58 protein-coding genes, 2 tRNA genes, 4 pseudogenes and 1 riboswitch are annotated in these 55,274 nt (G+C 42.1%); of the genes and pseudogenes, 35 read left to right on the forward strand and 29 right to left on the reverse strand.

Going from position 1 to position 55,274, the window contains the following annotated elements; all coding sequences use genetic code 11:
- Positions 1-48: 48 nt before the first annotated feature.
- Positions 49-672 (reverse strand): flavin reductase family protein, encoded by a 624-nt coding sequence (locus C1T29_RS03410; protein ID WP_103749729.1) that lies wholly within the window; start codon positions 670-672, stop codon positions 49-51.
- 88 nt (positions 673-760) lie between these two features.
- On the opposite strand from C1T29_RS03410, the gene C1T29_RS03415 reads away from it, so the two are divergent.
- Entirely contained in the window at positions 761-1,441 is a 681-nt protein-coding gene (locus tag C1T29_RS03415; protein WP_103749728.1) for an ArsR/SmtB family transcription factor, read from the forward strand.
- An 82-nt stretch (positions 1,442-1,523) separates the two neighbouring features.
- Here C1T29_RS03415 and C1T29_RS03420 read toward each other — a convergent pair whose 3' ends face one another.
- The 3 genes from C1T29_RS03420 to C1T29_RS03430 form a co-directional block, all read right to left on the reverse strand.
- Positions 1,524-1,967 (reverse strand): carboxymuconolactone decarboxylase family protein, encoded by a 444-nt coding sequence (locus C1T29_RS03420; protein WP_069840375.1) that lies wholly within the window; start codon positions 1,965-1,967, stop codon positions 1,524-1,526.
- Between the two features lie 87 nt (positions 1,968-2,054).
- The gene (locus tag C1T29_RS03425; RefSeq protein ID WP_080478167.1) at positions 2,055-2,231 is read right to left on the reverse strand and encodes a hypothetical protein; all 177 of its coding nucleotides are present in this window, start codon (positions 2,229-2,231) and stop codon (positions 2,055-2,057) included.
- Positions 2,228-2,377: a hypothetical protein gene (locus C1T29_RS03430; RefSeq protein WP_095432060.1), complete on the reverse strand. Its 150-nt coding sequence runs from the start codon at positions 2,375-2,377 to the stop codon at positions 2,228-2,230. The genes C1T29_RS03425 and C1T29_RS03430 overlap by 4 nt, the downstream gene beginning before the upstream one ends.
- Positions 2,378-2,566: 189 nt before the next feature.
- Between C1T29_RS03430 and ydfH the strand changes: the two genes are divergently transcribed.
- From ydfH to C1T29_RS03445, 3 genes are all read left to right on the forward strand, one after another.
- Positions 2,567-3,790 carry a two-component system sensor histidine kinase YdfH gene (ydfH, locus tag C1T29_RS03435; protein WP_103749727.1) on the forward strand — a complete coding sequence of 408 codons (1,224 nt, stop codon included), beginning with the start codon at positions 2,567-2,569 and terminating at the stop codon, positions 3,788-3,790.
- On the forward strand, positions 3,783-4,424 hold the full coding sequence (ydfI, locus tag C1T29_RS03440) for a two-component system response regulator YdfI (RefSeq protein ID WP_095432058.1): 642 nt from the start codon (positions 3,783-3,785) through the stop codon (positions 4,422-4,424). The genes ydfH and ydfI overlap by 8 nt, the downstream gene beginning before the upstream one ends.
- Before the next feature lie 115 nt (positions 4,425-4,539).
- Complete coding sequence (locus C1T29_RS03445) at positions 4,540-6,711, forward strand: MMPL family transporter (RefSeq protein ID WP_103749726.1); 2,172 nt, start codon at positions 4,540-4,542, stop codon at positions 6,709-6,711.
- A 472-nt stretch (positions 6,712-7,183) separates the two neighbouring features.
- On the opposite strand, the gene C1T29_RS03450 is transcribed toward C1T29_RS03445, so the two are convergent.
- The 3 genes and pseudogenes from C1T29_RS03450 to C1T29_RS03455 form a co-directional block, all read right to left on the reverse strand.
- Positions 7,184-8,086, reverse strand: coding sequence for a carboxylesterase (locus C1T29_RS03450; protein WP_103749725.1), 903 nt, complete (start codon positions 8,084-8,086; stop codon positions 7,184-7,186).
- A gap of 196 nt (positions 8,087-8,282) precedes the next feature.
- Positions 8,283-8,467 (reverse strand): annotated as a pseudogene (locus tag C1T29_RS24670) (DUF554 family protein); the annotation flags it as partial.
- Between the two features lie 297 nt (positions 8,468-8,764).
- Entirely contained in the window at positions 8,765-10,153 is a 1,389-nt protein-coding gene (locus C1T29_RS03455) for an aminotransferase-like domain-containing protein (RefSeq protein WP_103749724.1), read from the reverse strand.
- Positions 10,154-10,267: 114 nt separating this feature from the next.
- On the opposite strand from C1T29_RS03455, the gene azlC reads away from it, so the two are divergent.
- The 4 genes from azlC (at position 10,268) to C1T29_RS03475 (ending at position 13,364) form a co-directional block, all read left to right on the forward strand.
- Positions 10,268-11,029, forward strand: a complete 762-nt coding sequence (azlC, locus tag C1T29_RS03460; RefSeq protein WP_014662955.1) for an azaleucine resistance protein AzlC — start codon at positions 10,268-10,270, stop codon at positions 11,027-11,029.
- A complete protein-coding gene (locus C1T29_RS03465) occupies positions 11,026-11,358 on the forward strand; it encodes a branched-chain amino acid transporter permease (protein WP_095432053.1) in 333 nt (110 codons plus the stop codon). The genes azlC and C1T29_RS03465 overlap by 4 nt, the downstream gene beginning before the upstream one ends.
- A 161-nt stretch (positions 11,359-11,519) precedes the next feature.
- Positions 11,520-12,842 (forward strand): branched-chain amino acid transport system II carrier protein, encoded by a 1,323-nt coding sequence (gene brnQ / locus C1T29_RS03470; RefSeq protein ID WP_103749723.1) that lies wholly within the window; start codon positions 11,520-11,522, stop codon positions 12,840-12,842.
- Positions 12,843-12,989: 147 nt separating this feature from the next.
- Positions 12,990-13,364 carry a Rok-like winged helix domain-containing protein gene (locus tag C1T29_RS03475; protein ID WP_103749722.1) on the forward strand — a complete coding sequence of 125 codons (375 nt, stop codon included), beginning with the start codon at positions 12,990-12,992 and terminating at the stop codon, positions 13,362-13,364.
- A 254-nt stretch (positions 13,365-13,618) separates the two neighbouring features.
- Here the strand turns inward: C1T29_RS03475 and C1T29_RS03480 are convergent, their stop codons facing one another.
- From C1T29_RS03480 to mneP, 3 genes are all read right to left on the reverse strand, one after another.
- Positions 13,619-14,308, reverse strand: a complete 690-nt coding sequence (locus tag C1T29_RS03480) for a DUF554 domain-containing protein (RefSeq protein ID WP_103749721.1) — start codon at positions 14,306-14,308, stop codon at positions 13,619-13,621.
- A 90-nt stretch (positions 14,309-14,398) separates the two neighbouring features.
- Positions 14,399-15,211, reverse strand: a complete 813-nt coding sequence (locus C1T29_RS03485) for a MerR family transcriptional regulator (protein ID WP_103749720.1) — start codon at positions 15,209-15,211, stop codon at positions 14,399-14,401.
- 114 nt (positions 15,212-15,325) lie between these two features.
- On the reverse strand, positions 15,326-16,219 hold the full coding sequence (mneP, locus tag C1T29_RS03490; RefSeq protein ID WP_014662962.1) for a manganese transporter MneP: 894 nt from the start codon (positions 16,217-16,219) through the stop codon (positions 15,326-15,328).
- Positions 16,220-16,671: 452 nt separating this feature from the next.
- Here mneP and C1T29_RS03495 point away from each other — a divergent pair, with 452 nt between their 5' ends.
- The 4 genes from C1T29_RS03495 (at position 16,672) to C1T29_RS03510 (ending at position 19,257) form a co-directional block, all read left to right on the forward strand.
- Positions 16,672-17,292 carry a nitroreductase family protein gene (locus C1T29_RS03495; protein WP_095432047.1) on the forward strand — a complete coding sequence of 207 codons (621 nt, stop codon included), beginning with the start codon at positions 16,672-16,674 and terminating at the stop codon, positions 17,290-17,292.
- A gap of 15 nt (positions 17,293-17,307) precedes the next feature.
- Complete coding sequence (locus C1T29_RS03500; RefSeq protein ID WP_103749719.1) at positions 17,308-18,246, forward strand: ring-cleaving dioxygenase; 939 nt, start codon at positions 17,308-17,310, stop codon at positions 18,244-18,246.
- A 101-nt stretch (positions 18,247-18,347) separates the two neighbouring features.
- The gene (locus tag C1T29_RS03505; protein ID WP_014662965.1) at positions 18,348-18,737 is read left to right on the forward strand and encodes a DoxX family protein; all 390 of its coding nucleotides are present in this window, start codon (positions 18,348-18,350) and stop codon (positions 18,735-18,737) included.
- Between the two features lie 181 nt (positions 18,738-18,918).
- Entirely contained in the window at positions 18,919-19,257 is a 339-nt protein-coding gene (locus tag C1T29_RS03510; protein WP_103749718.1) for a thioredoxin family protein, read from the forward strand.
- 197 nt (positions 19,258-19,454) lie between these two features.
- Here the strand turns inward: C1T29_RS03510 and C1T29_RS03515 are convergent, their stop codons facing one another.
- From C1T29_RS03515 to C1T29_RS03530, 4 genes are all read right to left on the reverse strand, one after another.
- On the reverse strand, positions 19,455-19,691 hold the full coding sequence (locus C1T29_RS03515) for a spore germination protein (protein WP_071578453.1): 237 nt from the start codon (positions 19,689-19,691) through the stop codon (positions 19,455-19,457).
- Positions 19,692-19,922: 231 nt separating this feature from the next.
- Positions 19,923-20,216, reverse strand: coding sequence for a hypothetical protein (locus C1T29_RS03520; RefSeq protein WP_189396854.1), 294 nt, complete (start codon positions 20,214-20,216; stop codon positions 19,923-19,925).
- Between the two features lie 33 nt (positions 20,217-20,249).
- The gene (locus tag C1T29_RS03525; protein WP_014662969.1) at positions 20,250-20,480 is read right to left on the reverse strand and encodes a spore germination protein; all 231 of its coding nucleotides are present in this window, start codon (positions 20,478-20,480) and stop codon (positions 20,250-20,252) included.
- A 123-nt stretch (positions 20,481-20,603) separates the two neighbouring features.
- Entirely contained in the window at positions 20,604-21,185 is a 582-nt protein-coding gene (locus C1T29_RS03530) for a DUF421 domain-containing protein (RefSeq protein ID WP_189396853.1), read from the reverse strand.
- 209 nt (positions 21,186-21,394) lie between these two features.
- Here C1T29_RS03530 and C1T29_RS03535 point away from each other — a divergent pair, with 209 nt between their 5' ends.
- Positions 21,395-22,102: a DUF421 domain-containing protein gene (locus C1T29_RS03535; RefSeq protein WP_014662971.1), complete on the forward strand. Its 708-nt coding sequence runs from the start codon at positions 21,395-21,397 to the stop codon at positions 22,100-22,102.
- A gap of 11 nt (positions 22,103-22,113) precedes the next feature.
- On the opposite strand, the gene C1T29_RS03540 is transcribed toward C1T29_RS03535, so the two are convergent.
- From C1T29_RS03540 to C1T29_RS03550, 3 genes are read right to left on the reverse strand one after another with little or no spacing between them, the layout of a single operon-like run.
- Entirely contained in the window at positions 22,114-22,545 is a 432-nt protein-coding gene (locus tag C1T29_RS03540; protein WP_103749716.1) for an Hsp20/alpha crystallin family protein, read from the reverse strand.
- 12 nt (positions 22,546-22,557) lie between these two features.
- Complete coding sequence (locus tag C1T29_RS03545; RefSeq protein WP_014475957.1) at positions 22,558-22,800, reverse strand: spore germination protein; 243 nt, start codon at positions 22,798-22,800, stop codon at positions 22,558-22,560.
- 13 nt (positions 22,801-22,813) lie between these two features.
- Positions 22,814-23,086, reverse strand: a complete 273-nt coding sequence (locus C1T29_RS03550; RefSeq protein WP_021481644.1) for a spore germination protein — start codon at positions 23,084-23,086, stop codon at positions 22,814-22,816.
- 351 nt (positions 23,087-23,437) lie between these two features.
- Here C1T29_RS03550 and C1T29_RS03555 point away from each other — a divergent pair, with 351 nt between their 5' ends.
- The 3 genes from C1T29_RS03555 to C1T29_RS03565 all read left to right on the forward strand — a co-directional run bounded on the left by C1T29_RS03555 (position 23,438) and on the right by C1T29_RS03565 (position 24,985).
- Positions 23,438-24,028: a TetR/AcrR family transcriptional regulator gene (locus tag C1T29_RS03555; RefSeq protein WP_071582118.1), complete on the forward strand. Its 591-nt coding sequence runs from the start codon at positions 23,438-23,440 to the stop codon at positions 24,026-24,028.
- 6 nt (positions 24,029-24,034) lie between these two features.
- Positions 24,035-24,370, forward strand: coding sequence for a DoxX family protein (locus C1T29_RS03560; RefSeq protein ID WP_071582119.1), 336 nt, complete (start codon positions 24,035-24,037; stop codon positions 24,368-24,370).
- A gap of 141 nt (positions 24,371-24,511) precedes the next feature.
- A complete protein-coding gene (locus C1T29_RS03565; RefSeq protein ID WP_103749715.1) occupies positions 24,512-24,985 on the forward strand; it encodes a GNAT family N-acetyltransferase in 474 nt (157 codons plus the stop codon).
- Between the two features lie 136 nt (positions 24,986-25,121).
- On the opposite strand, the gene vmlR is transcribed toward C1T29_RS03565, so the two are convergent.
- From vmlR to dinB, 3 genes are all read right to left on the reverse strand, one after another.
- Positions 25,122-26,765: an ABC-F type ribosomal protection protein VmlR gene (gene vmlR / locus C1T29_RS03570; RefSeq protein ID WP_103749714.1), complete on the reverse strand. Its 1,644-nt coding sequence runs from the start codon at positions 26,763-26,765 to the stop codon at positions 25,122-25,124.
- Between the two features lie 316 nt (positions 26,766-27,081).
- Complete coding sequence (locus C1T29_RS03575; RefSeq protein WP_014475969.1) at positions 27,082-28,458, reverse strand: amino acid permease; 1,377 nt, start codon at positions 28,456-28,458, stop codon at positions 27,082-27,084.
- A gap of 171 nt (positions 28,459-28,629) precedes the next feature.
- On the reverse strand, positions 28,630-29,148 hold the full coding sequence (dinB, locus tag C1T29_RS03580; protein ID WP_103749713.1) for a damage-inducible protein DinB: 519 nt from the start codon (positions 29,146-29,148) through the stop codon (positions 28,630-28,632).
- 163 nt (positions 29,149-29,311) lie between these two features.
- Between dinB and C1T29_RS03585 the strand changes: the two genes are divergently transcribed.
- Together C1T29_RS03585 and C1T29_RS03590 are read left to right on the forward strand one after the other, a co-directional pair.
- A complete protein-coding gene (locus C1T29_RS03585; RefSeq protein ID WP_103749862.1) occupies positions 29,312-29,770 on the forward strand; it encodes a MarR family transcriptional regulator in 459 nt (152 codons plus the stop codon).
- Positions 29,767-32,424: an MMPL family transporter gene (locus C1T29_RS03590; RefSeq protein ID WP_103749712.1), complete on the forward strand. Its 2,658-nt coding sequence runs from the start codon at positions 29,767-29,769 to the stop codon at positions 32,422-32,424. Before C1T29_RS03585 ends, C1T29_RS03590 begins: the two co-directional genes overlap by 4 nt.
- 161 nt (positions 32,425-32,585) lie before the next feature.
- On the opposite strand, the gene C1T29_RS03595 is transcribed toward C1T29_RS03590, so the two are convergent.
- Both C1T29_RS03595 and C1T29_RS03600 read right to left on the reverse strand, forming a co-directional pair.
- Positions 32,586-33,215, reverse strand: a complete 630-nt coding sequence (locus C1T29_RS03595; protein ID WP_014662981.1) for a nitroreductase family protein — start codon at positions 33,213-33,215, stop codon at positions 32,586-32,588.
- 15 nt (positions 33,216-33,230) lie between these two features.
- Positions 33,231-33,724 (reverse strand): annotated as a pseudogene (locus C1T29_RS03600) (MarR family transcriptional regulator).
- A gap of 310 nt (positions 33,725-34,034) precedes the next feature.
- On the opposite strand from C1T29_RS03600, the gene C1T29_RS03605 reads away from it, so the two are divergent.
- Positions 34,035-35,243, forward strand: a complete 1,209-nt coding sequence (locus C1T29_RS03605; protein ID WP_103749711.1) for a Bcr/CflA family efflux MFS transporter — start codon at positions 34,035-34,037, stop codon at positions 35,241-35,243.
- Between the two features lie 35 nt (positions 35,244-35,278).
- Here C1T29_RS03605 and C1T29_RS03610 read toward each other — a convergent pair whose 3' ends face one another.
- A complete protein-coding gene (locus tag C1T29_RS03610) occupies positions 35,279-36,016 on the reverse strand; it encodes a sulfite exporter TauE/SafE family protein (RefSeq protein ID WP_103749710.1) in 738 nt (245 codons plus the stop codon).
- A 247-nt stretch (positions 36,017-36,263) separates the two neighbouring features.
- Here C1T29_RS03610 and C1T29_RS03615 point away from each other — a divergent pair, with 247 nt between their 5' ends.
- The 3 genes from C1T29_RS03615 to C1T29_RS03625 all read left to right on the forward strand — a co-directional run bounded on the left by C1T29_RS03615 (position 36,264) and on the right by C1T29_RS03625 (position 39,673).
- Complete coding sequence (locus C1T29_RS03615) at positions 36,264-36,938, forward strand: GntR family transcriptional regulator (protein ID WP_103749709.1); 675 nt, start codon at positions 36,264-36,266, stop codon at positions 36,936-36,938.
- A 125-nt stretch (positions 36,939-37,063) separates the two neighbouring features.
- The gene (locus C1T29_RS03620) at positions 37,064-38,326 is read left to right on the forward strand and encodes a glycoside hydrolase family 18 protein (RefSeq protein ID WP_040084036.1); all 1,263 of its coding nucleotides are present in this window, start codon (positions 37,064-37,066) and stop codon (positions 38,324-38,326) included.
- Between the two features lie 159 nt (positions 38,327-38,485).
- A complete protein-coding gene (locus C1T29_RS03625) occupies positions 38,486-39,673 on the forward strand; it encodes a macrolide family glycosyltransferase (protein ID WP_103749708.1) in 1,188 nt (395 codons plus the stop codon).
- A 38-nt stretch (positions 39,674-39,711) separates the two neighbouring features.
- Here C1T29_RS03625 and C1T29_RS03630 read toward each other — a convergent pair whose 3' ends face one another.
- Both C1T29_RS03630 and phoB read right to left on the reverse strand, forming a co-directional pair.
- Positions 39,712-40,416, reverse strand: coding sequence for a membrane lipoprotein lipid attachment site-containing protein (locus C1T29_RS03630; protein ID WP_103749707.1), 705 nt, complete (start codon positions 40,414-40,416; stop codon positions 39,712-39,714).
- 65 nt (positions 40,417-40,481) lie between these two features.
- Complete coding sequence (phoB, locus tag C1T29_RS03635; RefSeq protein ID WP_103749706.1) at positions 40,482-41,870, reverse strand: alkaline phosphatase; 1,389 nt, start codon at positions 41,868-41,870, stop codon at positions 40,482-40,484.
- 267 nt (positions 41,871-42,137) lie between these two features.
- Between phoB and fra the strand changes: the two genes are divergently transcribed.
- Entirely contained in the window at positions 42,138-42,509 is a 372-nt protein-coding gene (fra, locus tag C1T29_RS03640) for an iron chaperone frataxin (RefSeq protein ID WP_103749705.1), read from the forward strand.
- 93 nt (positions 42,510-42,602) lie between these two features.
- On the opposite strand, the gene C1T29_RS03645 is transcribed toward fra, so the two are convergent.
- Positions 42,603-43,088, reverse strand: a complete 486-nt coding sequence (locus tag C1T29_RS03645; protein WP_095432034.1) for a YdhH/YoaO family protein — start codon at positions 43,086-43,088, stop codon at positions 42,603-42,605.
- Between the two features lie 17 nt (positions 43,089-43,105).
- A pseudogene (locus C1T29_RS03650) lies at positions 43,106-43,584 on the reverse strand (GNAT family N-acetyltransferase).
- An 81-nt stretch (positions 43,585-43,665) separates the two neighbouring features.
- Between C1T29_RS03650 and C1T29_RS03655 the strand changes: the two are divergent.
- Both C1T29_RS03655 and C1T29_RS03660 read left to right on the forward strand, forming a co-directional pair.
- A complete protein-coding gene (locus tag C1T29_RS03655; protein ID WP_103749703.1) occupies positions 43,666-44,643 on the forward strand; it encodes an HD domain-containing protein in 978 nt (325 codons plus the stop codon).
- A 145-nt stretch (positions 44,644-44,788) separates the two neighbouring features.
- Complete coding sequence (locus tag C1T29_RS03660; RefSeq protein WP_082033065.1) at positions 44,789-45,409, forward strand: YdhK family protein; 621 nt, start codon at positions 44,789-44,791, stop codon at positions 45,407-45,409.
- 13 nt (positions 45,410-45,422) lie between these two features.
- Here C1T29_RS03660 and pbuE read toward each other — a convergent pair whose 3' ends face one another.
- The gene (gene pbuE, locus C1T29_RS03665) at positions 45,423-46,589 is read right to left on the reverse strand and encodes a purine transporter PbuE (RefSeq protein WP_103749702.1); all 1,167 of its coding nucleotides are present in this window, start codon (positions 46,587-46,589) and stop codon (positions 45,423-45,425) included.
- 55 nt (positions 46,590-46,644) lie between these two features.
- A riboswitch (purine riboswitch) is annotated at positions 46,645-46,744 on the reverse strand.
- Positions 46,745-46,919: 175 nt separating this feature from the next.
- On the opposite strand from pbuE, the gene C1T29_RS03670 reads away from it, so the two are divergent.
- The 8 genes from C1T29_RS03670 (at position 46,920) to gmuG (ending at position 54,165) form a co-directional block, all read left to right on the forward strand.
- Positions 46,920-47,231, forward strand: coding sequence for a PTS sugar transporter subunit IIB (locus C1T29_RS03670; RefSeq protein WP_014475989.1), 312 nt, complete (start codon positions 46,920-46,922; stop codon positions 47,229-47,231).
- On the forward strand, positions 47,231-47,563 hold the full coding sequence (locus C1T29_RS03675; RefSeq protein ID WP_095432932.1) for a PTS sugar transporter subunit IIA: 333 nt from the start codon (positions 47,231-47,233) through the stop codon (positions 47,561-47,563). Before C1T29_RS03670 ends, C1T29_RS03675 begins: the two co-directional genes overlap by 1 nt.
- Positions 47,564-47,581: 18 nt before the next feature.
- Entirely contained in the window at positions 47,582-48,910 is a 1,329-nt protein-coding gene (celB, locus tag C1T29_RS03680) for a PTS cellobiose transporter subunit IIC (RefSeq protein WP_015715334.1), read from the forward strand.
- Positions 48,911-48,927: 17 nt separating this feature from the next.
- Positions 48,928-50,325 carry a 6-phospho-beta-glucosidase GmuD gene (gmuD, locus tag C1T29_RS03685; RefSeq protein WP_103749701.1) on the forward strand — a complete coding sequence of 466 codons (1,398 nt, stop codon included), beginning with the start codon at positions 48,928-48,930 and terminating at the stop codon, positions 50,323-50,325.
- A 147-nt stretch (positions 50,326-50,472) separates the two neighbouring features.
- Positions 50,473-51,186 carry a transcriptional regulator GmuR gene (gmuR, locus tag C1T29_RS03690; protein WP_014662999.1) on the forward strand — a complete coding sequence of 238 codons (714 nt, stop codon included), beginning with the start codon at positions 50,473-50,475 and terminating at the stop codon, positions 51,184-51,186.
- A 28-nt stretch (positions 51,187-51,214) separates the two neighbouring features.
- Positions 51,215-52,114 carry an ROK family protein gene (gene gmuE, locus C1T29_RS03695; RefSeq protein ID WP_095432934.1) on the forward strand — a complete coding sequence of 300 codons (900 nt, stop codon included), beginning with the start codon at positions 51,215-51,217 and terminating at the stop codon, positions 52,112-52,114.
- Complete coding sequence (gene manA / locus C1T29_RS03700) at positions 52,111-53,058, forward strand: mannose-6-phosphate isomerase, class I (protein WP_095432935.1); 948 nt, start codon at positions 52,111-52,113, stop codon at positions 53,056-53,058. The genes gmuE and manA overlap by 4 nt, the downstream gene beginning before the upstream one ends.
- A gap of 18 nt (positions 53,059-53,076) precedes the next feature.
- Positions 53,077-54,165, forward strand: a complete 1,089-nt coding sequence (gene gmuG, locus C1T29_RS03705) for a mannan endo-1,4-beta-mannosidase (protein ID WP_095432936.1) — start codon at positions 53,077-53,079, stop codon at positions 54,163-54,165.
- A gap of 131 nt (positions 54,166-54,296) precedes the next feature.
- On the opposite strand, the pseudogene C1T29_RS03710 reads toward gmuG, so the two are convergent.
- A pseudogene (locus tag C1T29_RS03710) lies at positions 54,297-54,634 on the reverse strand (manganese catalase family protein); the annotation flags it as partial.
- Between the two features lie 297 nt (positions 54,635-54,931).
- On the opposite strand from C1T29_RS03710, the gene C1T29_RS03715 reads away from it, so the two are divergent.
- Together C1T29_RS03715 and C1T29_RS03720 are read left to right on the forward strand one after the other, a co-directional pair.
- Positions 54,932-55,008, forward strand: a tRNA-Arg gene (locus tag C1T29_RS03715).
- Between the two features lie 14 nt (positions 55,009-55,022).
- Positions 55,023-55,096: transfer RNA gene (locus C1T29_RS03720), tRNA-Gly, on the forward strand.
- Positions 55,097-55,274: the final 178 nt, after the last annotated feature.

Genomic DNA, 55,274 nt, shown 5'->3' on the forward strand with positions numbered 1-55,274 from the left:
ATAATAACAAGGGTTACTAGAATAGACCATGGTTCGGTCTCAAAATAATCATGTCTCTGAACGAAAGGTCTTTCCGACTTCTCTTCCTAAACCAAAGTAATGTCTGAAATTATAGATCAGTGGGCTCCATTTGGAGGGGTTGATATGGTTTTCATCCAGTATAATACTTTCATCGGCATGAAAGTGCAGTGCCTGCGTCTCTACAATGGCAAATGACTGATCATATTCTGGAATCCGAATATGTTTCACTTCGGCTTCGATGTGGATAGGACATTCTTTAATTCGTGTTGGTGATACTGTTTTTGATTGTAAAGGCGTTAACCCTGCTGCCTCGTATTTTTCTTTTTTATATGTAAATCCGAGCTGTTTCTTTAAAGGCGGTATACTTTTTTTTCCGCTATAAGATGAAATTCTTTCAACGTTTTCCCATAAATCCGGGCCAGGCAAGTTTATGACACACTCTTTGTGTCTTTCCAAATTGTCGATGGCTTTTCCGCCCAGTCCTACTCCAAGGATTATATAATGTCCAAGAGCCCAAGAAGAAGACATAGGACTGATATTGGTGGTTCCATCCTCATTCAACGTGGTTAGAAGAAATGTCGAGGTTCCATAATACATGATCTTTGGCTTGATTTCTTTAAAACGAAGAGTGTCTCGCTTTTTAATGTCCAACGCTATTCCTCCTTGTCATGCTTACATTTATATTGTAAAGGATTAACATTTCAACTATCATCGAAATATGAATGTAAGGAGGAAAATCATGAATCCTAATATTGCAAAAATCTCTTCGTTGCTATCAGATCCCTCGCGTTCTTCCATACTTTTGAGTCTAATGGATGGAAGGATACACCCTGCGGGAGAGCTTGCATATCTCGCTAACGTTAAACCTCAAACCGCAAGTTTTCACCTGAATAAATTGCTTGATGCGAAGCTGATTAGCGTAGAAAAGCATGGAAGACATCGGTATTACAGATTGTCTAACTCAGATGCTGCCAACGTGATTGAACAATTGCTTCATATTGCGCCTAAAGGTAAAGTCAAATCTTTAAAAGAGTCAAAAGAGAAAAAGGACTTGCATTTCGCCCGTACCTGTTATGATCATTTGGCAGGTTATGTGGGCGTGCAAATGGCACATTCATTAGTTGAGCAGGGGATGTTAAAAAAAGTTGATTTAAACTTTGAGGTGACTTCAGAGGGTGCTTTATTCTTTTCAAAGTTAGGCATCAATGAAAAGCAACAACGGAATAAGAGGAGAGCCTTTGCCCGCTGCTGTTTGGATTGGAGTGAACGGCAGCATCATATTGCAGGAGCATTAGGAAACGCCTTATTGATGCGCATGTTAGAAGAAGAATGGATCGTTCGTATGCCTAAAACGAGAGCGATCAGGATTACACCAAGCGGGAAAATCGCGTTTGAAAAGCACCTAAACGTGAAGCTTTAGGATTTTGAAACGGAAACACATGATGATGCGGCACGATATCCAGGAGAAGGAGTAAGATTCGTTCTAATCTTACTCCTTCTTCTTATTTTGAAGCAGCTCGATTCCCCATTGCAATAGAGATGCGGTTCCAGCTGTTTATTTGATTAATGATGAGAACAAGGTCAACATATTGTTTTTCATCATAATGTTCCCGCACCCGATGATATAGCTCATCAGGAACCCTTTTAGATGGAATGAGCGTGATGTGTTCAGACAGTTCGAGAGCAACTTTCTCTTCAGGGGAGTAAAAATCACATTCATTCCAAGCATGTAAACAGTAAATTCGCTGTTCAGTTTCTCCCATTTTACGGGCATCGGAAGTATGCATATCTATACAGAAGGCACAGCCGTTTAGTTGAGAAACTCTGATTTTGATTAGTTCTCTCGTGGTTCGGTTAATTGAAGATTGTTTCGTGTATTTCTCCATATCCATCATGATTTTCATACCTTCAGGTGCAATCTCATAGTAGGACACTCTTTGACTCATCAGGCAAAACTCCTTTCCGTCGTATATCTAAATTGTATCTCGATATTGATATCTTTACCAATGTGCGAATTGTATGGCGTTATTTCACTATTTTTTGGCAAAAAGCTGCTTAGAATAAAAATAAGGGTAACCTAAAATGATGAGTGGAGCTGCTAAGGCAAGCAGGGTCCACGAGCCTGAGTGGCTGTCTCTAATGATTCCAATGAATACACAAGTACCGATGAGAAAATATAATAAAGCACCTAAAAACCAATACATGTTCATTCCTCTTTTTCCATGCATCTGATTTTTGGCTGCGTATTTTTATCTGTCATATGGCTTAATCGATCAGGATATTGATTTTTAAATACCTTCTCAGTCCGGATTCCTTTTCTTTTTAATGATAAAATTGTAAGATCAATTGATTTCAATGATGATCATTCCTTCAATGAATAGTATGTTCCTTTTGATTTTAAAGATAAATTTGAAAAGATAAAACGTACATAAAGGCAGAACGTTCATGTACGTTTGGGCAATGATCTTTTGTTTGAACCTCTAATGTTGGGTTCGATTCTCATGAATTTTGATTTGGTGAAACAGGTAAAGGAAGTGGATAAGGTTTGCTGATAAGGAATCCTTTCAAAGATAAATATTACTCACATGATAGGCGTGCATTAAACATGCTTGCGCTTAGAGTGCCTGGCCTGGCTTTTATTCTTATGATCTATATAGCCTCTATCGTGCTGCAATTTGTTTCTGGGAGCTGGTCTATTTTATTGTTTTATGCGTTTACCATATTGATCGGAATTTTTGCTTTGCTTCATTGGCACTCATATCGCTGGGTTAAGAAAAGAGTGATTCTGTATTTCGTGGTACAAGGTTTGATCACCTTTGCACTTGCTAATCTCATGACTGGCTTCTTTATACTTGTCATTATCGGCCTTTATGCATTTTTAATTGGGCAAATCATAGGAATGGCAGACAGAAGAAGGACTTTTCCCATTCTTTATCTATTGCTGCTGCTGGGCATAAATTCGGCGTATCACCTTAATAAAGGTGAAGTGCTGCATTTTATTGTTATTGCTGCGCCGATCATGATTGTCATCATCACTTATGCCGCAACATTTTTTGCCCAAGTTGATGAAAAAATTAAAGCTCAATTGACTCTTGAAAGGCTGGAGCTGGCTCATCAGCAGGTCGAACAGCTGACGCTGCAGAACGAAAGGCAGCGGATGGCCCGAGACTTACACGATACGCTTGCTCAAGGGCTGGTCAGTTTAAATATGCAGCTGGACGCGATTCATGTACATCTCTCCAAAGGCAACACAGAGAGAGCGAAGGAAATCATACAACAATCGATGAAAAGAGTGAAAAGCACATTAGCTGATGCACGTTCAGCAATTGATGATCTCCGCAGCAAATCAGAAGAAATCGGGGTTTTAAAAGAAAGAATTACCTCACTGATGGATCATTTTATAGAGTCGACAGGCATGGCTTGTTTATTAGATTACAGATTGCATCAGGTGCTGGATGTGCGTACAGCTGAAAACTGTTATTACATCATTGGAGAATGCATGACGAATGCGGCAAAGCATGCTGAAGCAAAAACAATCTGGATTTCCATTTGGGATGACGATAAGGGGAGGCTCCATTTAACAGTTAAGGATAACGGCAAAGGATTTGATGTTGAAAAAGGAAAGAAAAAGAGAGGGCATTATGGGCTTCTTGGCATACAAGAACGTGTCAGAGCCATGAATGGCCAATTCAATATAAAGAGTACAAAATTGAAAGGAACACAAATTGAGATCACTGTACCAATTCAGGGAGAGATGCAAGATGAATAAGGTTTTAATCGTTGATGACCACCTTGTCGTGAGGGAAGGTCTGAAGCTTTTAATTGAAACGAACGATCAATACACCATTATAGGAGAGGCGGAAAATGGCAGAGCAGCAGTCCGTCTAGCAGATGAATTGCAACCGGATATCATTCTTATGGATTTGTATATGCCGGAGATGAGCGGGTTAGAAGCCATTAAAAAAATAAAAGAAATACACGATATTCCCATCATTATTTTGACTACATATAATGAAGATCACCTAATGATTGAAGGGATTGAATTAGGAGCGAAAGGATATCTGTTAAAGGATACGAGTTCAGAAACCCTTTTTCACACAATGGATGCAGCGATAAGAGGAAATGTGCTATTGCAGCCTGATATCCTTAAACGCTTGCAAGAAATCCAATTTGAGCGGATGAAGAAGCAGAGCAGTGATACGCAGCTGACAGAAAAAGAAGTCATTGTTCTCAAAGCAATTGCTAAAGGGCTTAAAAGCAAAGCGATTGCCTTTGATTTGGGCGTCTCTGAGCGAACAGTAAAGGCCAGATTAACGTCCATTTACAATAAATTAGGCGCGAATTCAAGAACTGAAGCAGTAACGATTGCCATGCAAAAAGGTATTCTGACATTAGACAAATAAACTGCATATTTGAAAATTGCCCAAACGTACATGCCCGAATGTACGTTTTTTTTATTTCGTGGTCAACTACAATGAGAAAGAATGTGATTAAGCAATGTGTTGAAAGGAGATTATCATGTCAAAAATGTTATATACATTAGGAGGATGGGTTACTCGGCATCGCGTAAAAGTAATATGTGCATGGGTCGTTGTGTTACTTGCTTCGATTGGCCTTGCAATCACCTTAAAGCCAAGTTTTTCTGAGGATATGTCCATACCTGACACACCTTCGGAAAAAGCGATGGATGTGATTGAAAAAGAATTTCCTCACGGTCCTGATAAAGGGAGCATACGGGTGATTTTCGGTGCTGATGATGGGGAGAAACTGACTTCAAAGCCAGCGAAAAAAGCTATAGAAAAAACGTTCAAGGAAATCAGTAAAGATGATTCTGTTGACTCGATTGCAAGTCCTTTTGTGACAGGAACAATCGCGAAAGATGGCACAGTTGCCTATGCTGATATTAAGTATAAATCATCAGCAGATGATATAAAGGATTACTCTATCAAACACTTAAAAGACAGTTTGAAAATGGCTGATGATGAGGGGTTGCAAACGGAGCTAAAAGGAGATGTACCGGGAGCCGAGATGGAGATAGGCGGTGTCTCTGAAATTGTCGGCATTATCTTGGCCTTTGTCGTTTTAGCTATTACATTCGGTTCTTTATTAATAGCAGGATTGCCGATTTTAACTGCGCTGCTTGGTTTAGGGGTAAGCATTGGACTGGTTTTGATTGGGACACAAGTATTCGATATTGCTTCCGTCAGTCTTTCATTAGCCGGAATGCTTGGTCTTGCTGTTGGGATTGATTATGCTTTATTTATTTTTACGAAACACCGCCAGTTTTTAGGTGAAGGCATACAAAAGAATGACTCGATTGCAAGAGCCACCGGAACAGCTGGGAGTGCAGTCGTTTTTGCCGGACTTACTGTGATCGTCGCACTTTGCGGATTGACGGTTGTTAACATTCCTTTTATGTCTGCAATGGGGCTGACAGCAGGGCTTAGTGTACTGATGGCGGTTCTTGCCTCCATCACGCTGGTGCCTGCCGTCTTATCGATTGCAGGGAAACGGATGATTCCGAAATCAAACAAGAATAAAGAAAAGCAAAGCGCTGAAACAAATGTCTGGGGACGCTTTGTCATCAAAAATCCTATCATGCTAAGTGTATGCAGCATTCTGATTTTGCTCGTCATTAGTATCCCATCTATGCATTTGGAACTGGGCTTGCCTGATGCAGGGATGAAAGCGAAGGATAATCCTGAACGCCGGGCTTATGACTTGCTTGCCGATGGGTTTGGAGAAGGATTCAATGGCCAATTAACCATCGTAGCGGATGCCGCAAGTGTCGAAGGAAATAAAGCGGAGGCTTTCGCAGATGCAGTGAAAGAAATAAAGGGCTTAGACCATGTAGCAAGTGTCACCCCTGCAATGCCTAATAAAGAAGGGAACTTTGCCATCATTACGGTCGTTCCGGAAACAGGTCCAAATGATGTGGCAACGAAAGATTTGGTACACGATGTACGCAGTTTGTCAGATAAAAACGGAGTAGATTTGCTTGTTACTGGATCGACTGCAGTGAATATTGACATTTCAGATCGCCTGAATGATGCGATACCGGTGTTTGCTGTACTCATTGTCGGCTTTGCATTTGTATTGCTGACCATTGTTTTCCGTTCGCTGCTTGTGCCGCTTGTTGCTGTTGCAGGTTTCATTTTAACGATGACAGCCACTCTTGGGATCTGTGTATTTATCTTACAAGACGGCAATCTCATCGACTTTTTCAAAATACCTGAAAAAGGGCCGATACTCGCCTTCCTGCCGATTTTATCGATTGGGATTCTGTTCGGTTTAGCTATGGATTATCAAGTATTTCTTGTCAGCAGAATGCGTGAAGAATATGTAAAAACAAAGAATCCAGTACAAGCCATTCAGGCTGGATTAAAACACAGCGGTCCTGTTGTCACCGCGGCTGGTTTAATCATGATTTTCGTTTTCGCAGGATTTATCTTTGCCGGAGAAGCTACTGTGAAAGCCAACGGATTGGCCCTTTCCTTTGGTGTGCTCTTTGACGCATTTATTGTGCGAATGACACTGATTCCAAGTGTGATGAAACTGATGGGGAATGCAGCCTGGTATTTGCCGAAATGGCTGGACAAGATCATCCCGAATGTGGACATAGAAGGGCATCAACTCACACAGGAAATACAGCCAGAAATAGATCATGAACAAAAGAAACAAATCATGTAATAGAAAAAGCAGATCTTTTATGATCTGCTTTTTTGCTTACTATTCCCGATCAAGCTGTAAACGATTTTATAGCCGAACATTGTGGTGGTATTTGGAAAGTGAAGGAGACACTTATGGCGCCATCACTCATTTTCGATATGTGGCAGAAGCTGCGTCATACTAGCAGGCATCCTAGGAAAAGTGATAAAGCACATCAAGTGATTTTTTTGACTTTACATTCACTCCTTGATGCCAAGGATCTTGAGAATCCTTTTTAAAAATAAAAGAAATTTAAAACTGATCTGTAAAAAATGCAAATGAAACAAGCACACAAAACCCGTTCTGGGTCTTGTCCAATTGATCATGATATAAATGCAAAAAAGAAAATGATGTGTAAAAAATAGAGTCCCTATGAGAGACTCTTTTTTTAAAATGCCCGGCTAGAAGCATATTGCAGGTCTTTATGAATGCGAATCACTATCTTAATAAGCACCTATTGTGAAATGTCTGTTTCTGCATTAAAAAAACGCATTACACGTTCATTTACGTATGCGGGTTGCTCCATCGATAAAACATGTCCGGCATTTTTAATGACTTCCGCCTCAATATCAGGAACGAATGAAGAGGCTCGGTGCAGGGCTGAGTGGGGATCATAGATGACTTCATGTTCACCAAGTAATAATAGAATAGGGACTCTTGCTGATTGTAATTCCTCATCGGTAAAAACATATGGAAATCCGTCGGCTTTAGGATTTGGATTTCTTGATCCATCCTTCCACATTACCCCCGCCTCAAACTGCTTCACAAAAATCGGGTGCAGCACACTGTGATCATTCATCATCCAATGTAAGAATGTTTCAACTCCATTTGGAGCTGTAAGGCCAAGAGCATATTTGTAGAAATCGTGATGAAATGGCAAAAATGTTTCTGCCGGACTCAGTATAGCTGCGCTTTTTACTCTCTCAGGCATACGTAAAAGGAAATTCATCGTATGGAGACCGCCAAGCGAAAGTCCGATCATGTGGGACTTTTCGATCCCCAGATTGTCAAACACATCAAGAAGCCAATTGGCGTAATCCGTTCTCGTACCGCTTAGATTCTCAGGAATACTCTTGTTTTTATCACCTATGATATCAACTGCATAAGTTCTGTATTTGCTGCTCCAATCGGCGATGCTGGGATACCACATCGTGGAACTGAATAATGCTCCGTGGAGTAATACAAGCGGCGGGGCATCCTCTGGCCCGCTAGCAATCACATGTGTTTGACCAAAACGAGTAGATATGTAGAATGATTTGCAACGGACCGGCCAAAGACTAAGGCTTTCATTATAAGTTTGATAATAGCGGATACCGCTGTCACTTAATTCGGGAATACTAGATGAATGGTTTGACATACAAGTGCCCCTCTCAATTTTGTTTAAATGAATGTGCCGTTTCGTGATGGAGAGTCTGATTTTGATTTAACAGAATTTATTTACAATATAATACAGAGGTTATTCAGCGTCAAATCAAAGATAAAAAAGGGAATAAAACGATTGGAACAGATTATTGAAAATCAATATAACAGAATATTAACCTCCTTTTTGGGAACGCCGCAGCAATTCCAAAACCAAAAGTTGAAGCGAGCACAATGGAGGTGATCTCATCTAATATTCCGTTTGTCAGGAGGTATGATAATCTCCATGCAAAGCGGCTTCAACAGTGCTTAAAATTGAAAGGGAACCGATACAGAATCATAGGATCACAGTTGATAAACCCCCCGCTAAATTGCTTTGTTCACCAGCATGTTGAATCGTAATTCTTTCATTTTAACAACCTTTCTGTTCATATGATTTATACATTCACATTAAATAGTACAGTGAGTTCCAAAGGTAAAGTTTGCGGCATAATGAAAAAGCCCCTTTTAAAAAGCAGATCTTTTATGATCTGCTTTTTTGCTTCACGTTCATTGCCTGATCATGTTGTAGGCGATTCTATGGCCACTCAATGTGGCAGTATTTAGAAGGTGAAGCCGCCATTTTGTTTTTACGCAGGTAGAGGACATCAAGCGGTATAGGGTGTGTTTGATCAAGTTAGCCGAGATAATGTTTCAATCTCCCTAATCCTATTCTCAACTCGTCTAATGATTCTGTTGAAGAAAGCGCAACACGCAAATGCTTATGAGGAGTGGCAGAACCGCTCAAAAAGCGATCAGAATGAAATGCGCGGATTCCATGTTTCTTCAAATCCGTTTCCAGCTGTAACGCATCGGTATCATCATTGATGGAAAGCCATCGATAAAAGCTGAGAGGATGTCCATGCACCTCTGTTTCAGGAAAAAACTCTGCAAACATATCATTAGCCGACTGGGCAAGCTGTTTTTTTTGAGAAACAATATCATGCGCTTTTCCTGATAAAATCAGTTCTGTTATGACCTCTGCATCAAAAGAAGACGTTTTTACATTAATGTTGAACATCGCCTGATGGATTTTCTCGCCCAAGGCATCTCCATAGACCATATAGGCCACTCTTAATCCTGAACAGATTGACTTAGAGGTGCTGCAAATATATACGCTTTGTTCTGGGAGCAAGTTGAACATGGGCTCCTGATAATCAGAAATCAAGCCTGCGGTCATAAACGCATGAATATCGTCCTCAATCAATAATAAACGATGCTTGCGGATCACTGCCGCGATTTCTTTCTTTCTGGCACTCGACATCATAACAGTAGTTGGGTTACAGCAAGAAGGCATCAAAAAAATGCCATGAATGTTGAGTTGAGTACATTGCTTTTCTAGTTCGTCCGGCAGCATTCCATACTCATCTCCGGGAATCGGCACTAGCTGAATGTGGTGCATTTTTGCAAGTTCAATAAAGTTTGAGTACGTGTATAAGTCAGTGGCAATTCGATTCCCTGGTTCAAACAGCGCGGCCAATGAAATGGCCAGCGCATTTTGGGCACCGGAAACAATTGAGATATGGTCTTGGTCAGTTTGAATGCCAAACGATTTCATCCAGTTTAGCCCTGCTGTTTTTTGATGCGGAATGCCTGTTGGATCATTGTAATTGAGTAACTGTTTTACGTAATGTTTACTCGCAACCTGTTGAATCACTTCCGTTACAATTTGATTGGTTTCTTCAAAAGAGGCGATTAAACCAAGATCGATACAGTTGGTGATTTTATCTTTAGAAATCGTAATTGAACGGGCGGCGCTAGGAGAAACAAAGGTTCCCTTTCCGGTGACCGCATATATCAGCCCCTTTACCTCACACACTTTATAGGCTCGGGTAATTGTAGTGAAGTTTAAGTCAAGAAAGTCAGCCAATTCTCGCTGGGGCGGGAGCTTTGTACCCGGTGCCAAAAAACCATTTTTGATATCGTGTTCAAGCAGTGCAGCAATTGATTTATAGAAAGGCCGCTTTAATGCCTCTCTTTCTGGCTTCCAAGACATTGGGTAATTGTCGAATGAATTGACCGGCATAATCCACCTCTATTGTTTCGTTTTCTATGAATGGTTTTTAAAAGGAGTGCAGCAAGTTTTCTCTATTATGATACAAAGGATAATTGTAATCCATACAATTATCTTGTTTGTTGTATGGATTTAATATGGTACTTTAAAATAAAAATGTTGCAAGGTGTGAATCTTATGACAAAAAGAAATCAAATAGGGGCTGCATTTCGTTCGGCCTTCCCGTATACGATTCCGATTTTTGCCGGATTTTTATTTTTGGGAATTGCTTATGGAATCTTTATGCATTCTATAGGGTTTAGTGCAATTTATCCGATCATCATGAGTTTTATTATATTTGCAGGATCAATGGAGTTTGTTGCCGCCCATTTCTTGCTGGGCGCGTTCAATCCGTTGAATGCCCTTTTTTTGACGTTGATGATCAATGCCCGACATTTGTTTTATGGAATTTCCATGTTGGATAAGTACAGGGGGACTGGAAAGAAAAAGCTTTATTTGATCTTCGGGATGTGCGATGAATCATTTTCTATCAATTATACCGCTAATGTTCCGGCGAATGTTGACAAGGGCTGGTTTATGTTTTTTGTGACATTGCTTAATCATTTATATTGGGTCGCGGGAGCAGCGATAGGCGGTATTTTTGGATCGTATGTGAAATTTAATACCGAAGGGCTTGAATTTGTGATGACCGCCCTCTTTATTGTGATCTTCATTGAGCAGTGGATGAAAGAGCAAAAACATCACAGTGCTCTCGCAGGCCTTGGGCTTTCAGCTGCCAGCCTTATCATTTTTGGCGGAAACCATTTCATTATTCCTGCTATGCTCGCCATTTTAGGGATACTCACTGTTCTGAGAAAACCATTAGAGAAAGCTGAGGTTTCTGTATGATGATGAGTATAACGCAGCAAATCATTACCGTTGCTATGGTCGTGCTTGGCACAATGCTGACACGGTTCCTTCCATTCATGATTTTCCCGTCTGGGAAACCGACGCCGAAATACATACAATTTTTGGGCAGGGTGCTGCCATCAGCGGTAATCGGGCTTCTGGTTATTTATTGTTTTAAAGACGTGAGTCTACTTTCTGGGAGTCACGGTATTCCTGAATTAATTGGAGCAGCTGCAGTTGCACTGCTTCACTTTTGGAAAAAAAATATGCTACTTTCTATAGCGGGGGGAACCGTTGTTTATATGGCTATGGTACAATTGGTTTTTTAACCGTATGGGGAACGATCAAGGATCAAACTTTTATTGAACTTTTTAAAAATTAATGAAATTGACACAATCTTATTTTGGACTCAGCACCGTGCCAATGTATATAGCATCTGTAGTGTTTCTTTGCCATTCAAGAGGTGTCTACTTTATTCGGAGGATTTATCATGTCAAAAAAAGTGTCTGCTTCCTATATCATCATTATAGGATTAATGCTATTTGCATTGTTTTTTGGGGCGGGAAATCTCATTTTCCCGCCTATGCTTGGGCAAATGGCTGGAAAAAATGTATGGATTGCCAATGCAGGTTTCTTGGTGACAGGAGTCGGCTTGCCGCTGCTGGCAATGACTGCATTTGTTTTTTCAGGTAAAGATAATTTACAATCGTTAGCCAGCCGTGTGCATCCGGTGTTTGGCATTGTGTTTACAACGATTCTCTATCTGGCCATCGGGCCTTTTTTCGCTATCCCAAGATCGGGGAACGTATCGTTTGAAATTGGAGTGAAACCTTTTTTATCAGATGATGCAGGCCCTGTTTCATTGATCATATTTACAATATTGTTTTTTACAGTTGCATGTCTGTTATCACTTAATCCCACAAAAATAGTGGATGTGGTCGGAAAAGTTTTAACACCAATTAAATTGACATTTATCGGTTTGCTTGTAGTGGTAGCTCTTGTTCATCCAATTGGAACCATTCAAGCGCCTTCAAAAGGGTATACATCGCATGTGTTTTTTAAAGGCTTTCAGGAGGGATACCTTACACTGGATGCCCTTGTAGCATTCGTTTTTGGAATCATTGTGGTGAATGCAATGAAAGAACAAGGGGCAGCCACCAAAAAACAGCTGATCATCATTTGTGCGAAAGCCACTGCAATTGCTGCGACACTTTTAGCCCTTATCTATACTTCCCTTTCATATATGGGGGCCTCCAGCGTTGAAAAGCTGGGGTTTTTAGAAAATGGGGCCGAGGTTTTGGCTAAGGTTTCATCCTATTATTTTGGATCCTATGGTTCTATCTTATTGGGTTTAATGATTACGGTAGCATGTTTGACGACAAGTGTCGGACTCATCACAGCGTGTTCTTCGTTTTTTCATGAATTATTTCCGAGCGTTTCTTATAAAAAAATAGCTGTGATGTTAGCGGTGTTTAGCACACTTGTTGCAAATATAGGATTAACAGAGCTCATTAAGGTGTCCAAGCCTGTCTTAATGACGATGTATCCAATCGCGATTTCCTTAATATTTTTAACGTTTTTGCACTCTGTATTTAAAGGGAAGGCTGAAGTGTATCAGGGGAGCTTACTGTTCACGTTTATCATCAGCCTATTTGACGGTTTGAATGCAGCTGGGATAAAGATTGAAGTCGTGAATCGCGTTTTCACTCAGGTTCTTCCTATGTACAGCATAGGGCTTGGGTGGCTTATTCCAGCCATTGCAGGGGGGATAGGCGGCTATATACTGAGTATGTTCCGAGCAAAAAAATCATGATTTAGCGCTGTAGGGCCGATAGAACCACTCACCTTCATAGATGGTGATTTCCCTGATCCGTGTTCTAAAGAGTTGAACAATGACTCAGATCTGCAGGTGGAATAAAGCTCTTTTCCGCCTGCTTAATTGGGGGGAGAAGCTTTGTGTATGAGATTAGCACACATAGATAAACATGAAAGATCGATCCTTCGTGAGTTTCAGTTACAACAGTCAAAGGCGCGCCCATCTCAAATCGCGCTCATGGAACAAGCTGCAAATGCTGTAAAGACATATCGTGTAACATCAAAACCAATCCAAAAGAAAAAAAGAAGGCAGGGCAGAGCTGAATCAAAAGCCTCCCGTGAAGCAGCATTACACATATTAAAGCAGCAGAATAAGCCAATGAGCAGTATAAATTTGAAAAGAAGGATTGAAAAGGAAACCGGCGTACACATTTCGAATATGACATCATTTATGAATACTTTGATGAAAACACACCCCGAGGTGAGAAAGCCTTATAGAGGGCAGTACATTGTGATTTGAATGCATGGTATCAAAGACTCAGCATTACAAATGTAGATCAGAGACAGAAACACAGCGCATGTTCAGTATGATACCAAGGATCTTGACGACCTTGGTATTTTTATTGTGAACTGCCGGCCATCGATCGGTTTATGTACAAAGACGATCGCAAAGATTGTGATGAATGAATTGACGCCCATATGACCATTCTCCGTTTGTTTCAGTGATAAATCATGGCCGGCATTCATGATTACCGCTTAATTGATGGCGATTTGTTAAAAATGCAATCCAAATGAATGAATTACAAAAATCACAACAGGAGGGATCAACAGGGAAGGCAGCAGATTCAGTGTTTTGAACTTCTTGATTCCAAGAATGCTTAGACCTGAACTGAGGATGAGGATGCCTCCCACAATAGTAATTTCGTTAATAAGGTCTGTGTTGATTGCGCTCTCCATTACTTTAGCAAATAAATAGATGGAGCCCTGCCAAGCAAACAATACAATGGCAGCTGCTGCTATTCCAAAACCAAAAGTCGAGGCGAGTACAATGGAGGTGATCCCATCTAACATACCGTTTGTCAGAAGGTACGTATAATCTCCATGCAAAGCCGCTTCAACAGGACCCAATATTGACAGCGAGCCTATACAAAATAATAAGATCGCAGTTGATAACCCCTCCGCTAAATTGCTTTTAGAAAATTTGTTCACCAGCTTGTTGAATCGTAATTCCAGATTGATGATCTGGCCAAGCAAACCTCCAATGGCTAAACTCACGATGAAAAGAATGGGGTATTTACTATCAGGCAAATGCTGTGTAACGGCGTTGATTCCCAGCGCGACTGCAGCGAATCCCATTGCCTGCATCAAAATATCCTGGTATTCATCTTTAATGCCTTTTTTGAATATCCCCCCGATTATGCTTCCCGCAATGATCATCACTGTGTTAAAAATTGTTCCAAACATAAGCTTTCTCCTCCAATAATGATTCCTGCATAAAAAATAAACCCTCTAGTTAGTAGAGAGTCAAGGGAGATCAAAAACATATTCATGAGATTATTTGATGGGCAAGAGGATTTCAGTCACATAATTGTCTAGGTTATTCGTAATGCCATAATCAATGAGTGTGATTTCGATAGAATCTCCTGCTACCTCATAATGATGCTCTTCCATATACGCCAGTAATGTTTTGTAGTAGGGTTCGGCTTCTGGGTGTGACCCTCTGAACCTAATTTGCAGATATTCTCTTGAAGGGAAAATGATTTCTGATGAAGTTTTTTCATTTTCATCTTCAAGAATCATAAATATACTGGAATATTTGTCAAACTGTTTTGCCTTCACATTTGCTGCTGAAATGGATAAACCGATTTTGCCTATAAATATATCTTCGTTCACATTCAGGTGGGTTCTCAATTCCGCTAACGAATGTTCGATATCATGGCCGAGAACATATTCATGCTGTAAATAAGCCACTCGAATTGCGGGAAGTTTGATTTTTGAAATGTGATGTAACGGCATGTTAACGGCATCTTCTATATGTGTGATGCGGCGGGAGATCTTTCGTTCAATGCGTTCTAATTCTTTCTTCTTGCGATCAATTTCAGCTTGCTGGCTTTTTAGTAGATGAAGAAGGGTATTTGTATTTTGAGAGTTATAAAAATCAAGCAGCTTATGGATTGGCAGACCTAAGGCCCTCAAATACTTGATGGTATCCAGCCGCTCAAACTGTTGGGTGGAATAATATCGATAGTTCGTTTTCTCGTCTTTATATTCCGGCTTCAAAAGACCGATTTCATCATAATACCTAAGAGCAGAGATTTTCACATTGAATAACTTTGACACTTCCCCAATCGAAAAAAATTCCTTCATTCTAACAACCTTTCTGTCCCTATGATTGATATACATCCATATTATATAGTACAGCGAGTTCTAAAGGGAAAGTTTAACAGCATAAAGCAAAAGCTCCTTTTCAAAAGGAGCTTTTCATTCTTCGAAATAAGGATTCACATGGATGAGCACTTCTTCAACATCGGAAAACTGTCTTTTGATTTCATTTCGAATTTCGCGGGCAATGTCGTGTCCCTGCTTAATTGTCAAATCATGATCCAAAGATAAACGGACATCAAGCAATTTATAGTGACCGTGTTCTCTCGCGCGGATTCTATCGATTCGTTTTACCTGATCACATTGAAAAATAACAGCTTTATATTCCTCGATCAGCTTGGGGTCAACGCTCTTTTCCATAAGCACATCAACAGACGGCCTGATTAATTCCATAGAAATCTTAAAAATGAGGTAAGCAACGATTGCACTGGCAATTGCATCGGCGTACAACAGATAGGACCAGCCGCGGGTGTTTCCGATGATAGCCAACAAGACGCCGATAAAAGCGGCAAGGGAGGCAACGATATCGCCTTTATGATCGTATGCAATCGCTATAATCGCTTTGCTGTTCCATTTTTCCCCTTGCTTGATAGAATAACGATATAAGATTTCCTTAGCCACGTACGAAATAAGAGCCGCAAACAATGCGCTGTATTGGGGAACGCTTGGCCCTTTAACAAAGGACAGAATCGCTTCAATGAGGATATAAACGGATACGATCACTAAGATTATTCCTACAATCGCCTCACTAATGACTTCTGCTTTTCCGTGCCCAAAAGGATGGTCTTGATCGGGCGGTTTATTGGAAATGCCGATCACTGCCAAGACCGCAATCGAAGCAACGACATCTGCCGCAGAATGGATTCCGTCTGCAAAAACGGCTTCACTATCGCCTATCAGTCCAAAAAAGACCTTCCCTGCCATTAGGATCAGATTGGCGATCAATGCAATCAAAGCAACTTTTCTGCTGATTTGTTCTCTTTCACTTGCCATTTTTTCCTCCTATAAAACTGCACAAAAAAAATAGGAGTGCTCTTTAGACGCTCTCCGTATCCTTTTCTGTGTAATCACTTTGCTTATCATAACAATTCAATTTCGAGTGGGTCTATAGCAACGTTGTTTCCTGGTTACTAATAAATAAGGTAACAGAAAAAAAGTTGGAGCTGTGCTAAAAGCTCAGCTGCAAACAAATGAGTTCTCATGTAACAAGGAGTGGCGATAATAATGCTGCCTTCAGCGAAAAATTCCATCTGTTATAAAAAAACTATTGACATTAGATGATCTGTATTTTACTATTATCTCATATTCAAGATATTTTAATTCGAGACATTAAGTTAATAAGATCAACGATCAAGGTCCAATCGCAGTCAGTTCTTTTTTAAAAATTCAATGAGATTTTTTATAGAATAATATCTCGAATTCAAGATAAAAAAGAGTGTATCGTAATGGCTGAATTTACACAGTTAGTCAATGAAAGAAGATCTGCAAGCAATTTTCTTTCAGGTCATCCAATCACAAAAGAAGACCTCAATGAGATGTTTGAATTGGTTGCATTGGCACCATCGGCTTTTAATTTGCAGCATACAAAATATGTGACGGTTCTAGACCCGGATGTAAAAGAAAAGCTGAAACAGGCCGCAAACGGACAATATAAAGTGTTTAGCTCATCTGCGGTTCTTTTGGTATTAGGGGATAAACAGGCATATCAGCAAGCGGATGACATCTATGAAGGATTAAAGGTGTTAGGGGTATTAAATAAGCAAGAGTATGACCATATGGTTCAAGACACCGTTTCGTTTTATGAAAACAGGGGAGAACAATTTAAGAGAGATGAGGCGATAAGGAATGCTTCACTTTCTGCGATGATGTTTATGCTGAGTGCTAAAGAAAAAGGCTGGGACACCTGCCCGATGATCGGCTTTGATGCGGAAGCCGTAAAACAGATTTTGAACATAGATGATCAGTTTGAGGTTGTCATGATGATTACAATTGGGAAAGAAAAAACAGAGAGCAGAAGGCCGCGCGGCTACCGTAAGCCTGTGAATGAGTTTGTTGAGTATATGTAAAAGGAGCAGATAAAAATGGCTAAAAAAACAATGGGAATTCATCATATTACAGCGATTGTCGGCCATCCTCAAGAGAACACAGATTTCTATGCAGGAGTGCTTGGGCTTCGTTTGGTCAAGCAAACTGTCAATTTTGATGATCCAGGTACGTATCATCTTTATTTTGGAAATGAGGGCGGGGAGCCGGGAACAATCATCACTTTCTTTCCGTGGGCTGGAGCCCGCCAAGGCGTCATTGGAGACGGTCAAGTTGGCGTGACTTCATATGTCGTGCCGAAGGGAGCTATGGCATTTTGGGAAAAGAGACTAGAAAAGTTCAGCATTCCATACACCAAAATCGAGCGCTTTGGAGAACAATATATTGAGTTTGATGATCCTCATGGCCTGCACTTAGAAATCGTGGAAAGAGAAGAAGGAGCGGCTAACACGTGGACCTTCGGAGATGTAACGCCTGATGTTGCCATTAAAGGTTTTGGGGGCGCAACTTTATTATCAGCGCAGCCTGACAAAACCGCGGAGCTATTGGAAAACATCATGGGGCTGGAACGAGTCGGCAGGGAAGGAGACTTCATTCGTTATCGTTCTGCCGGTGATATCGGAAATGTGATTGACCTTAAGTTAACGCCTATTGGCCGCGGCCAAATGGGAGCTGGCACGGTGCACCACATTGCTTGGCGGGCTAGTGATGACCAAGATCAATTAGATTGGCAAAGACATATTGCTTCTCACGGATACGGTGTAACTCCTGTTCGGGATAGAAATTATTTTAATGCCATTTACTTCAGGGAACATGGGGAAATCCTGTTTGAAATCGCAACTGATCCACCAGGCTTTGCCCATGATGAATCACACGAAACAATGGGCGGAAAATTGATGCTGCCTGTGCAATATGAACCGCATCGGGCACAAATTGAACAAGGGCTGCTGCCGTTTGAAGTAAGAGAATTAGATTGATTTGACACATAAAAAAATAAAGAAACATATATTCAATTGATGATTGCTGGATGGTATCGCAGCAAAGAATCAGATGAAATCAAAGATGAGGAGAGATAAAAATGGAAGATGCAGGACTGTTGCTTATTCGGATTATGATTGGTGTGGTGTTTCTGTTTTATGGCACACAAAAATTATTCGGATGGTTTGGCGGATACGGGATTAAAGGGACCGGACAATGGTTCGAATCTATTGGGGTAAAACCAGGTAACGCTGCGGCCGCTCTGTCAGGCCTTGGGGAGTTAGTAAGCGGAATTCTATTTATTTTAGGTGTGTTCCTCCCGCTTGGAGCTGCTATCATCACAATCATTATGCTAGGTGCGATCGTAAAAGTTCATGGAGCGAAAGGCTTTGCGAATGGCGCCGGCGGTTTTGAATATAACGTGGTGCTCATTGCCGTCTCCATAGGGGTTGCACTCATCGGTTCAGGAGCTTACGCTTTGCATTTTTAATACGAAAGTAAATCAGAACAGTTACTGTCATGCAGTAACTGTTCTTTTGTATTTACATTTTCGGCAAGTTTGCAGGTAATCTGCAAAGCAAAAAAGCGGAAATACTAAATATAAATCTGTATAGTGAATGGTATATATTAGCTTGGCCATGAAAGGCAGACCTATTTGAAGGAGTAAATGGATGAAAGAAATGACAGCATTACATTCATTAGATTCTATAGATCATTTTATCAAACAGCACCAATTCAGTTTTATCTATATATCAAGGCCTGGCTGTACAGTATGTCACGCAGTTCTGCCGCAGCTTAGAATAGTATTGGATCAGTTTCCAAACATCAAATTGGGGCATGTCAATGCTGACGATGTAGCAGAGGTTGCCGGCAAATTTTCAGTCTTTACTGTTCCCGTGCTTCTTTTGTTCATAGATGGGACTGAGTATTTGAGAGAAGCCCGCTTTGTTCATTTTGAACAGCTTGAACAAAAGCTGGATAGGGTTTATCGATTATATGAAGGCGGATAAATGGTTTATCCATTTAGATCTTTTCGCTTCTTTATTGGTCGTCATGAACCCATCTGCATATGAATATTCCTCACTTTATCATATCCGCAGCACTCATCCTGTGGAACATCATTGGGCTTTTCAGAAAAGAAGCATCATATCAAACGAGACAAACGATTAAAAAAGAACTCATATGAGTTCTTTTTTTGTGGATCATTTTATTCTTCACTAGGCGAAGAAGGGTTATCAATCTGCCCTTGATCACTTGTATCATTATCACAACTTGCTGAAATAATAATGGAATTAGAAGGAGAGTAATCTCCTAATGTGAAATTGACACCGTAATTTTTGCTGTTCGCAGTATGGCTGTTTTGCAAGTTTTGTCCGATATCTGTATTGGCGTTTTGTGTCATCCCATTTATCGTGAGATTTGAGATGTTGATTTGAGATCGCATGCTTCAAAAGCTCCTTTCATTCAGAAGTAGATGTCATAGATGATGCAGGCAGTCTATTTACTTCTATGATATTTCGTTTTTATTTCATTGCATCAACATAATGGTAAAAATAACAGTGCCTCTTTAAGCGAGTCAATGAGCATCTCTTTTGAAGATGAACGTAACAGCATTCAAATCTATCAGCAGAAATAAAGCCGCCTGATAAAGAGGCGGCAGATCGTTATATGTCATCTATGAATTTGATGTATCGTTTTTCGTTTGCCTGAAGGATAAGATGGTCGTTTTTAATGATGAGTAGGAGCCTATAGCGGCGTAGCCATAAAACCAGCCCATAAACACGCCGGAAAAGAGGCTGTGTCGATGGCTTATGAAAACAGAAATGACAAGACCTATTATTAAAGCAACCGATGGCACAAAAGTTTTGGGGATTTTCAATAATATTTTGAGGATTTGGGTTATCAATATGATGATTGGAATGGCTATCACAGCATCCCAAAAGTTTGTATGAATAATTGGAAAAGCCATATGGCACCTCATGAAGTGTTTATTTCTTAATTTTTACGCTAAAAGCTTGGAAAGCAGCTCTTGGATCGCATATGTTACATTTTGGGCTTGATTGGCGGAGCTTGTTTGGCTTAAAGTATTGGATTCAAAAACCAAACCTGTATTACTCCCACCGGAACCCTCTGTTGTTTTAGACACAGAGAACGGGCTGATGGAAACTGCAAATCCGTTATTAAAAACGCTGTTCCCGGATATCGAATGAATATAAACTGGGCATTTCATCATTCATCTCTCCTCTCCGTTATGACTGTTTATACAATATGGTGTGTGAGCAGCAGTTGCTTAAGCAAAACGGCAAAAACTTTCAGTAAGAGACAAAAACCTGCAAAATGCCACAAGCGCCTTTTGTTAATGCAGCTTTTTAGGGACGTTTTTTTTATTTTTTTTACCAACTTCATCAAAAATATTCTGATTGCCAGACTGGGCTTGTCCATCCTTATTTAGAAAATCCGGGTGAATGAGTTTTTTCAGATCCCTGACTGTTAAAGGCTTGGCGTCATCAGTCAATTCTATTCCTAATTGCCCGTTGGCCTCTAATGTCGCTATTTTAACATCTTGTATAGCCGTAACGCCGTGAAGCCTTAGCTGCATTTCAAGCTGGTCAGCTGTAAGTCTCATCTTCTTTAAGTTTTCGATATGAAGCTGTCCGTTTTCAATGACGATTTTTGCTTTTCCGGTTAACATCTTTTCAATGATGTTCGATTTCATTTGGATCCATTCCATAACGATGAGTGTGCTTGTGAAAATTGCCGCTGCAATTAATGTTTTGAAGAGGCTGTACTCGATGATTGGCTGAACGATAATCGTTCCGATCGAAATCATGACAACCGTTTGAGTTGACGTCATTTGTGCAATTGATTTCCTTCCTGAAATTCTCAGCAAAATGACCCCGGCTACAATGAGAACAAGGGATTCCCAAGTGAACTTCATGCTACCACCTGACCAATGAGGAATTAGATTTGTCCTGGGATTGGCTTTCCTTCTGACCAATCGCAATTTAATATATCCGAAAGGCAGCCGGTTCATTCTGCTCTAAACCGAACAATATTTTTGGGGTAGATGGGATATATTAAGCCCAACAATGATATCGGCAGGAGTTTTTTGGCCAACACAATCTGGGAAGCGGGGAGCGCCATAACATGATTGAACTAGAAGTTGTCATTAGAACGATTGCCAGCTTTGGATTGCTGTTAATCGCAGAACGGATTTTAGGCAAACAGACAATTTCTCAAATGACGATTTTTGATTTTATTGCGGCGATCACATTAGGGGCGATTGCTGCCGGATTAGCTTACAATACTTCAATAAAACCGCACAATATGGCCATTTCGTTTAGTATTTTTGTGCTAACCATTTTTCTGATTTCGTTCCTGTCGATAAAGAACAGGAAGCTGAGAAAATTTTTTGCCGGAGATCCTACAGTGCTGATTCAAAACGGGAAGATACTTGAATCGAATATGAGGAAAATGCGTTACACACTTGATTATTTAAATCAGCAATTACGTGAAAAAGAAATATTTAATATCGAAGAAGTTCTATTTGCAATCCTTGAAACGAATGGTCAGCTGACTGTGTTAAGAAAACCGCAATTCCGGCATGTAACCAAACAGGATTTAATGATTGCGGTAAACCAAGAACACAGGCTTCCGATAGAGCTTATTATGGACGGAGAAATCATTCAGAATAATTTACAGCAGAATCGATTGACAGAATCCTGGCTTTTGGAAGAATTACGAAAAAGAGACATAAAGGTGAAAGAGACCGTATACGCAGTGCTGCTTGGTAATGGGGATATTTATGTGGATCAATATAAAGACCATATATCAGCCCCTGTGGATAAGGAATGAAAGGAACAATCTTAAAGCCCTTTTTGCAACGGGATGGGTTCGACTTGTCTTGGGTACGAAATGTGGAGAAGCCCGTTTAATAGCTGAATTTGTAATAAATGGGATTCGGTGGCTTCAGGAAGCTGAATGGTTCGCTCAATTTCTCCGTAATACCGTTCACGCAGCACCACCATTTCGTCTGGAAAAACAGGCGTGAGCGTTCCTTTGATTAACAGCTGGGTTTTAGATAATAAGCGGATTGTTAATTCTTCCTCATACACACCGGGCATTTCCACAATGATAAAATTATATTCTTCATCTTGATAAAAGTCGTAAACGAGCGTATAGGTGTTGGTATTAAAAAATTGTTCCGGGGCTTTATACTTGAGCACATTTGTCCAAAAGTCATTTTGCTTATATTCATTTGTAATCTCAAGCCACTTTTTCATTTTTTCGAGATCCATCTAGGATCCTCCTTAAATTTGGTTTGAAATCGGTGCAGAAGGGTTTCCAATTTGGTCTTGATCACTGATATCAGTATCGAGGTTCCCAGTATTTAAAAGAGAAGAAGAAGGCGAAAAATCCCCTAGAGAAAAGTTTGCCCCAAAGTATTTGCTGTTCGCTGTATGGCTGTTGTGTACGGTTGGACCGACATCAATATTTCCGTTTTGTGTGACGCCGTTCACCTTAATATTTGCGATGTTAATTTGGTATGGCATAGCGAAACTCCTTTTAATCTAAAATTGGCGGTACTGGAAGCGGAGGAGCATTCATATTGGTAGTATCAGAGTTTCCGAGTTCTGTCTGATCGTTGACATCAGGATCATTTAAGAAGTTTTCCATGATTGATTCTGCAGGTGATGTATCACCGAAAGAGGAGTTGATCCCTTGAGATTTATTATTTGCGGTATGGCTGTTATGCGCGGCTTCACCTATTGTAATTGAACCATTGCCCGAAATACTGTTGATCTTCAAATAATATAGGTTGATTATTGTAGACGGCATCCCATCACACCCTTCCATCATTCTGTACAGTACATTATGCGCCGCTGCACCCAATTGTTCCTTGCATTTGCGGGCAAAACTCTATCTGGTCCCGGAGTGATGCTCGTTAGAAAAAAAGAATAAAGTTTGGCACGGCCTGAATGTAATCTATTCAGCAAATACTTATCAGTGAATGAAAAGCCATTGATATAGGAATCAATGAATTGATCCAGTTATTCGAAATACATAAGACCTTTAATATAGGAAGCTGGCAACAAGATCAGTTTGAAATCATTGACAAGGAAGCTAATGCCATGAAATAATACTCGTGAATAACATTACTTGTGAGTATTATTTTAGGGGTGGTCCTAGTTGAAAAGTAAAGGACGTAAAGGAGAAGAAAGCCGAAAACGATTACTCAAAGCTGCCGCTAATGAATTTTCGATTCGGGGATTCCATGACACGAAGATAAGTGAGATTGTAAAAAAAGCTGGGTTCACACAGCCCTCATTTTATCTGTACTTTCAAAGCAAAGAAGCCATCTTTGAGGAGTTAATCACCTATTTTCACTCCCGAGTAAGAAAGCTGACAGAGTCACTTCTTCTGGAAAACGGATTAAACACGGAGGATGTGTCAAAACGGGTGCTGTCTGCTGTGGAATCTGTTTTTCAATGTCTGGCTGAAGACAAGGATGTAACCAAGATCGGCTTTTTTCTCAACCCGGAAGCGAAACAAATGAAAAAAGACTTGGCGATGGTTTTGAAAGAAAACCTAGAAGCAGAACAGCGGCTTGGCTATTTTCACTCCGAGCTGGACATGGAAACGGTCGCTGAATGTTTGATCGGCATGATTGAACATTTAACCGATTCATTTTTGTTAACCGGAATCAAAGATCCGGCAAGTCTCGCAGCAGAGGTTGTGAATCTTTTAATATACGGGATGCTTCCGAAAGAAAGGGAGTGACGTAAGATGATATCTATTATTTTGAAAGTCAGTTTGGCAGTTTTTATGCTTGTGGGGGGCATCATAAAGGTAAGCCGCGTTCCCTTTCAAGTTGAGCATTGGCGGCATTATCAATATCCATTATGGTTTCTGACTGTTACTGGCATTCTTGAAGTAGCCGGGGCACTTGCTATGACAGCGGGAATTTGGAATCGGTATGCAGCGTTAGGAGCAGGTGTGCTGTTTGTCGTTCTCATGGCGGGAGCAATTCATGCGCATATTTTTCGAGCGCGGCAATCGGTCCTTATGACGATACCTGCGATGATCTGTTTGATTGTGTCTATCATGATAATCATGGTGTAACAAACCTATATGCAGGAGATCTCCTTCTCTTATTGAATAATAGAAAGTCCCAGGTATTAACCGGGTAATTGAAATAGAGCTCCATTTCTGCGTTATTCGTCCGGTATCAGCTGGGCTTTTTTTATAAAGGAGGAGTACAGAATGACATTAACTTTAGAAGCCATGACTTTGAAAGAATTCGAAGCCTTTCGCGGGATGTCCGTGCAAAATTATGCGAAACAAAACATAACGTCGGGAACTTGGACGGAAAAAGAGGCGCTTGAGAAATCGGAGCAGGCATATGAGAACATGATTCCGAACGGGCTCGACAGCAGCAATCATTATTTTTGGAACATCACAAATGTACAAGGGGAAAGAATGGGCTGGCTCTGGCTGTATGCTGATCCGTTTCATCCGCAAAAGGAAGCGTTTATCTATTCCTTTGGATTGTATGAAGTCTTTCGCGGAAAAGGGCTGGCTCAATTGGCGCTTCAAATGCTTGATGAAAGAGCAAGAGAGCTTGGTGCGGAAAGGCTGGCCCTCCATGTGTTTGCGCACAACGAGACAGCCGTCTATCTTTATCAGAAGATGGGCTATGCCATGACCAATATACGTATGCGGAAACAGCTAAGCTGAAAAGCCGCTACGTTACTCAAACACAGCATGCCTATCTGGAAGCGATGATAGGGGGTACTATAAGTCATCTTTTTGAAAATAAAAAGAAAAAGGACAACAGCTGTTGTCCTTTTCAATGCCGCTTGAACTTTGCCTCTCAGCCTTTTTTGTTTTGATGATCCAGCGCTTTGATTTGTTTCGTAAGCTCATGGAAAGCTTGATCAAGCTCCTTATACCCTCTATCATTTGGCGTCATAAAACTGAGCTTTCCCAGCACTTCTTGTCTTTCTGTCTCAAGCTTTAACCGAAGCTCCTCCCGCTCATTTCTTTCTGAAGGAGTGTCGTTTAACTGCTTTTCGATGCCGTTGTTTGAGATAACGAGTTTACTGTTTGTTGTTTTTTCGAGAAAGTAGCGGTCATGTGAAACCGCCAGCAATGTGCCGCTGTATTGTGACAGTGTTTCTTCCAGCTGTTCACGTGACGGCAGGTCGAGGTGGTTTGTCGGCTCATCTAAAATCAGCACATCTTTTTCATCCAAAATATATGCCATCAGCTTGACCTTTACACGCTCACCCATACTCATATGCTTGATCGGTTCAGTCCATTGGGCGGCTGTAAAGCCTAAGTGCCTCATCAGATTTTGAACCTGCCCCCTTGCTTTGAATGTTTCATTCTCAAATAACTCTTCCGGTGTTTGTTCTAAAGGCAAATCAAACACCTCCTGCGTTAAAAAGCCGATGTTCGCGGACGGCGACACCCATACACTTCCTTCTGCTGTTTCCTGTCCCAGAATGATGTTCAGTAATGTCGTTTTTCCGCTGCCGTTTGGGCCTAAGATGGCAACCTTTTCGCCATGCTGAATCGTAAAGTTAGCGTTTTTAAAGAGAGTCCTTTCTCCAAAAGCCTTCGTTACATTCTGAACTTCCAAAAAACGTTTTCCTGTTTTGTGGGTTGTATCGATTGAAAAGCTGACTTTATATTCTGGGGTAACGGGTTCCGCCTTTGCTTTTTCCAGCTCTTTTTCCAGCCGCTTCCGCTTGGATTTTATTTGGGCATCCGTACGCTTCGCTTTTACCCGGTGATATTCTTTAAACCCCTCCTTTTTCGTCGATTGGGCGTGGGCTTTTTCCGACCAAGAAGCGAGCTCATTCATTTGTCCTTCAATTCGTTCAACCATTTTTTGCTGCTTTTCATATTCGCGCTGCTGGGTGAGTCTTCTCTTCTCCCGGAACTTCATATACCCGGAGTAATTCCCTTTGAATTCAACCAGCGTCTGATCCTCAAGAGACCATATTTTTGTGGCGGCTTCGTCTAAAAAATATCGATCGTGAGAAACGAGAATCACAGTGCCGTTATAATGTTTCAGCTGTTGGATGAGAAATTGCAAGCTTTTTTCATCAAGGTGGTTTGTCGGTTCATCTAACAGCAGCAGATCTGCATCCTCTGAGAGTCCTTTCGCCAGCCGCGCTTTCAGTTTTTCACCGCCGCTTAACTGATGAAATTCACGAAGGGGCACATGCCATTTCTCCAGTAACTTCTTTTCGGCAGGTGTCTGATTGGCAAAGGAATACGCCGCAGTTTCCTGTTCGACCAAAGCCATTTTTATATCCGCCCGAAGGATTTGTCCTTGTGCAGGGGCCAAGTCGTTGTGAATAAGGTGCAGCAGCGTAGATTTCCCAGCGCCGTTTTTGCCGATAATCCCAATGATATCTCCTTGCTGAACACTGGCATTTACGTTTTTAAAAACAGACAGATCCTTCACTTCGTAGCTCACGTTTGTTAATGTTATAATCTCTTTCATCCATATCCCTCGCTTTAAAGGGAGAATAAAAAATCCTCCCAAATGTGTTGGAAGGATTAGCCGTGCCTGTGCATGATCAAATAAGCTATTCTTTATAAATAGCGGTGTCGTATATAGAAAATGGGCAGACTAATCCTATTTTTTGATTTGAAATATTGATTTCAAACGGTAAAAATAAGATTAGTTAATCATTGTCCACCCATCATCCCTTCTTGTTTTGATTACAAACACTATAGCATATCTTCAAATTCAAAAGCAAAGGTCATTTTCATCAAAAAAACCCCTGCTCTCATTTTTGAGGCAGGAGTTTCGAGTGTTATTGATGCTTCGCTTTTCTCACTTTATAAATCACAATCAGCAAAATAAACCAAACCGGTGTGACAAATAAGGAAACACGAGTGTCCTGTGCCAGTGCCAGCACAACCAGAACAAACGCCAGGAACGCAAGAATCAGGTAATTTGTAAACGGATAAAGCGGAAGCTTAAACTTGTTTGTTTTCGCTAATTCAGGTCTTGTTTTGCGGTATTTCATATGGCAGATGACCGTAATCCCCCAAATGTAGATAAAGCATACGGTTGAAATGCTTGTGATCAGGGTGAATACGCCTTCTGGCATGATGTAGTTTAACGTAACACCTATTAAAATCACGATAGCCGAAAAGAATAAAGCATTTCTAGGCACTTTACGCTGAGTCAGTTTCGCCATTGACTCAGGTGCATTGTGATCTTTCGCCAGGGAATAGACCATACGGCTTGTACTGAATACAGCGCTGTTGCATGCTGAAGCAGCGGATGTCAACACAACAAAGTTGATAATACTTGCAGCCCCGACGATGCCAACAGCGACAAATACTTGTACGAATGGGCTTTCGCTGGGATTGATGACATCCCAAGGATAGATGCTCATAATCACGAGAAGAGCCCCGATATAAAAAAGCAGCACACGGACAGGAATATTGTTGATCGCCTTAGGGATTACTTTTTCAGGGTTTTCTGTTTCACCGGCCGTAAGCCCGACAAGCTCAATGCCGACAAAAGCAAACACAACCATCTGGAACGAGAGGATAAACCCGTGCATGCCATTCGGGAACAGGCCTCCGTGGCTCCAGAGGTTTGTGAAGCTGGACACTCCTGAGCTTGTGGAAAAGCCTTTGAAAATCATCACAAGGCCAATGACGATTAACGCCAAAATGGCAATGACTTTAATCAAAGCAAACCAAAATTCTAATTCTCCAAAAAGCTTGACGGTTGCCAGGTTCATAATCAGTAAAATAATCAGAGCGATTAAGCCGGGCACCCATTGCGGCACACCAGGGAGCCAATATTGAGTGTAGAGCCCGACTGCTGTCAGATCAGCCATCGCAATGGAAATCCAGCAGAACCAATATGTCCAGCCGGTGATAAAGGCTGCCATATCGCCTAGGTAGTCTTGTACAAAATCCACAAAAGAGTGGTAGTTCAAATTTGATAACAGCAGTTCACCCAGCGATCTCATAATTAAAAAGCAAATGATTCCTGTGATCATATAAGCAAATAAAATCGACGGTCCGGCAAAATGAATCGATTTGCCTGAGCCGAGAAATAAGCCTGTCCCAATAGCCCCGCCGATGGCGATAAGCTGGATATGCCTGTTTTTCAAGCCTCTCTGCAATGTTTGCTGATTTATATTGTCTTTCGTCATGTCGTCTGTCACTTTATGTGTTCCTCCATTAAAAATTGATTATTGAGTCAGCAATCTATTTTTAATGATTATTATAACACTAAAATTTCTATCTTTTTTACTATAAAGGGTATATGAAAGGAAATTTTAATGTGATTTGGACTATTCAGCAAAAGAAAGCAGCTCCATGTAGGAGCCGCTTTCCTATACCTGTTCAGTTTTTTGCATGTACAGATAGAGCCCATAATCTGTCGGTGCGGATGCGTATCCTGCCTGCCGCAGCATTGCCGTGATATTGCCGCGGTGGTATGTTCCGTGATTGACAACGTGGGGAATCAGTTCGGAAACAGTTGTTTTCATGATTCCGCCTGAGGGATTTTGAATCTGGAGGGGCTGATTGAGCTGTTCTTTTTGCTGTAAAAATAGTGTATAGCGCTCGGATAACTTCAGAAACAGGTCTTCCATTTCCTCCATTTCTTTTGCCTCTGTCTGTTCTTTTAGCTGTTCAGCTAACGCCAAAGCATCGCTCATCGTTTTGCCGGAAAATACTTCAATCCAGCCGAGATCAGAAAGGTAAACATGAGACAATACATGGGATATCGATGGAAACACACTTTGAATGTCTTGATGGTATACCTCTTTTGGAAGCTCTTTTAATCGGTTGAAGATTTGCTGATTGGCCCAGATGTTATATTGATACAATTTCAGTGCAAAATCTGACATGTCAATTTTCCCCTTTCGCGGTTATAACTCCTATTATACACGAACGAGTGTTCTTGGTGTGATCATAAATAAAATATGTTGACAGACTTAGTTTAGAGGAATAAACTAATTAACATTGATCATAAAGTTTAGCGGGGTAAACTATAATGAGGAGGGGAAGATGTTGAATGAACAAAAGCTATGTCAGGCGATAAACCTGTTTGTGGAGGTTCTGCTTGAAGGCACAGAGTTTGTGAATCGTGAAATCAATCAGGATGTCTTCAAGCATATCTCAAGGGAACAGGCAGACCTGCTGAAGATTTTAAAAGTCAAGGGCCCAACCTCTCCCGGCAGCCTGGCCATGTACCAAAATGTACATAAGAGCGCGATTTCTAACAGACTGAAAAAGCTGCTCGAAAAGGGATTGGTTCAATGGGACGACTGTCCGGCAAAAAGTGATAGGCGCTCTAAGCTTATTAACATTACACCCAGTGGTGAACACATACTAGAAGAATTAGATTCTGCCATCTTTAACGCGCTCAAACCGCTAATCGATGATATAGATGAGGAACACTTACATTCCATCATCGAGATATTCACCATTTTAAAAAGCAAATTTAAAGGAGGAGATTCTGCCGAATGAGAGCCATCATCAAATTCAAGTGGGCAATTGCAGCCATTATATTAGCGCTTACCGTCGTATTGAGTTTATTTTCTCCGAACTTAACGGAGCTGGCCAATCAAAAGGGGCAGGCCCAGCTTCCCGCTGATGCTGTTTCAGAAAGGGCAAACGCCATTTTAAAACAAGCGGGAGAAGACAATAATTCGATCAGTGTTGTCTTTACATTAGACCACGCTCTAAAGGTAGAAACAGAGGATCAGCTCCGGACAATGATCGATAAAATCAAAAAGATCGATGGTGTAGAAGAGGTAACATCTCCTCTGTCAGCGGAAAAAGAAGTCAAAGACCAGTTGATGTCGAAAGACAAGAAAACCGTTCTCATTCCTGTCACGATTACAGGTTCTGATAAAAAGGCGGAAAAAATCGCGGACGAGATTTATCAAATCGTTCCCGATGATTTGACGGCATATATTACGGGAGCTCCCCTTATTAATCAGGATTTCGCTCACAGCTCAGAGGAAGGGCTTAAGAAAACGGAAGTGATCACAGTCTGCCTGATCATCGGTTTACTGCTGATCGTGTTCCGATCTGTTGTGACGCCTTTTATACCGATTGTAGCAGTGGGTTTTTCTTATCTGATCAGTCAATCCATACTTGGCATCCTTGTATACTATGTTGATTTTCCTATCTCGACGTTTACGCAAACCTTCTTAGTCGCGATTCTGTTCGGCATTGGAACAGATTACTGTATTCTGCTGCTTACACGATTCCGTGAAGAATTGGCAAACGGGCATGACAAAAAAGAAGCGGCGCTTATCGCTTACCGCACAGGGGGAAAAACCTTATTCATCAGCGGATTCGCGGTATTAATCGGATTTTCCGCGTTAGGATTTGCGAAGTTTGCGATTTTCCAATCCGCCGTAGGAGTAGCGGTCGGTGTGGGAATCTTAATGATCATTCTCTATACACTGCTGCCCTTATTTATGGTGACACTGGGTGAAAAATTATTCTGGCCATCAAAGAAAGTGCTGTCGCACAGTGACAACAAATTATGGGCGTTTCTCGGCAAACACTCCGTTGCGCGTCCGTTTCTGTTCATTGCCATCACGGTGGTGATTACGCTTCCGTTCATCTTGACCTATGATGACCAGATATCATTCGATTCAACTGCGGAAATCAGCAGTGATTATCAATCAATCAAAGCTCTCGAGGCCATCAAGGACGGATTCGGGGAAGGAAAAGCATTCCCGATCAACGTTGTCGTAAAAGGAGACAAAGATCTCACAACAGCTGATACAATCCCTTATCTCGGAAATATCAGCAAAGCGATCGAGAAAGTCGATCATGTTGACTCTGTCATGACCATCACGCAGCCGACTGGTAAAAAAATCAAAGATTTATATATTGATAAACAGCTAGGGTCGGTTTCAGACGGGCTGGATAAGACGGTAAAAGGGATTGCCGATGTCCAAAACGGATTAACAGATATAGAAAACGGCCTGAATCAAATGGCAGGGCAAACCGGCTCGGCCTCAAATAGCAGCTCTGGCGGTTCACTGGGCGATGCCGCAGATGGTTTGGGCAAAATCAATCAGCAGCTGCAGCTCGTGAGCAAACAAATTTCTCAAACCGGAAATACCGCACAGACCGTGCAGCAGCTTACGGCAATCAGCGGACAGCTTGGCCAGATTCAAACCGGCCTTGAACAAGCGAACCAGCAGCTCTCAGGCCAGCAGGCACAAGCCGGAACATTGACAGAAAGCCTGAAGAAGCTGTCAGAAGGCGTGAAGAGCGCAAATGAAGGCCTGACGAAAGTCTCTGACGGCATTACAGCTTCCAGTGATATGTTAGAGGACATGAGCAAAAGTCCAACTGTAAGAGATACAGGCATATTCATTCCTGAGCAAGTAATGAAGGACAAAGACTTTAAGAAGTCAATTGACCAGTATTCCTTTGCAGACGGCAAAGGTGTTCAATTAAGTGTCGTTCTGGATTCAAATCCTTACTCAGAACAAGCTATTACGACAATCAACCAAATCAAAAAAGCTGTCGCAAACGAAGTAGACGGCACTCCTTTGGAGGATGCCCAGATCGTGTACGGCGGAGTCACGAGTATGAATGCGGACTTAAAAGAGCTGTCCACAACGGACTTCTCCAGAACGATGGTGATTATGATTATAGGCCTGTTTATCGTGTTAACCATTTTGTTCCGCTCCATGATCATGCCGATTTATATGATCGCGTCACTGCTGCTGACGTACTATACGTCCATATCTATCACAGAATTGATCTTTGTAAACGGCTTAGGAAACGCCGGCGTCAGCTGGGCAGTACCGTTCTTTAGCTTTGTCATCCTGATCGCGTTAGGGGTAGATTATTCGATCTTCTTGCTGGATCGATTTAAGGAAGAGGTGCACCTTGGCATTCAGCAAGGTGTTGTCAGGTCAATGAGCAAAATGGGATCTGTCATTATTACAGCTGCCATTATACTGGCCGGTACGTTCGCGGCGATGATGCCTTCAGGCGTCAATACGCTGATGCAGGTGGCAAGTGTTATCATTATCGGGCTCTTGCTATATGGCCTTGTTATTCTTCCGCTCTTCATTCCGGCAATCATTGCGACCTTCGGAGAAGGAAACTGGTGGCCGTTCGGCAGGAAGAAAATAAAAGAATAATAGAAAAAAGAGTGATGAGTGGTCATCACTCTTTTTTCATGACTAAACGACAAAATCAAATCAAGGGTTAACTTCAGACATGTTAACCAAAAGGTCAGACGATCGAACGGCGGCTATACTTAAAATTAAAGAGCCCGGAAAACATTCCTGGGCTCTTTGTTTTATTTCCATTCTGCAATTGTATCAATCGGCAGGCGGTAGGAAGCATAGCCTTCGTCTGCTGCTTTTCCGATAGAAAGCAGCATGACCGGTACATAACGTTCTTTATCCAATCCGAAGGTTTCCGCGATGTTTTCTTTATCGTATCCGCCGATCGGGTTTGTATCGTAGCCGTGCGCGCGTGCAGTCAGCATCAGCTGCATGGAAACGAGGCCTCCGTCAATCAGGATCGTTTCGCGGTTCACCTGTGCCGGAAGCTTTTCAAAATGAGCGGTCAGCGCGGCGATTTGTCTGTCTTTGACCTCCTGCGGCATATAACCGAGTTCAACGGCTTTAGAATAGATTTCTTCTAAGTAGTCATCATTGTTCATGTCTGCAAATACAGCGATGACAGCAGATGATGTTGTGACTTGTGTTTGGTTAAAGCTTGCGAGCGGTGCGAGCTTTTCTTTTCCTTCCGGGCTGTCAATGACAAGAAAACGCCATGGCTGCGCGTTAACAGAAGATGGCGCAGTTGTTGCTTCCTCTAAGATTTCAGTCATCTCTTCTTTGCTGATTTTCACTGTCGGATCATAGTTGCGAATAGAACGGCGGCCTTTCATAATTTCCATAAAATCGTTTGTTTTGATCATGTTGATACACTCCTCTTATGCTTCAATATTGTTTATGTTGTTCCGCATGCGCCCCAGCACATCAATGAGCAGGCGGCGCTCTTCTGCGCTTACATTTGCGAGCATTTCCTTCATGAAACGCTCCTTTTCTTTCTTAGAAGACTCGATTCGCTCTCTTCCCTGATCTGTAAGCCGAACAAGGGTGATGCGATTGTCCTCAGGCTTGCGCCGTCTTGACACCATGCCTTTGGCTTCCAGCTGTTTCAGATGTCTGGTAACGGCTGCGCTATCGATATTTACTTTCTTTTGAAGGTCGCTTTGACTGATCTCATCTGCATGATAAAGCAATGTCAGCAATTCCAAACGAGATTGGCTGATGCCCGTGCATGCCTCGAACTTCACGCCAATCACCTTGTTCACGCCTTGCAGCTGATATAAAATCTCGGCTTCCTCTGAACAAAATGACGCCAAAACCCATCCCTTCTTCCTGTCAAAATTATTAATTGATATATCAATGATTGACACATCAATTAATATACAACGATTGATTTCATCTTGCAAGTCATTTGCGTTTTTTTAAAAATTTCCAGTATATAAAACTCGCTAGGCTAGAGCTTAGCAAAAAAAGCTGGCCGTTTCTTCAAATGGCGCTGATCACGATGATTCCCCGGCCCATTCCCTTTTGAGGTGTTTGGAATATCGCTTTGCCGAGCCAGTACTCAAGCGGCTTTCATAGGTTGAAAGTTATGATACAATATACAAATGTTTCACAGCTTCAATCCATTATTGGAGCTGACATCCATTATATAAGGGATTTGGTTGAAGGGAAGGTTTGATAACATGCAGCACAATCCAACTGGAAAAGAACGCTTGGCACTGGCGTTTCTGCTCGGCATGCTTGCTATATTGGGCCCGCTTAATATAGATATGTATTTGCCAAGTTTTCCTGAAATCGCGGAAGATTTATCAGCGAGTGCTTCACTTGTTCAGTTAAGTTTAACAGCCTGTCTGGTCGGACTTACGATCGGCCAGCTGATTGTCGGGCCGGTCAGTGATGCGCAGGGAAGGCGAAAACCGCTATTAATCTGTATTTTTTTATTTGCGTTATCCTCTCTGTTTTGTGCACTGTCGCCCAATATTACAACTTTAGTGGCTGCGCGTTTTTTACAGGGATTCACTGCTTCCGCAGGGCTTGTCCTGTCTCGCGCAATCGTCCGCGATGTGTTTACCGGAAGAGAGCTTTCTAAATTTTTCTCGCTGCTCATGGTGATTACCGCCGTGGCGCCGATGGTTGCGCCTATGACAGGCGGTGCCATTTTGCTTTTGCCGTTCGCAACGTGGCATACAATTTTTCATGTACTAACAATCATCGGATTTTTACTGGTTCTTCTGATTGCATTGAGGTTAAAAGAAACGCTTCCGCCGGAAAAACGGATTCCAAGCTCAATCGGAACATCCGTCAAAACGATGGGCAGCCTGCTGAAGGATCGGTCCTTTATGGGGTACGCGTTAACTGTCGGGTTTATTCACGGAGGAAGCTTTGCATATGTGTCCGGTACGCCTTTTGTATACCAGGATATCTACGGGGTGTCTCCGCAGGTATTTAGTATCCTTTTCGGCATTAACGGCCTGGCCATTATATCAGGCAGCTTTATCATCGGGCGCTTCGGCGGAATCATTCACGAAAAAAGCCTGCTTCGCATGGCGGTCATTACGGCTATGATTGCGACGGCTGTGCTATTAACCATGACCATCATTCACGGTCCTCTTGCCACATTAGTCATATCCATTTTCATTTACATGATTACGATCGGCATGGTTCTGACCAGCACGTTCACGCTGGCCATAGAAAAGCAGGGGCACCGAGCCGGAAGTGCAAGTGCACTGCTTGGAATGCTTCCGCTGCTCCTTGGTTCGATTGTGTCACCGCTTGTTGGCATTAATGAGACAACAGCCGTTCCGATGGGAGCGATTATGTTTGTGACAGCTGTCATCGGCTCACTGGCGTTTTTTGGATTGACGAAAGAACGAGTAGGGCAGAATTCATAAAAAAACCTGACATGACGTCAGGTTTTTTGTTTTATTTAGAATAACAACAGCAGGCCTGCAATCGCCGGAGTCAAAAAGATGGCTGATTTCAAAACCACCTTTGGCATGAGGTTGGTGAATTTCGCGCCTACATAGGCACCGCACATTGTCCCGACCAGAACTTTGACAAGCAAAACGTAATCAACAAAACCTTCTGTGATATATCCGATGCCTCCACCTACAGCCAAAGGGATGATCACAAGCATCGTCGTTCCGACAGAATGGCGAATGGACAGATTCAGCATAATCATTAAACCGATTTGAATAAAAGGTGCCGACCCGATGCCGAATGTGCCGGAAAGAACGCCGGCTGCAATGCCTAAGATGACCGCTCTCGTATACGTTGAAAGAGTGCTTTGATTCACTTGAGCCTTCTCTTTTAAAATAAATAATCTGATTAAAATGAGAATTGCTGATAAAAATAACATTCCAGCCGTCAAATAATGAAGCAAATCAGCCGGAATAAAAGATGTCAGCTTGGCGCCGAAAAATGAGCCAACCGCAGCAAAGCCTCCGACTATTAAGCCGATTTTCATTTGAATGTTGCCCTCGCGATAGTGGCTGTATGCCCCTGATAAGCTTGTAAAAGCCATGCCGGCAAGCGAAGTGCCTAAAGCCGTATGAATCGGGATATGGAAAAGAAGCGTTAAAAGGGCAATGACAAAGCCGGCTCCACCGGCGCCAATAAAGCCTAAAATAATTCCTAGAAGAAACATAACAAAAATAATGAGCATATTTTTTCCTCCATTGAAAAGATGTAAAAATGTAATCGTGCGCTATTCTGGCGGAGGTATCGTGTCCTATTGACGAAAAAAACACGCTGGTTTTCTAGTTGCCAGTAGTCCGTCGACCGTCGTTTAGCAAACATATCGTACCTCAAATTCTGGGATCTGACAAGGCAGTTTGTTGCTTCCCATTACCATCTGTTATATGATTTTGATGAAGAAAAGCCCTTGAATATATTCAGAAGAGGTATTATATATGGACGATTTTAAATTAGATAAGCCGACTCCCTACTACCTGCAATTTTATAACCAGCTGAAAAAAATGATCTTTAACGGGACTTTTAAGCCTGGGGAACGGATAAACGAAACACAGCTGGCCAAAAGCTTTGGCGTCAGCCGCTCGCCGATAAGGGAAGCCATGCGATTGCTTGAGAAAGATGGTTTGTTAAAAGCGGATGACCGAAATGGATTTTCGATCACGTCATTAACGGCAAAAGATGTAGATGAGATTTATAAAATCAGAATTCCGCTCGAGCAGCTGGCAGTCGAATTGGTCATAGACGAAGCGGACGAAGAAGAGCTGACCATACTTGAAAAGCAGCTTGAAGAAACAGAGAAAGCGATTCACAACGGCACGGAAGATACGGAAATCATTCGTTTAAACCAAAAATTTCATGAGCTGCTTGTTGATTTCAGCCATAACCGACATTTGAAAAATTTGCTTGAGCATGTAAATGATCTGATTCACTTTTGCAGAATCCTTAATTATACCGGCGACCATCGTGCAGAAACGATACTAACTGAGCACCGCAGGATATTTGAAGAAGTGAAAAAGAAAAACAAAGAAGCAGCCAAACAGCATGTGCTGGCTCATTTTAATCATGACTGTGAGCATTTGAAGCATGTGCTTGAAGAAGGAAAAGAGAATTGATTGTATGATCCGGTACCAAGGGGAAGCAGAACCCTTGGTATTTTTTTATGCATTCACCACATATTTAAGCGGCCCCGTTAATAAGATTTTATGATGGTTTGACTAACGAATAATGGGGGTTAAACATGTTTATCCATATCGTCGGGCCTGGTGATTCTTTGTTTTCGATAGGCAGAAGATACGGTGCTTCTGTTGATCAAATAAGGGGTGTGAATGGTTTAGATGAAACGAATATCGTGCCGGGGCAGGCTCTGCTTATCCCTCTTTATGTATATACAGTCCAGCCGGGAGACACGCTTACAACCATTGCGGCAAAAGCGCTTGTTCCATTAGAGCGCCTGCGGGCAGCCAATCCGGGCATCAGCCCAAATGCTTTACAAGCGGGATCAAAAATAACGATTCCTTCGATCTCAAATTACATTGCGGGAACATTAAGTTTTTACGTGCTCCGAAATCCTGACCTTGATCGGGAGCTAATCAATGATTATGCGCCATACTCGTCTTCAATTTCGATTTTTGAATATCGTATTGCACCTAACGGCGATATTGCAAACCAATTAAATGATGCGGCTGCTATCGAGACAACTTGGCAAAGGCGAGTCACGCCGCTGGCAACAATAACGAACCTTACATCAGGAGGCTTCAGTACGGAAATTGTTCACCAAGTGCTGAACAATCCGACAGCGAGAACCAATCTGGTCAACAACATTTATAACTTAGTTTCTACAAGGGGATATGGGGGTGTTACAATTGATTTTGAACAGGTGAGCGCCGCGGACCGCGATCTTTTCACTGGCTTTTTGCGCCAGCTGAGAGATCGCCTTCAGGCGGGAGGGTATGTGCTGACGATAGCTGTTCCGGCAAAAACAAGCGATAATATTCCATGGCTGAGAGGCTACGATTACGGGGGGATAGGATCGGTTGTCAATTATATGTTTATCATGGCTTATGATTGGCATCATGCGGGAAGTGAGCCGGGCCCTGTAGCGCCGATTACTGAAATAAGGAGAACCATTGAGTTTACGATTGCACAGGTGCCGAGCAGAAAAATCATTATCGGAGTCCCGCTCTACGGGTACGACTGGATCATCCCGTACCAGCCGGGTACAGTTGCTTCAGCGATTTCAAATCAAAATGCAATCGAAAGAGCGATGAGGTACCAAGCCCCGATACAATATTCTACCGAATATCAATCACCATTTTTCCGGTACAGTGATCAGCAGGGGCGGACGCATGAGGTATGGTTTGAGGATGTCAGAAGCATGAGCCGGAAGATGCAGATCGTCCGCGAATACAGACTGCAGGCTATTGGCGCTTGGCAGTTAACGCTGGGCTTTACACCGGGCCCATGGCTTCTGCGGAAATTTTTCACGATCAGAAAAGTGTAAAAAAAAGACACCACAGCTGGGGTGTCTTTTTTGATTACGTCCAGAGCAGCAGAATAGTTCATTCATTTGTCCCTTGCATGGGTTGTGTTCCCATCTTACGATTAGTAGTAGTCTGATCAAACAAAGATTCAGAATACGATTTGAGAGGGAGTTGTCTACATGAAGACAGTATTGATTTTGAATTTTCCTGCGGAAGGCCATGTGAATCCTACCTTAGGCATTACAAAAGCGTTTTCCGATAAGGGATATGATGTCCATTATATTTCCACTGAAAAATATAAAAAACGTTTAGAAGCAGCGGGAGCAACTGTCCATCTTCACAGGGATCTGCTGAGAACAACACCTATTCATGTCGGTTCACCCAATGGCATTCTTGAATTCGTCAAAATCCATATCAAAACGTCATTGGACATTTTACAGATTGTCAAAGATTTATCTAAGAGCATTCAATTTGATTTTGTTTATTATGATAAATTCGGCGCGGGGGAATTGGTGAGGGATTACTTAGATATTCCAGGAGTCTCTTCATCGGCGTCTTTCCTGTTTGGAGAGGAGCATCTGAAAATCCTGCCGCTGCATCCGGAGTCTGGAGCGCCGCTTGAATTGGATCAAGAGTGCGAAGACCTTTTGGCAAAAATGAAAGAAACGTACGGTGTTGCCCCGAAAAACCTGGTTCAATTCATGAACAATAAAGGGGAATTGAACGTAGTGTATACAAGCCGTTATTTTCAGCCAGAAAGTGATCGTTTTGGGGACGAGTGTCTGTTTATCGGCCCAAGCTTTCCAAAGAGAGCGGAAAAAACAGATTTCCCGATTGAACAGCTAAAAGATGAAAAGGTCATTTATATTTCAATGGGGACTGTACTGGATCATACAGAGGAATTCTTCAACCTTTGTATCGATGCATTTTCCGCCTTTAACGGAAAAGTCGTCATCGCTGCTGGAGAAAAAGCGGACTTGACCAAATTAAAGCAGGCCCCGGAAAACTTTATCATTGCCCCGTATGTCCCTCAGCTGGAAGTGCTGGAGCAATCGGATGTTTTCATTACACACGGCGGAATGAACAGCGTAAACGAAGGCATTCATTTCAGCGTGCCGCTGGTTGTCATGCCTCATGACAAGGACCAGCCGATGGTGGCGCAGCGTCTCTCTGAACTCCAAGCAGGCTATGTCATCTCTAAAGATGAAGTCAATGTCCAACTATTACAACAGGCTGTAGATGAGGTTTTACACAACGATCAGTATACGGCAGGCATTAAAAAAATCAATCAAAGCTTCAAAGAGTGCATGGAGATGGAAGAAGTGATGGAGCGGATTGAGGAATTGATTCGCCAAAAAAACAGATAAGAAAAAGAACTCCCGTACCTTGTACGGGAGTTCTTCATTTAAAACTTGATTTTGATTTTTTGAGCATCACTGATTTTATGATGGTTATGGTCAAATACGTCGCTTGTCGTGATTTCGATCCACTTGATCTCTGCTTTCTTCTTATCTGCTTCTTTATCATGAGCATGGCCGCTTGATGCGTTCACAATAAACCCGAGATTACCGGACTTTTCGGCGCCGCCTTCCAATTCGCCGTTTAACTCTTCAAGATAAATATCTTTGTTCCAATCAAAGGTTTCGCCTGTATTTGTTTTCATCAAGGCAATCGGCGCAACATTTACTTTTTTTGAAGAAGTGTTCTTAATATCAACGAAAACCTTAACGAAATCGAACTCTTCATCGTGTGTTAACTCATGAAAATAATCAATCATGCTGTAGTCCGGGCGCAAGTGGATCAGCTTCATCTCTTTTACCGTTAACTCCACGTCGCCAATCTTATAGGTTTTGTTCACTTGTTTGATATCTTTTAAGACAGCTTTTCCCTTATCATCAGAAAACGTTTGGCCGACCTTAAGCAATGACCGGTCATCAGTTACCTGGGAATTAGGCTGATAATCATCTGTACTGTCCTTCTGGGATGAAGTGCTTTGCGGCTCGGCTTTTACTGTTTTCTCCCCGCCTGCATGCTGTTTTTCAGTACTGGCGTTTGATGAGCAGCCCGCAAGCATGATGGCAAAAACCAAAATTGAAAGAATTCTTCTCATGATGATTCCTCCATTAAAAAGAGATCCCGTTACTTCATACAAGCAACGGGACATCTTGTATTCTTTTACTTATCGTAAATCTTAATGTTGTATTGTAAAGCCTTGAAGACATTTTTGGCGATTTCTGTATTATCGATTTGGCCGGCAAATGTCTCACTAGACGGACCGTACGCATAGACGGGAACATCTTCACCGGTATGGCCGCTTGTTGTCCATCCAGTGTGAGAGCGTTTATTGAAAATGTTTTCGATGGCGTTATCGATATCCAGCACTTCCTTCGATTTGGCCGCTTTTTCAACCGATTGAATTTCGGATTTTGTTAAAGCCAATTTCTTTTGATCGATATATGTTTTTAACGTTTTTTCAACATTCGCGCCGTCAGCGATCTTTTCTGCCATAAAGTCAGGTGTGCGCTTTGCGGCTTTAATGGGTTCACTGAACCAATTGTAGATGCCGTCCGCACCGATGGAATATCCGCCGGTTGAGTGGTCAGCCGTTGCCACAACCAATGTGTGCTTGTCTTTTTTGGCGAAATCAATAGCCGCCTTATAAGCTTGTTCGAAGTCTTCCATCTCGCTCATGGCGCCGACGATATCATTGTCATGGCCCGCCCAGTCAATTTGGCTGCCTTCCACCATGAGGAAGAATCCGTCTTTATCCTTGTTTAACTTTTTAATCGCTGTGTTTGTCATATCTTTAAGTGAAGGAATATCCTTCGTCCGGTCAATCTTTTTAGGCAGGCCGCCGTCAGCGAATAGGCCGAGAACTTGGCTGTCTTTATTTTTCAGCATGTCTTTCCGGTTATCCACATAGCTGTATCCCGCTTTTTTGAATTCCTTGATCAAATTACGGTCCTTACGGTCAAAATTGCTCTTTCCTCCGCCTAGAAGAACATCAATTTTGTGCTTGCCGTTGACCATTTCATCAAAATAATCATCTGCAATTGAATTCATATTTTTTCGGCTGTGGTCGTGTGACCCGAAAGAGGCCGGAGTGGCGTGTGTAATTTCTGAAGTAGCCACAAGTCCTGTTGCTTTTCCTTTTTCTTTCGCAGCTTCAAGCACCGTTTTGGCCTCTGACCCGTCATTATCCACGGCTATGGCATTATTGTATGTTTTAATTCCCGCAGACATAGCCGTTGCCGCCGCTGCAGAATCCGTTACATTTTGTTCTGGATCATCGGGGTAAGTTGTTTGCTGGCCGACAAGATACTGATCAAAAGCAGTAGGCTCCACAGCTTTTGTCTTTTTATTATCCTTTAAGTATCGATAAGCAGACGTATAAGACACACCCATACCATCACCAATCAGAACAATAACATTCTTAATTTCGTCTTGGTTCCCCTTTTTCTTTTCCTGGGCGCTGGCTTCAGGCACACTGCTGCCGGCTAAGCTGCTGAACGCAATAGATGACAGAACTGCGATAGGCAGTAATTTCTTCGGGAATTTTTTCAACTGGATAACCTCCTAAAATAGTTAAATCTCAATGACAACCCAATTATATTTTTAAACTGTTAAGCTAGTATTAATCGATTTTAAAGATTGGGTTTACAAGAATCTGCTATCAAAAGAATGGTTCTTCTTTTATGAGAAGTTTTAGAAGGAAAGAGAGATAGTACTAAAGAATAAATTGGAGATACTGGCCGTGGGTAGGTAAACTGAAATCTGCTATAGTCGCATAGAACTTCTCTGAACGGCATCATTTATTTAGGAGGGAACAACATGGATGTTTTTTCTGAGTATTTAGCGGGGATTGATGACCCGTTCCACCGCGATAGAACCGATGAGGTGTTGACTTGGATAAAAAATAAATATCCAAATTTACATACAGAAATAAAATGGAACCAACCGATGTTTACGGATCACGGTACATTTATTATTGGTTTTAGTGTTTCTAAAAAGCATTTAGCTGTCGCTCCAGAAAAAGTAACGATAGCGCACGTAAAGGATGATATTGCGAAGGCCGGATATGACCACACCGAGCAGCTAATACGTATCCCCTGGAACGGTCCAGTTGATTACACGCTACTTGAGAAAATGATTGAGTTTAATATTCTGGATAAGGCGGACTGCTCCACTTTTTGGCGGAAATGAAAAAAGTAGAAAAGGCATAACATATTAGCTGTTTAAAATATGCTACGCCTTTTCATTTGTCTTTTTTTTAATTTTGATCATCTATTGCTGCTTTTACTCAAACAAGGTCTTTTCATGGAGCGTAAGCTGACTCGCAGAATAATGATCACCTTGCTTCCATTTCACTTCAATGGTTATATCATGGCCTTCAAGCTCATGTTCATCTAACCGCTCTAAAAAAGAAACAGACTTTTCTTTTGCGCTTCCATCACGAAAAGTGCCACCGGAATAGTCACGCATTGGAATTTCTGTGTTAGAATTCAGCAGAACCTCATTATCCTTTTTTACAATCAGTGATTCCAAATAAGTGTCGGCTGTTTCATTTGTATCGCCGATCCAATAAAGTTCGCCGCTGTATTCATTCGGTGCATCTTCATTTTTTTTGAAAACAGCTTCCCAATTCTGATCTTTGCTTTCTCCCTGCCAATTCGGATACTCCAAACGAACATGATGAATCAGGCGATAGGAAAAAAAGATTAGGCAGAAAGCGATGAATAGGAATGCCGTGAAAATGAGAGGGTATTTATAATGACTGGACATAAAAGACTCCTTTTCGTTTAATCAATTACCTTCAAAAAAAGAATTTCATCCCGAATCAAAATGCCGTTTTCAGCTATCACGGGAATCGCCGGCTTGAGCCTCCGCGCTTTTTCAACTGCGTTTGGAAACACTGCCGCGAATTGATAGCCTCTCTTTTGATAAAACGCCATCGCATGTACATTATCATTCGTTGTGATAAGCTTTATTCGCTGACAATGTGCATGCTTAGCTGTCGCTTCAACCTGCTGAAGTAAAGCGGTGCCGATTCCTTTATTTTCAATCATACTATCTAATGAAATAATTTCACAGTCTTTCCCATCTATTGTGTATGTAATGCAGCCAATGATTTCGCCGCTCTCATTTACGGCGGCAAATCCATCTATTTCATCACACCGAAAAATGCCGCTGGAAATCGCCATCTCGGGTGTACCCCAATGCTTGGAAAAAAATCGGTCAACATCTGTTTCGCTATCTCATTGTTTGGGATGATGATCATCGTAACACTCCTCTATTGAAAGTATACGATCAATATATACAATAAAATGAACACTAAGAAAATAGATGTTGAGGTGACGGCATGGAAATCAACGATGTTATTTACGGACAGCACCATATAGACGGAGTACTGGAAGAGCTTATCAAAAGCGCTCCGATGCAAAGATTAAAAGGAATCTATCAAGGCGGAGCAAGCTTTTTAGTCAATCGAAAGTGGAATGTGACCAGGTATGAGCACTCCATCGGCGTGATGCTCCTCATCAAAAAGCTTGGAGGAACGATAGAAGAGCAGATTGCAGGCCTGCTCCATGATGTATCACACACGGCTTTTTCACATGTGGCCGACATTGTTTTTGAAAATCATGCCGAGGACTATCATGAAAACATCTATCAACAAGTCATTGTTCACTCTGAAATCCCGGACATTTTACAAAAATACGGCTATCAAAGCGAAGAACTTTTATTTGCCGATTCAAGATGGACGTTGCTCGAACAGCCTGCACCGGAGCTGTGTGCTGATCGGATAGACTATACGCTGCGTGATATGTACCGATATGGGCACATTAGTCTGCACGAAGCGCAAACCTTTTTGGATCATCTTATTGTGAGAAACGGAAAGATGTTTCCGGACGGTATCGAAGCCGCCGAATGGTTTGTCGGTGTGTATTACAAAGAAGTGATTGATTTCTTTTTAGATCCCGTGAATGTATATGGATATGAATATTTAGCGCGAGCGTTGAAAGCAGCGCTGCGGCATCATGTCATATCCGCAAAGGATCTGCTGAAAACGGATCAAGAGGTACTGAACATCCTGCGGTCATCAAAAAATGAAGATGTTCTGAGCTTGCTTACATCCATTCATCCCAGCATACAAGTAATAGAAGATGACATCCAGTACGATTTCCATCAAAAGAAGAAAATGCGTCTTATCGACCCATCCATTTTTCACGATGACAAATGGATCAAATCCTCAGATGCTTCTGAACAGGTGAGGAAAATGGGTGAGGCCGCCTATCAAAAAGCAAAAAAAGGTGTGTATATCAAAATCTTAAATCAGTAATTGCCGCCTGACAGCGGCTTTTTTTATGTTTGGCTTTACAAGTTGAGGGGAATAGGACAAACTGCGGGAACGTTTTATGAGAACATCAGCGCATTTACATACCATTCGGGGGTATAGTATTATCGAGAGGGCATGTTATTTTTCATTGTCTGCGGGCAATAGTTACAGTAAAAAAATGAAGCAAAGGAGAATGAACATGAAAATCTCTAAAAATGCACTGGGAATTCTGATGTTATCTCTTGTTTTTGTTTTATCAGCATGCGGCAATAACAACAGTACGAAACAAAGCACACATGACAATCATTCAGACTCCTCAACACATGAAGAGATGGACCATTCCGGATCAGCTGACGTTCCAGAGGGATTACAGGAATCTAAAAATCCAAAATACAAAGTAGGCAGCCAGGTAATCATCAAGGCTTCCCATATGAAAGGCATGAAAGGTGCCGAAGCCACAGTGACAGGCGCCTACGATACAACGGCGTATGTTGTCTCTTATACTCCGACAAACGGAGGACAGCGCGTGGATCATCACAAATGGGTCATCCAAGAAGAAATCAAAGATGCCGGAGATAAAACGTTACAACCCGGAGATCAGGCGATTTTAGAGGCTTCTCATATGAAAGGCATGAAAGGAGCAACAGCTGAGATCGACTCCGCGGAAAAAACAACTGTATACATGGTTGACTATACATCGACAACAAGCGGTGAAAAAGTGAAAAACCACAAATGGGTCACCGAAGATGAGCTTTCAGCTAAATCATAAAAAAATCCTCCTTTTACAAGGAGGATTTTTTTGCTGCCTGAACAGGTCTTGTTAAAGAAATGAAAGCAAACAGGACAGCGATGATCACAATCGATCCGCCGCACCATGCCGTTGACACCACAGTACCCGTCTGATCCAAAACAACACCGCCAATGGCTGAGCCAAGGGCAATTCCGACTTGGAGGGCCGATGTGTTAAAGCTTTGCTGAATGTCAGAGGAATCTGGTGCAATTTCAATTAAATAGCTTTGCTGAGCGGGGGCGAGGCTCCAGCTCAGAAGACCCCAAATGACCATGACAGGCAAAAAGAAAATCATAGACGATGTAGACAGCGGCAGTAAAAACATAATGATGGCAAAGGAACCGGTTACCAGCAAAATGCTCTTAAAGGAACCAAGCCGGTCTGAAAGCGCTCCTCCGAAAGGGCCTCCGCATACAGCGGATATCCCGAAAAGGAAATAACAAATGCTGACCCAGAAAGAACTCAGGTGAAGAGTTTCTTCTAAAAACGGGGCAAAGTAGGCATACAGTGTATAATGCCCAGCCAATGTAAACATCGTGACGAGATGTGAACTCGCGATTTTCAGATTGCCAACCGTCTTGAGTTGTTCCCGGAAAGGAATCATTTTCTCTGCTGGTATTCTTTCAAAGAAGATTGAAATAATCAGCATGGAGACCAGCGCCAACAGGCCGATGCCAAGGAACAAAATCCGCCATCCAAAAGAATCGCTGATTAAGATTCCGAGCGGCACGCCCAATGCGATCGCGGAGCTGAATCCCATAAAAATAATTCCGATTGCGCGAGCTCTGTATTCAGGCGCTACAATTTTCGGGGCAATCGTTAAAGAAAGTACAACAATCAGCCCTGTACTCATCGCCGCCAATACCCTGGATACCATCAGTGTTGCAAAATTAGGGCTGAAGTAGGCGACAAGATTGCTAAGGAAGAAAACAAATAAAGCAATTAAATATAAGCGCTTCCGCTCAACCTTCGCAGTCAATGCTAAAAGCAAAGGCCCAGATACTGCATATCCCAGCGCAAATACACTGATCAGCTGTCCGGCTGAAACAATGGAAATGTCTAAATCATTTGCGATCTGAGGAAGAATCCCTCCCACAATTAACTCAACCAATCCGACTGCAATCGTAGAAGCTGCAAGCAGGAAAACTTTGAAATTCATAACAAACTCCTTTACTTAAATGTTTTGATAAATAAAAAAAATCCTGATTACAAAAAATGTCATAAACAAATTTTGTAATCAGGATTTTACGGTTCCTGGTAGACACCCTCAAACCATATTATTGAGGTTATACAAGTGATAATAGCTATTTAATTGATTCGTTTCCGTTGATGAGTGTAACACATTATGAATGAATCTTCCATAGAAAAATTTACAAAACGATGAACCGGACAAAAATATGATTATATTGATTTTATAAAAGTATAGACATTTAAAATTAAATGACTATAATAATCCGTGTAAGCGTTTCAATAACAGGGGGGATAGCAGTTGAAAAAAATATTACTTGCGTGCAGTTCAGGAATGTCTACCAGTTTATTGGTGACAAAAATGAAGGAATACGCACAGTCTATCGGTGAGGAAGCAGAGATTTGGGCTGTTGGCCAAGATAAGGCAAAAGAAGACATGAGAAAAGCGGATGCCGTTTTGATTGGTCCGCAAATGAGCTTTCTGAAAAGCGAACTCCAAAAAGAGGCGGATCAATACAACATTCGAGTTGAAGTCATTGACATGATGGCCTACGGAATGGCGGATGGGAAAAAAGCGTATGAGCAGGCATTGTCCTTAATGGTGAATCAATAATGGAACAGATGAAAATCACGAATTTAACAGACGAGCAAATCAGTTTTCAGCTAATCCTGCACAGTGGAAATGCCCGCAGCTGCATCATACAATCACTGCGCGCCTATAAAGAAGGGAACAAGGACGAGGCGGATGTCCTCATTGCCAAGGCGGAGCAGGATTTATCCGCGGCCCATGACATTCACTTTCAAATGATACAGAAGGAATCCGGCGGAGAAGCAGCTGCTTTCTCATTGCTGCTTATGCATGCGGAGGATCACCTGATGTCAACATTATCCATGAAAGAATTAGTGAAAGAGATGCTTGATCTCTTTAAAACCAAGAATCTATAAATAATCGGGGTGGATAGGGTGTTCGAGAAAATCAGCCAATTCCTTGTTCCAATTGCAGGGAGGTTAAACAATAACCGCTATTTGCAAGTGCTGCGTGATGCATTTATGCTGGCTTTCCCGCTGACGATATTCGGGTCCATTTTTGTCGTGTTAACGAATTTGCCGTTTCTAAACAAAATCATGAACGCCTCAATGCTTACATCGTTTCAGTCTCATTTCGGCATTGCCTCCACGGCGACTATGGGCATTATGTCTGTCTTTGTTGTGTTCGGGATAGGCTATTACCTGTCAAAAAGCTATCAGGTCGAAGCTGTATTTGGCGGAGCGATCGCTTTGGTTTCCTTTTTGCTCTTAACGCCATTTATCGTTCAGCCGGAAACAGGAGATGCCATTACAGGGGTTATCCCGGTCGACCGTCTCGGTGCAAAAGGGATGTTTCTTGGCATGATTACGGCATTTCTTTCTGGTGAAATCTACAGAAGAATCGTTCAGAAAAACCTGACAATCAAAATGCCAGCCGGTGTTCCGCCTGCTGTAGCAAAATCATTTGCCGCACTTATTCCGGCTTTTATCACATTGACCGTATTTTTGCTGATTAACGTAATGGTGACTCTGTTTTTCAAAACAAATATGCACGACGTCATTTATCACGCGATTCAGGCTCCGCTTGTCGGACTTGGAAGCGGTATCATTCCGACGCTGATTGCCGTGTTTTTCATTCAAATTCTTTGGTTTTTCGGACTGCATGGACAGATCATTATCAACTCCGTAATGGACCCGATTTGGAATACATTGCAGGTAGAAAACCTTTCTGCTTACACGGCGGGAAAAGAAATTCCTCATATTATTTCAAAACCGTTTATGGAGATTTATACAGTAGGGATGGGCGGAACGGGGATGACGCTTGCGATTGTATTTACCATTCTCATCTTCATGAAAAGCAGGCAGATGAAGCAAGTATCAAAACTTGGCCTCGCTCCCGGTATTTTTAACGTAAACGAACCGATTATCTTCGGGCTTCCTATTGTCATGAATCCGATCATTATTGTGCCTTGGGTGCTGGCGCCGATGGTTGTTACGCTCGTCACCTATCTGGCCATGTCAGCGGGGCTCGTTCCGCCTCCGACTGGTGTGACGGTGCCGTGGACGGTTCCATTATTCATTAATGGCATCATGGCGACGAACTCGATCATGGGGGGCGTGATGCAGCTTATCAATCTGCTGATTGTCTTCGTGATTTGGTTTCCGTTCCTAAAAGCAATGGATAAATTAAATCTGGCAAAAGAAAAAGAACAGGCTGTGCAGGAAACAGCTGCTCAGCAAAATGATAACAGCATTAAAATGTGACATAAGGGGAGAGAGACTTGGCACAAACAGAACAATATCGTTTTCCGAAAGATTTTTGGTGGGGATCATCCGCTTCAGCAACACAAACGGAGGGTGCTGCCGACAGAGACGGAAAAGGGCAGAATATATGGGATTATTGGTTTGAGAAAGAACCGCATCGTTTTTTTGACCATGTCGGACCCGCAGCCACATCCCAATTTTACGACAATTATAAAGAAGATATCAGGCTGATGAAGGAGCTTGGCCACAACTCGTTCCGGATGTCGATTTCCTGGTCGCGTTTCATACCAGACGGAACAGGCGAGATCAACGATAAAGCCGTAAATTTCTATAATAATGTCATTGATGAGTTGATCGCTAACGGAATTGAACCTTTTGTCAATTTGTTTCATTTCGATATGCCGATGGCGCTTCAAAAAATCGGCGGCTGGGTAAACAGAGAGACGGTTGACGCTTATGAAAACTATGCAAGAACGTGTTTCCGTTTGTTTGGCGGCAGAGTGAAAAAATGGTTCACGCATAATGAACCAATCGTTCCCGTAGAAGGCGGCTACTTATATGATTTTCATTATCCAAACAAGGTCGACTTTAAAGAGGCTGTCCAGGTCGGATTTCATACGATGCTGTCAAGTGCCCGCGCGATTCAGGCTTACAGGGAGATGGAACAGGACGGAAAAATCGGCATCATTTTAAATTTGACCCCATCATACCCGAGAAGCAGCCATCCGGCGGATGTGAAAGCCGGGGAAATCGCAGACGCGTTTTTTAACAGATCCTTTTTAGACCCATCTGTCAAAGGCGAGTTTCCGAAAGAGCTGGTTGACATTTTGAAGAATGAAGGCTTTATGCCTGATTACAACCCTGAAGATCTTGACATCATCAAAAAGAACACGGTTGACCTGTTGGGAGTGAATTATTACCAGCCGAGACGTGTGAAAGCAAAAGAACATCTTCCGAATCCCGACGCTCCTTTTTTGCCGGACAGGTATTTTGATCCTTACGTCATGCCGGGCCGCAAAATGAATCCGCATCGCGGCTGGGAGATCTATGAAAAAGGCATTTATGATATTTTGGTCAATTTAAAAGAAAACTACGGGAACATCGAGTGTTTTATCTCTGAAAACGGCATGGGAGTTGAAGGCGAAGAGCGCTTCAGGGATGAACAAGGCATGGTTCAGGATGATTACCGGATTGAATTTATAAAAGAGCACCTTAAGTGGATTCACCGCGCCATGCAGGAAGGATCGAACGTAAAGGGCTATCACTTATGGACGTTCATGGACAACTGGTCTTGGACAAATGCCTACAAAAACCGATACGGGTTTGTATCAGTCAATCTCGAGAAAGAAGGAGAAAGAACCGTCAAAAAGAGCGGAAAATGGTTCAAAACGGTTGCTGAGCAAAACGGTTTCTAGATTTTCTTAAGGTCAAGATCTTCCGGCAATCATCATGATGAATAGAGATGACGAACAGCCGCAACATTGATGAAATAGGGAAAAGAACTTATGATATCCGTAAAAGCTTATGTGATATCAGACTCTAACAGCTGCCGGAGGATACCAATGAATAAATACGAAATCATTGCAAATGAAATGAGAAAAAGAATTAAAAATAACGTATATCCGATCGATCAGCCCATTCCTGATGAAGTATCTCTTGCAAAAGAATTTAACTCAAGCCGTATGACGATGAAGAGAGCCTTGGATAATTTAGTTGCCGAGGGTCTGCTGTTCAGAAAACGCGGCCATGGCACGTTTATTATTCAATCTGCAATACAGGATGACCATGTCCATGTAGTCAGCAATGAGATTCTGGGATTGACCAACTTGCTGAAAGATAAAAAAATCAAAAGCAAGGTCATTCAGTTTGAAGTGCAATTTCCCACTGAGGAAGTGGCCGCCCATTTGTCTATTGATCAGAAAACACCGGTTTATTATGTCGTTCGGCTGCGGATTGTAGAAGGTGAACCCTATGTACTGGAAAAAACATATATGCCGACGCATTTAATCCCGGGCATTAATGACGATGTCCTTCATGATTCGATCTACAATCATATTACAAATGTGCTGCAGCTCAAAATCGCCGGAACACACCGGAAAATCAGAGCCTGCAAATCCGATCATATTGACCAGCAGCATCTGGGCTGCAAACAGGATGATCCAATTCTTGAAGTTGAACATGTGGGCTTCTTAGATACCGGGATTCCATTTGAATATTCCTTTTCACGTCATCGGCATGACAAGTTTGTTGTGACTTCTGTAAACATACGGCGCTGATTGCGGAGACAACAAGGAGGCCATCTGCATGCTTGGCGGTATTGAAGCAGGCGGCACAAAGTTTGTTTGTGCTGTCGGCAGAGAAGATGGAACGATCATTGACAGGAGAGAATTCCCCACAAAGATGCCGGATGAAACGATAGAGAAAGTGATTCAATATTTTCGCCAATTTTCATTACAGGCAATCGGCATCGGCTCCTTTGGTCCTGTTGATAACGATAAAGCCAGTCAAACATACGGTACCATTACGGCCACGCCGAAAGCGGGCTGGAGACACTATCCCTTTTTGCAAACCGTTAAGAACGAAATGAAAATCCCAGTCGGATTTAGTACGGATGTTAACGCTGCAGCGCTGGGTGAATTCCTTTTCGGTGAAGCGAAGGGGCTCGACAGCTGCCTGTATATAACGATTGGCACTGGCATAGGCGCGGGGGCTATTGTAGAGGGGAGGCTCCTTCAGGGGCTGTCACACCCAGAGATGGGCCATATTTATATCCGGAGGCACCCGGATGACGTATACCAAGGGAAGTGCCCTTATCATGGAGATTGCTTTGAAGGCTTAGCTTCAGGCCCCGCTATTGAAGCCCGCTGGGGAAAAAAAGCTGCTGATTTATCAGATCTAACCCAAGTCTGGGAACTGGAAGGGTACTATATTGCCCAAGCGCTGGCTCAGTATATTTTGATCCTTGCACCTAAAAAAATCATTCTTGGCGGCGGCGTCATGCAACAGAAACAAGTGTTTCCTTATATCTATCAATATGTACCGAAGATCATGAACAGCTACTTTAATTTTTCTGAATTATCGGAAAATATAAGTGATTATATAGTACCTCCACATTTAGGCAGTAATGCAGGAATCATCGGCACGCTGGTTTTAGCGCAACAGGCCTTGCAAGTAGAGTCAGCATCCGGGGAGGTGCGATCATGAAGCACCCTATATTTTTGGAGCCTGTTTTTAAAGAAAGAATATGGGGGGGAACAAAGCTTTACGATGCTTTCGGCTACACAATACCCTCAGAAAAAACAGGTGAATGCTGGGCCGTTTCTGCACATGCTCATGGTCCGTCGGTTGTAAAAAGCGGTCCGCTGGCAGGAAAGACACTTGATCAAGTATGGCAAGATCATCCGGAGTTCTTCGGGTTTCCGGATGGTAAGGTGTTTCCGCTTTTGGTAAAGCTGCTTGATGCAAATATGGATCTCTCCGTGCAAGTCCATCCTGATGATGATTATGCAAAACTGCACGAAAACGGTGATCTTGGTAAAACAGAGTGCTGGTATATAATAGATTGCAAAGATGACGCCGAACTGATTTTAGGACATCACGCAAGCACAAGGGAAGAGTTCAAACAGCGAATTGAAAGCGGTGATTGGAACGGGCTGCTGAGGAGAATCAAAATTAAGCCGGGAGATTTCTTTTATGTGCCAAGCGGTACACTCCATGCTTTATGTGAAGGAACCTTCGTCCTTGAAATCCAGCAAAACTCTGATACCACGTATCGCGTATACGATTATGACCGCTGTAATGACCACGGTGAAAAAAGATCTCTTCATATAGAAAAAGCCATGGAAGTCATAACGATACCGCATATTGATAAAGCGCATACACCTGAAGTGAAAGAAGCTGGTAACGCGGAGATCACTGTTTATGTGCAATCAGATTATTTCTCAGTGTACAAATGGAAGATTAGCGGCCGAGCTTCTTTTCCTTCTCATCAAACCTATTTGCTGGGCAGTGTGCTGAGCGGATCAGGACGAATCATCAATAATGGTATTCAGTATAAATGCACTGCAGGCTCACACTTTATTCTGCCTGCGCATTTTGGCGAATTTTCAATAGAAGGAAACTGTGAATTCATGATATCTCACCCTTAATGAATGGAGGAGTTGGATGTGGTTAAGAAATATATGATCTCTTTGCTCATTTTATTTTTACTTGCGTCTGCTGTTTTAGCAAAACCAATTGAAGCGCATACTGTGTCTCCTGTAAATCCTAATGCACAGCAGACAACAAAAGCAGTGATGAATTGGCTTGCTCATCTGCCGAACCGAACGGAAAACAGAGTTCTTTCTGGCGCGTTCGGAGGTTACAGTCATGACACATTTTCTATGGCTGAGGCTGATAGAATCCGAAGCGCCGCCGGGCAATCGCCTGCTATTTACGGCTGTGATTATGCCAGAGGGTGGCTTGAAACAGCAAATATTGAAGATTCAATAGATGTAAGCTGCAACAGCGATTTAATTTCGTATTGGAAAAATGGCGGAATTCCGCAAATCAGTTTGCACCTGGCGAACCCTGCTTTTCAGTCAGGGCATTTTAAAACACCGATTACAAATGATCAGTATAAAAAAATACTAGACTCTTCAACAGTAGAAGGGAAGCGGCTAAATGCCATGCTCAGCAAAGTTGCTGACGGACTTCAAGAGCTGGAGAACCAAGGTGTGCCAGTTCTATTCAGGCCGCTGCATGAAATGAACGGTGAATGGTTTTGGTGGGGACTTACATCATATAATCAAAAGGATAATGAAAGAATCTCTCTATATAAACAGCTCTACAAGAAAATCTATCATTATATGACCGACACAAGAGGACTTGATCATTTGCTTTGGGTTTACTCCCCCGACGCCAATCGAGATTTCAAAACCGATTTTTACCCTGGTGCGTCTTACGTGGATATTGTCGGACTAGATGCGTATTTCCAAGACGCCTATTCGATAAAAGGATATGATCAGCTAACGGCGCTTAATAAACCATTTGCTTTTACAGAAGTGGGCCCGCAAACAGCAAACGGCAGCTTCGATTACAGCCTGTTCATCAATGCCATAAAACAAAAATATCCTAAAACCATTTACTTTCTCGCATGGAATGATGAATGGAGCCCAGCAGTAAACAAAGGTGCTTCAGCTTTATATCATGACAGCTGGACGCTCAATAAGGGAGAAATATGGAATGGCGATTCTTTAACGCCAATCGTTGAATGAATGATTTTCACAAATTAGAAGGTGCTCAAGAAGTTTCATTGAGCACCTTCCCGCCTTGATTAGGCATTCATATCGCCTAACCCCGGACTACCCTGCCGAAGGGTCTATGACTTGTAACTCTCCGCCATTTCGGCTGGAGATTTCCCTTGATAGATTTCGCCGATTCTCGTTTCATCGAACCTGAAGGTAAACTGTGCATCATGGTAGCCTAATTCAACATACTCTTTGCACTGTTAATATCATAATTTGGAACAGGGGAGAGCTTCGCCAACTCAACGCCCAATGTCTCGAGCGATTTCGCAAATGCATTCTGGTGAGCATTGTCGCGTACAATCAAAAAAGCAAGTGTTTCCCGAAACGTCTGATTAGAGCTCATTTCATAAATCCTTGTTTTTGGCAGTACGCCTGTCGACTCAAGAAGCAAGTTATCCAACAGGTCAGTAATTAAGTTTCCGTTGTTATACACCCATCTAATATTGTTTGTAAGATGAGATAAAATATATACAAAACAAAGGCGTAAAAGAAGAAAATAAAAAATACAGGAAAAGTATTGACCAAATAAAACAGGCATGATATATTATTAAACGTCGCTGATGAACAGCGTGAAACAAAGCGAAAAACAAAAAAGTTTTTCTAAGGTGTTTACAAGAATTTTAAAATGTGTATAATAAGAAAAGTCGAATTGAAAAAGATTTGAAAAACATTTTTAAAAAAACTTCTTGACTTCAACGACGAATGATAGTATGATAGTTAAGTCGCTTGATAAGCGCCCGTAGCTCAATTGGATAGAGCGTTTGACTACGGATCAAAAGGTTAGGGGTTCGACTCCTCTCGGGCGCGCCAATATAAGATATCACGCGGGTGTAGTTTAGTGGTAAAACCTCAGCCTTCCAAGCTGATGTCGTGAGTTCGATTCTCATCACCCGCTCCATTATTGAATGATCTTTGAAAACTAAACAAGACAAAACGTACCTGTTAATTCATTTTTATAAATCGCACAGCGATGTGCGTAGTCAGTCAAACTACTTTATCGGAGAGTTTGATCCTGGCTCAGGACGAACGCTGGCGGCGTGCCTAATACATGCAAGTCGAGCGGACAGATGGGAGCT

It is taken from the genome of Bacillus sp. MBGLi79, from assembly GCF_002953915.1.

Bases quoted from the DNA above. Each gene is read 5' to 3' on its own strand.
- C1T29_RS03415 (WP_103749728.1), top strand. From the start codon at position 761: ATGAATCCTAATATTGCAAAAATCTCTTCGTTGCTATCAGATCCCTCG.
- C1T29_RS03420 (WP_069840375.1), bottom strand. From the start codon at position 1,967: ATGAGTCAAAGAGTGTCCTACTATGAGATTGCACCTGAAGGTATGAAA.
- C1T29_RS03425 (WP_080478167.1), bottom strand. From the start codon at position 2,231: ATGAACATGTATTGGTTTTTAGGTGCTTTATTATATTTTCTCATCGGT.
- ydfI (WP_095432058.1), top strand. From the start codon at position 3,783: ATGAATAAGGTTTTAATCGTTGATGACCACCTTGTCGTGAGGGAAGGT.
- C1T29_RS03445 (WP_103749726.1), top strand. From the start codon at position 4,540: ATGTCAAAAATGTTATATACATTAGGAGGATGGGTTACTCGGCATCGC.
- C1T29_RS03450 (WP_103749725.1), bottom strand. From the start codon at position 8,086: ATGTCAAACCATTCATCTAGTATTCCCGAATTAAGTGACAGCGGTATC.
- C1T29_RS03455 (WP_103749724.1), bottom strand. From the start codon at position 10,153: ATGCCGGTCAATTCATTCGACAATTACCCAATGTCTTGGAAGCCAGAA.
- azlC (WP_014662955.1), top strand. From the start codon at position 10,268: ATGGATTTAATATGGTACTTTAAAATAAAAATGTTGCAAGGTGTGAAT.
- C1T29_RS03465 (WP_095432053.1), top strand. From the start codon at position 11,026: ATGATGATGAGTATAACGCAGCAAATCATTACCGTTGCTATGGTCGTG.
- brnQ (WP_103749723.1), top strand. From the start codon at position 11,520: ATGTCAAAAAAAGTGTCTGCTTCCTATATCATCATTATAGGATTAATG.
- C1T29_RS03475 (WP_103749722.1), top strand. From the start codon at position 12,990: ATGAGATTAGCACACATAGATAAACATGAAAGATCGATCCTTCGTGAG.
- C1T29_RS03480 (WP_103749721.1), bottom strand. From the start codon at position 14,308: ATGTTTGGAACAATTTTTAACACAGTGATGATCATTGCGGGAAGCATA.
- C1T29_RS03485 (WP_103749720.1), bottom strand. From the start codon at position 15,211: ATGAAGGAATTTTTTTCGATTGGGGAAGTGTCAAAGTTATTCAATGTG.
- mneP (WP_014662962.1), bottom strand. From the start codon at position 16,219: ATGGCAAGTGAAAGAGAACAAATCAGCAGAAAAGTTGCTTTGATTGCA.
- C1T29_RS03495 (WP_095432047.1), top strand. From the start codon at position 16,672: ATGGCTGAATTTACACAGTTAGTCAATGAAAGAAGATCTGCAAGCAAT.
- C1T29_RS03500 (WP_103749719.1), top strand. From the start codon at position 17,308: ATGGCTAAAAAAACAATGGGAATTCATCATATTACAGCGATTGTCGGC.
- C1T29_RS03505 (WP_014662965.1), top strand. From the start codon at position 18,348: ATGGAAGATGCAGGACTGTTGCTTATTCGGATTATGATTGGTGTGGTG.
- C1T29_RS03510 (WP_103749718.1), top strand. From the start codon at position 18,919: ATGAAAGAAATGACAGCATTACATTCATTAGATTCTATAGATCATTTT.
- C1T29_RS03515 (WP_071578453.1), bottom strand. From the start codon at position 19,691: ATGCGATCTCAAATCAACATCTCAAATCTCACGATAAATGGGATGACA.
- C1T29_RS03520 (WP_189396854.1), bottom strand. From the start codon at position 20,216: ATGGCTTTTCCAATTATTCATACAAACTTTTGGGATGCTGTGATAGCC.
- C1T29_RS03525 (WP_014662969.1), bottom strand. From the start codon at position 20,480: ATGATGAAATGCCCAGTTTATATTCATTCGATATCCGGGAACAGCGTT.
- C1T29_RS03530 (WP_189396853.1), bottom strand. From the start codon at position 21,185: ATGAAGTTCACTTGGGAATCCCTTGTTCTCATTGTAGCCGGGGTCATT.
- C1T29_RS03535 (WP_014662971.1), top strand. From the start codon at position 21,395: ATGATTGAACTAGAAGTTGTCATTAGAACGATTGCCAGCTTTGGATTG.
- C1T29_RS03540 (WP_103749716.1), bottom strand. From the start codon at position 22,545: ATGGATCTCGAAAAAATGAAAAAGTGGCTTGAGATTACAAATGAATAT.
- C1T29_RS03545 (WP_014475957.1), bottom strand. From the start codon at position 22,800: ATGCCATACCAAATTAACATCGCAAATATTAAGGTGAACGGCGTCACA.
- C1T29_RS03550 (WP_021481644.1), bottom strand. From the start codon at position 23,086: ATGCCGTCTACAATAATCAACCTATATTATTTGAAGATCAACAGTATT.
- C1T29_RS03560 (WP_071582119.1), top strand. From the start codon at position 24,035: ATGATATCTATTATTTTGAAAGTCAGTTTGGCAGTTTTTATGCTTGTG.
- C1T29_RS03565 (WP_103749715.1), top strand. From the start codon at position 24,512: ATGACATTAACTTTAGAAGCCATGACTTTGAAAGAATTCGAAGCCTTT.
- vmlR (WP_103749714.1), bottom strand. From the start codon at position 26,765: ATGAAAGAGATTATAACATTAACAAACGTGAGCTACGAAGTGAAGGAT.
- dinB (WP_103749713.1), bottom strand. From the start codon at position 29,148: ATGTCAGATTTTGCACTGAAATTGTATCAATATAACATCTGGGCCAAT.
- C1T29_RS03590 (WP_103749712.1), top strand. From the start codon at position 29,767: ATGAGAGCCATCATCAAATTCAAGTGGGCAATTGCAGCCATTATATTA.
- C1T29_RS03595 (WP_014662981.1), bottom strand. From the start codon at position 33,215: ATGATCAAAACAAACGATTTTATGGAAATTATGAAAGGCCGCCGTTCT.
- C1T29_RS03605 (WP_103749711.1), top strand. From the start codon at position 34,035: ATGCAGCACAATCCAACTGGAAAAGAACGCTTGGCACTGGCGTTTCTG.
- C1T29_RS03610 (WP_103749710.1), bottom strand. From the start codon at position 36,016: ATGCTCATTATTTTTGTTATGTTTCTTCTAGGAATTATTTTAGGCTTT.
- C1T29_RS03615 (WP_103749709.1), top strand. From the start codon at position 36,264: ATGGACGATTTTAAATTAGATAAGCCGACTCCCTACTACCTGCAATTT.
- C1T29_RS03620 (WP_040084036.1), top strand. From the start codon at position 37,064: ATGTTTATCCATATCGTCGGGCCTGGTGATTCTTTGTTTTCGATAGGC.
- C1T29_RS03625 (WP_103749708.1), top strand. From the start codon at position 38,486: ATGAAGACAGTATTGATTTTGAATTTTCCTGCGGAAGGCCATGTGAAT.
- C1T29_RS03630 (WP_103749707.1), bottom strand. From the start codon at position 40,416: ATGAGAAGAATTCTTTCAATTTTGGTTTTTGCCATCATGCTTGCGGGC.
- fra (WP_103749705.1), top strand. From the start codon at position 42,138: ATGGATGTTTTTTCTGAGTATTTAGCGGGGATTGATGACCCGTTCCAC.
- C1T29_RS03645 (WP_095432034.1), bottom strand. From the start codon at position 43,088: ATGTCCAGTCATTATAAATACCCTCTCATTTTCACGGCATTCCTATTC.
- C1T29_RS03655 (WP_103749703.1), top strand. From the start codon at position 43,666: ATGGAAATCAACGATGTTATTTACGGACAGCACCATATAGACGGAGTA.
- pbuE (WP_103749702.1), bottom strand. From the start codon at position 46,589: ATGAATTTCAAAGTTTTCCTGCTTGCAGCTTCTACGATTGCAGTCGGA.
- C1T29_RS03675 (WP_095432932.1), top strand. From the start codon at position 47,231: ATGGAACAGATGAAAATCACGAATTTAACAGACGAGCAAATCAGTTTT.
- gmuR (WP_014662999.1), top strand. From the start codon at position 50,473: ATGAATAAATACGAAATCATTGCAAATGAAATGAGAAAAAGAATTAAA.
- gmuE (WP_095432934.1), top strand. From the start codon at position 51,215: ATGCTTGGCGGTATTGAAGCAGGCGGCACAAAGTTTGTTTGTGCTGTC.
- manA (WP_095432935.1), top strand. From the start codon at position 52,111: ATGAAGCACCCTATATTTTTGGAGCCTGTTTTTAAAGAAAGAATATGG.